Source organism: Psychrobacter sp. DAB_AL62B (assembly GCF_028895345.1).
Lineage (GTDB): Bacteria > Pseudomonadota > Gammaproteobacteria > Pseudomonadales > Moraxellaceae > Psychrobacter.
Map to the genome: position 1 here is coordinate 1 of NZ_SAXC01000003.1, position 57,671 is coordinate 57,671.

The 57,671-nt window shown below is 42.7% G+C and carries 43 protein-coding genes, 2 tRNA genes, 1 other RNA gene and 1 pseudogene (1 of these 47 running past the window's edge); 27 read left to right on the forward strand and 20 right to left on the reverse strand.

The window, feature by feature from the left end; genetic code table 11:
• Positions 1-232: 232 nt before the first annotated feature.
• The 7 genes from EPB74_RS05190 to EPB74_RS05220 form a co-directional block, all read right to left on the reverse strand.
• On the reverse strand, positions 233-1,786 hold the full coding sequence (locus EPB74_RS05190) for a porin family protein (RefSeq protein ID WP_274903170.1): 1,554 nt from the start codon (positions 1,784-1,786) through the stop codon (positions 233-235).
• Positions 1,787-1,911: 125 nt separating this feature from the next.
• Positions 1,912-7,527 carry a transferrin-binding protein-like solute binding protein gene (locus EPB74_RS05195; RefSeq protein ID WP_274903171.1) on the reverse strand — a complete coding sequence of 1,872 codons (5,616 nt, stop codon included), beginning with the start codon at positions 7,525-7,527 and terminating at the stop codon, positions 1,912-1,914.
• An 823-nt stretch (positions 7,528-8,350) separates the two neighbouring features.
• Entirely contained in the window at positions 8,351-10,477 is a 2,127-nt protein-coding gene (locus EPB74_RS05200; RefSeq protein ID WP_274903172.1) for a transferrin-binding protein-like solute binding protein, read from the reverse strand.
• A gap of 287 nt (positions 10,478-10,764) precedes the next feature.
• Positions 10,765-12,177, reverse strand: coding sequence for a hypothetical protein (locus tag EPB74_RS05205; RefSeq protein WP_274903173.1), 1,413 nt, complete (start codon positions 12,175-12,177; stop codon positions 10,765-10,767).
• Between the two features lie 445 nt (positions 12,178-12,622).
• Entirely contained in the window at positions 12,623-14,068 is a 1,446-nt protein-coding gene (locus EPB74_RS05210) for an outer membrane protein transport protein (protein ID WP_274903174.1), read from the reverse strand.
• Positions 14,069-14,474: 406 nt separating this feature from the next.
• Positions 14,475-15,698 carry an OmpP1/FadL family transporter gene (locus EPB74_RS05215; protein WP_274903175.1) on the reverse strand — a complete coding sequence of 408 codons (1,224 nt, stop codon included), beginning with the start codon at positions 15,696-15,698 and terminating at the stop codon, positions 14,475-14,477.
• Positions 15,699-15,920: 222 nt separating this feature from the next.
• The gene (locus EPB74_RS05220; protein ID WP_274903176.1) at positions 15,921-16,202 is read right to left on the reverse strand and encodes a SlyX family protein; all 282 of its coding nucleotides are present in this window, start codon (positions 16,200-16,202) and stop codon (positions 15,921-15,923) included.
• 199 nt (positions 16,203-16,401) lie between these two features.
• Here EPB74_RS05220 and EPB74_RS05225 point away from each other — a divergent pair, with 199 nt between their 5' ends.
• From EPB74_RS05225 to EPB74_RS05250, 6 genes are all read left to right on the forward strand, one after another.
• Positions 16,402-18,345 (forward strand): ATP-binding cassette domain-containing protein, encoded by a 1,944-nt coding sequence (locus tag EPB74_RS05225; RefSeq protein WP_274903178.1) that lies wholly within the window; start codon positions 16,402-16,404, stop codon positions 18,343-18,345.
• A gap of 655 nt (positions 18,346-19,000) precedes the next feature.
• Positions 19,001-19,585: a ubiquinol-cytochrome c reductase iron-sulfur subunit gene (gene petA, locus EPB74_RS05230; RefSeq protein WP_274903180.1), complete on the forward strand. Its 585-nt coding sequence runs from the start codon at positions 19,001-19,003 to the stop codon at positions 19,583-19,585.
• Between the two features lie 22 nt (positions 19,586-19,607).
• On the forward strand, positions 19,608-20,813 hold the full coding sequence (locus EPB74_RS05235; protein WP_171996386.1) for a cytochrome b: 1,206 nt from the start codon (positions 19,608-19,610) through the stop codon (positions 20,811-20,813).
• Complete coding sequence (locus EPB74_RS05240) at positions 20,813-21,526, forward strand: cytochrome c1 (RefSeq protein ID WP_079692124.1); 714 nt, start codon at positions 20,813-20,815, stop codon at positions 21,524-21,526. The genes EPB74_RS05235 and EPB74_RS05240 overlap by 1 nt, the downstream gene beginning before the upstream one ends.
• A gap of 195 nt (positions 21,527-21,721) precedes the next feature.
• Complete coding sequence (locus EPB74_RS05245) at positions 21,722-22,336, forward strand: glutathione S-transferase N-terminal domain-containing protein (RefSeq protein ID WP_079692125.1); 615 nt, start codon at positions 21,722-21,724, stop codon at positions 22,334-22,336.
• A 132-nt stretch (positions 22,337-22,468) separates the two neighbouring features.
• The gene (locus EPB74_RS05250) at positions 22,469-22,903 is read left to right on the forward strand and encodes a ClpXP protease specificity-enhancing factor (protein WP_089554087.1); all 435 of its coding nucleotides are present in this window, start codon (positions 22,469-22,471) and stop codon (positions 22,901-22,903) included.
• Positions 22,904-23,018: 115 nt separating this feature from the next.
• Here EPB74_RS05250 and dcd read toward each other — a convergent pair whose 3' ends face one another.
• From dcd to EPB74_RS05290, 8 genes are all read right to left on the reverse strand, one after another.
• Positions 23,019-23,594, reverse strand: coding sequence for a dCTP deaminase (gene dcd, locus EPB74_RS05255; protein WP_011513914.1), 576 nt, complete (start codon positions 23,592-23,594; stop codon positions 23,019-23,021).
• 157 nt (positions 23,595-23,751) lie between these two features.
• On the reverse strand, positions 23,752-24,888 hold the full coding sequence (locus EPB74_RS05260) for a DUF2804 domain-containing protein (RefSeq protein ID WP_274903182.1): 1,137 nt from the start codon (positions 24,886-24,888) through the stop codon (positions 23,752-23,754).
• 12 nt (positions 24,889-24,900) lie between these two features.
• On the reverse strand, positions 24,901-25,338 hold the full coding sequence (locus EPB74_RS05265) for a hypothetical protein (protein WP_274903184.1): 438 nt from the start codon (positions 25,336-25,338) through the stop codon (positions 24,901-24,903).
• 67 nt (positions 25,339-25,405) lie between these two features.
• Positions 25,406-26,638 (reverse strand): iron-sulfur cluster carrier protein ApbC, encoded by a 1,233-nt coding sequence (gene apbC, locus EPB74_RS05270; RefSeq protein ID WP_274903186.1) that lies wholly within the window; start codon positions 26,636-26,638, stop codon positions 25,406-25,408.
• Positions 26,639-26,861: 223 nt separating this feature from the next.
• Positions 26,862-28,217 carry a magnesium transporter gene (gene mgtE / locus EPB74_RS05275; RefSeq protein WP_274903188.1) on the reverse strand — a complete coding sequence of 452 codons (1,356 nt, stop codon included), beginning with the start codon at positions 28,215-28,217 and terminating at the stop codon, positions 26,862-26,864.
• A gap of 170 nt (positions 28,218-28,387) precedes the next feature.
• Positions 28,388-29,188 carry a 3-hydroxybutyrate dehydrogenase gene (locus EPB74_RS05280; RefSeq protein ID WP_089554083.1) on the reverse strand — a complete coding sequence of 267 codons (801 nt, stop codon included), beginning with the start codon at positions 29,186-29,188 and terminating at the stop codon, positions 28,388-28,390.
• Between the two features lie 126 nt (positions 29,189-29,314).
• Positions 29,315-29,944 carry a CoA transferase subunit B gene (locus EPB74_RS05285; RefSeq protein ID WP_274903189.1) on the reverse strand — a complete coding sequence of 210 codons (630 nt, stop codon included), beginning with the start codon at positions 29,942-29,944 and terminating at the stop codon, positions 29,315-29,317.
• Between the two features lie 81 nt (positions 29,945-30,025).
• Entirely contained in the window at positions 30,026-30,739 is a 714-nt protein-coding gene (locus EPB74_RS05290) for a CoA transferase subunit A (protein WP_079692133.1), read from the reverse strand.
• A gap of 374 nt (positions 30,740-31,113) precedes the next feature.
• Between EPB74_RS05290 and EPB74_RS05295 the strand changes: the two genes are divergently transcribed.
• From EPB74_RS05295 to EPB74_RS05320, 6 genes are all read left to right on the forward strand, one after another.
• Positions 31,114-32,529 (forward strand): GntP family permease, encoded by a 1,416-nt coding sequence (locus tag EPB74_RS05295; protein ID WP_274903191.1) that lies wholly within the window; start codon positions 31,114-31,116, stop codon positions 32,527-32,529.
• 304 nt (positions 32,530-32,833) lie between these two features.
• On the forward strand, positions 32,834-34,936 hold the full coding sequence (gene metG, locus EPB74_RS05300) for a methionine--tRNA ligase (RefSeq protein WP_274903192.1): 2,103 nt from the start codon (positions 32,834-32,836) through the stop codon (positions 34,934-34,936).
• 607 nt (positions 34,937-35,543) lie between these two features.
• On the forward strand, positions 35,544-36,587 hold the full coding sequence (locus tag EPB74_RS05305; RefSeq protein WP_274903194.1) for an ABC transporter substrate-binding protein: 1,044 nt from the start codon (positions 35,544-35,546) through the stop codon (positions 36,585-36,587).
• A gap of 136 nt (positions 36,588-36,723) precedes the next feature.
• Positions 36,724-37,749, forward strand: coding sequence for an ABC transporter substrate-binding protein (locus EPB74_RS05310; RefSeq protein WP_274903196.1), 1,026 nt, complete (start codon positions 36,724-36,726; stop codon positions 37,747-37,749).
• A 448-nt stretch (positions 37,750-38,197) separates the two neighbouring features.
• Positions 38,198-39,097: an ABC transporter permease gene (locus tag EPB74_RS05315; protein ID WP_089554078.1), complete on the forward strand. Its 900-nt coding sequence runs from the start codon at positions 38,198-38,200 to the stop codon at positions 39,095-39,097.
• A gap of 84 nt (positions 39,098-39,181) precedes the next feature.
• Positions 39,182-39,976, forward strand: a complete 795-nt coding sequence (locus EPB74_RS05320; protein WP_089554077.1) for an ABC transporter ATP-binding protein — start codon at positions 39,182-39,184, stop codon at positions 39,974-39,976.
• Between the two features lie 157 nt (positions 39,977-40,133).
• Here the strand turns inward: EPB74_RS05320 and EPB74_RS05325 are convergent, their stop codons facing one another.
• Together EPB74_RS05325 and EPB74_RS05330 are read right to left on the reverse strand one after the other, a co-directional pair.
• Positions 40,134-40,748 carry a response regulator transcription factor gene (locus EPB74_RS05325; RefSeq protein WP_089554076.1) on the reverse strand — a complete coding sequence of 205 codons (615 nt, stop codon included), beginning with the start codon at positions 40,746-40,748 and terminating at the stop codon, positions 40,134-40,136.
• A gap of 3 nt (positions 40,749-40,751) precedes the next feature.
• Positions 40,752-42,893, reverse strand: coding sequence for a sensor histidine kinase (locus EPB74_RS05330; protein WP_274903198.1), 2,142 nt, complete (start codon positions 42,891-42,893; stop codon positions 40,752-40,754).
• 173 nt (positions 42,894-43,066) lie between these two features.
• Between EPB74_RS05330 and EPB74_RS05335 the strand changes: the two genes are divergently transcribed.
• From EPB74_RS05335 to EPB74_RS05385, 11 genes and pseudogenes are all read left to right on the forward strand, one after another.
• Entirely contained in the window at positions 43,067-44,452 is a 1,386-nt protein-coding gene (locus EPB74_RS05335) for a cytochrome c (protein ID WP_274903200.1), read from the forward strand.
• Positions 44,452-45,399 carry a c-type cytochrome gene (locus EPB74_RS05340; RefSeq protein WP_274903202.1) on the forward strand — a complete coding sequence of 316 codons (948 nt, stop codon included), beginning with the start codon at positions 44,452-44,454 and terminating at the stop codon, positions 45,397-45,399. The genes EPB74_RS05335 and EPB74_RS05340 overlap by 1 nt, the downstream gene beginning before the upstream one ends.
• A 224-nt stretch (positions 45,400-45,623) precedes the next feature.
• Entirely contained in the window at positions 45,624-47,966 is a 2,343-nt protein-coding gene (locus EPB74_RS05345) for an FdhF/YdeP family oxidoreductase (RefSeq protein ID WP_274903203.1), read from the forward strand.
• A 60-nt stretch (positions 47,967-48,026) separates the two neighbouring features.
• Positions 48,027-49,085 (forward strand): formate dehydrogenase accessory sulfurtransferase FdhD, encoded by a 1,059-nt coding sequence (locus EPB74_RS05350; RefSeq protein ID WP_274903205.1) that lies wholly within the window; start codon positions 48,027-48,029, stop codon positions 49,083-49,085.
• A 214-nt stretch (positions 49,086-49,299) separates the two neighbouring features.
• A tRNA-Cys gene (locus tag EPB74_RS05355) sits at positions 49,300-49,373 on the forward strand.
• Between the two features lie 138 nt (positions 49,374-49,511).
• Positions 49,512-49,598, forward strand: a tRNA-Leu gene (locus EPB74_RS05360).
• 258 nt (positions 49,599-49,856) lie between these two features.
• Complete coding sequence (locus EPB74_RS05365) at positions 49,857-49,988, forward strand: hypothetical protein (RefSeq protein ID WP_274903206.1); 132 nt, start codon at positions 49,857-49,859, stop codon at positions 49,986-49,988.
• A 233-nt stretch (positions 49,989-50,221) separates the two neighbouring features.
• Positions 50,222-50,461, forward strand: coding sequence for an IS3 family transposase (locus tag EPB74_RS05370; protein WP_274903567.1), 240 nt, complete (start codon positions 50,222-50,224; stop codon positions 50,459-50,461).
• A 9-nt stretch (positions 50,462-50,470) separates the two neighbouring features.
• On the forward strand, positions 50,471-50,653 hold the full coding sequence (locus EPB74_RS05375; protein WP_274903207.1) for a DDE-type integrase/transposase/recombinase: 183 nt from the start codon (positions 50,471-50,473) through the stop codon (positions 50,651-50,653).
• Positions 50,654-50,729: 76 nt separating this feature from the next.
• Positions 50,730-51,023, forward strand: coding sequence for an integrase core domain-containing protein (locus tag EPB74_RS05380; protein ID WP_274903209.1), 294 nt, complete (start codon positions 50,730-50,732; stop codon positions 51,021-51,023).
• A gap of 7 nt (positions 51,024-51,030) precedes the next feature.
• Positions 51,031-51,165, forward strand: a pseudogene (locus EPB74_RS05385) (site-specific integrase); the annotation flags it as partial.
• 81 nt (positions 51,166-51,246) lie between these two features.
• On the opposite strand, the gene ssrA reads toward EPB74_RS05385, so the two are convergent.
• Positions 51,247-51,605, reverse strand: a transfer-messenger RNA (tmRNA) gene (gene ssrA, locus EPB74_RS05390).
• An 85-nt stretch (positions 51,606-51,690) separates the two neighbouring features.
• Positions 51,691-52,362: an alpha/beta hydrolase gene (locus tag EPB74_RS05395; protein WP_274903211.1), complete on the reverse strand. Its 672-nt coding sequence runs from the start codon at positions 52,360-52,362 to the stop codon at positions 51,691-51,693.
• 161 nt (positions 52,363-52,523) lie between these two features.
• Between EPB74_RS05395 and EPB74_RS05400 the strand changes: the two genes are divergently transcribed.
• The 4 genes from EPB74_RS05400 (at position 52,524) to EPB74_RS05415 (ending at position 57,218) form a co-directional block, all read left to right on the forward strand.
• A complete protein-coding gene (locus EPB74_RS05400; RefSeq protein ID WP_274903213.1) occupies positions 52,524-53,891 on the forward strand; it encodes a glycerophosphodiester phosphodiesterase family protein in 1,368 nt (455 codons plus the stop codon).
• 388 nt (positions 53,892-54,279) lie between these two features.
• Positions 54,280-55,062 (forward strand): response regulator, encoded by a 783-nt coding sequence (locus EPB74_RS05405; protein ID WP_274903214.1) that lies wholly within the window; start codon positions 54,280-54,282, stop codon positions 55,060-55,062.
• An 88-nt stretch (positions 55,063-55,150) separates the two neighbouring features.
• Positions 55,151-56,869 (forward strand): two-component system sensor histidine kinase CreC, encoded by a 1,719-nt coding sequence (gene creC / locus EPB74_RS05410; RefSeq protein ID WP_274903215.1) that lies wholly within the window; start codon positions 55,151-55,153, stop codon positions 56,867-56,869.
• A 148-nt stretch (positions 56,870-57,017) separates the two neighbouring features.
• Positions 57,018-57,218, forward strand: coding sequence for a hypothetical protein (locus EPB74_RS05415; protein ID WP_089554054.1), 201 nt, complete (start codon positions 57,018-57,020; stop codon positions 57,216-57,218).
• Between the two features lie 150 nt (positions 57,219-57,368).
• On the opposite strand, the gene aroC is transcribed toward EPB74_RS05415, so the two are convergent.
• Positions 57,369-57,671, reverse strand: the 3' end of a protein-coding gene (gene aroC, locus EPB74_RS05420; RefSeq protein WP_274903216.1) for a chorismate synthase. The gene runs 801 nt beyond the window's last position; 303 of the gene's 1,104 nt are visible here — the last part of the coding sequence; its start codon lies beyond the right edge, outside the window — the gene reads right to left on this strand; it ends in the stop codon at positions 57,369-57,371.

The window sequence follows — 57,671 nt, forward strand, 5'->3', positions numbered from 1 at the left end:
GTAGCTGTTCCCAGAGATTATCGGTTAATGCTTGTCTGGCCATCTTTCCTGAATACCTAACGATTGCTAAAATATAGACCTTATTTTAGCGCCTATATATGCTTTTTCCAATTAGGGACACGCCCTAGTGTGTAACGCATAAAAATACCCCATAAGTTGTGTCCAACTTATGGGGGTCAGTTCACAATAATGGCGAGGTTTTTTATGAGAATAACCTATCAAATCTGTATTACTAAAAGGTTTTGGTTAATAATATCGTTGCTGCTTTTTCATCTCGATCATCATAATAAGCAAAGTTACTTGATGTGGTTTCGTAGTCGAATACCAGTCGCGGTGTGAGTCCCAATAAAGTAAAGTCGCGTTTCCATACTTGTAAACCTAATGAAGTGGTTTTATCTTCTCTTGTTGAGCCAGGTTCCCCGCCCACAGCATTATAATAGCCGTTCCATGCCCCACTTCCTGCTGTATAGGCATCTGCAGGATCGTCATATTTCTTAATGCCATATCCTAATGTTGTTAGTGTAGAGATACCTCGCTTCCATTCTCTACCCCAACCGGCGTTGACAGAGTTTCGATCGTAACTAATAATGCTGGATTTGGGTACATCATTTCGATAGTTACCTAAGCCGCCATAAAAATACTCTTTGGCGTCCTTAATGTAGAACGCATTTAATCCTAGAAACCTTCCGTCTGTTTCACGATTTGCATTACTATCATCCTCGAATGTTTCGTTAGAAAAAATAGTCGTTGCTGATAGTTTTAACTTTGGCTTCACCCAGCGTGAGCCGCTTATAGTTACACCTTTACGTAAACTATAAGGCTCTTCATCATAGTAGCGCTTGGTCACAAATGGCGTCAGAGAAACATCGTTTTTTGCATCATCATAGCCAACGCCTGCAGAGGCAGTTAATAGGTAATCGTTATAATCAGTTTGGTCCCAATAGCCTTTTAAAGACGCATTACCGCCTACGGTAGCATAGAAATTATTGGGCAAATTAAAGCGTTTGTTTGCACTGCCAGAGACCTGAATACCGTTGGCTGACTTTTGCTCAACAGAATTACCCAACTGCGATTGAATAGTCTTCGATGGTGCATCGTTTATATTGTTATCTCTTACATAACTTGCAGAAGCATTAAACTGCCATTTTTCTGAATTTTTTATCTGAGACAATGAATTTTTAACCCTAGCCATCACAGGAGCCGGAAGATCAACTGCCTGTAGCTTTAAAAACTGCTCTTTGGCAGCAGCATACTGTTTATCTGCTTGCATGGCGATTGCCATATTGAGGCGTACGGGATGAAAATCTGGATCTTCTGCTAGCATACCGCGATAGATTTCAATGGCTTGCTTGTTTTTAGCTTCACTGCGATATATCAAAGCATCAGCGAACTTAATTAGCATTGGATCGTTAATCTCTAACGCTTTGTAATGAGGCAGTAGCTGCTTGACAGTTACCATATCTTGCGCAGCTAATGCATCATTCAAAAACTTGCTAAAAGCAGCTGGATTGGCTTTTAAAGCTTCTAAATTGTAAGCAGTTGCCTCGGCAAGTTTCTGGCGGCTTCTAATCGCATCTTGTGCTTCTGAATCTGAGATAACAGTAGAGGGTGCGGTAGGATCTGACACTGAGGTTTGGTTTTGCCGTTTGATAAGTTCAGCAGCTTGATCAAGCTCAGGTCCTATCTCTGGTAATTCTGGGTCGGCTGCTATAGCTGATAGAGAAATCGCCATCATTGATAGCAAGATCGACGCTGTGAGAGGTTTACGCATATATTGATTGTTCATAGGTATCCTTACCAAAGCACATTTGTTTACTTTATAAATTTAATCATCCTAAATGACTTTAATAGTTTAAGCGAGAAAAAAAGCGCCCTAAGACGCTTTTTTTTACTCTACACAGTCACAGCGATTTATTGCTTTTCAGCGCCAAAGGTTCCTTGGAATTTAGTACCTGTTCCAGCGACCGTTCCTTTACCGCCTTGCCCTGATGCATCTTGGTAGATACCGCCTAGGAAGTTTGCATCAGGACCATAGAAGCCACCAGCGGTATCAATCCCATTGGCATTACCAGCAAAGGTATTACCAGTGATGTCTGCATTAATATTGATTTGGTTACCAGCAGGCATATACTTGTAGCCACCCGCCGCAAAAGATAATGTGCCATCGACTGAGCCATTCACAAAATCAACATTGAAAGCAGAAGTACCGTTAATTGGAGCAGTAGAAGCATTGTCAGCCAAATGAATGTTCTCAATATAAGTTGCTACACCATTATATTGTGCCTTACCATCATTCACTTGTTTGAGTTTATCTATACCTGCTTGAGCAGTCAGATACCCTTGTACATAAACATTGGCTGCACGTGAGACGTCGCCTGCAGCTGAATCGAAGTTACCATAAACATGACCGACCTGCATCTGTGAATCAAAATTCTCATAAACAGCCTTATATTTATAAGTTGGATTGAAATTACCCTTTCCTGCATCTACCTTGATTTCACCACTTGCATTCGTCAACAACACTTCAATAGGTTTTAACACAGAATCGGGCTTGACCATGTCTGCACGAACGACACCCGTGTTGAAGCTCTTGAAGTTATCACCTTTACGATTATCTACTGGTACTTCAGAACCATTCTCCGTTTTCAGTTCAGTCCAAGCAGATTTATCGTCGCGAATTTCAACATAGCCGATAGCATTATCAAGCTGACCTTGGCCAAATGGTAACGTTTTCTCTTTACTACTCAGTGCAGTCGATTGGAAGCCAGTCATTTTCGACTCAGTAGGATCTGGTATTACCTCAACTGTAGGATCTACTTTAGATGCACCATAAGTGCCTTTGATATATTCCTTTCCAATCTCTCTTTCATAAACACCACCTAGTAAACTGGCACCTTTGCCATAAAAACCACCGACTGTACTAACAGCAGCGCCTTTCTCGCTTGCAAAAGTGTTGTCGGAGATAGTCGCATTGATATCGACTTGTTTATCAGCGAAATCTAGCTCACCTTTCACTGATTTGGCTACGAAGTCAACGTCGAATTTAGAGGTACCATCGACCGCTATTTTTCCGCCTTCTACATAGGTAGCCACACCTTTATAATTGGCCTTACCTTCATTGACATTGGTTAACTTGTCCATATCTCCAAGGTTGGTGGCATTACCTTGTACATAGGTACTAGAAAGGTTCCTATTGTATAATATGCCGTTCTTAATATTACCTTCCAAATGACCAATCTGCATTTGATCATCGAAGTTTTTGTATACTGAAGAGTAATTAAGATCTCGATTATGAACAATTTGTCCTAAACGACCTTCAAAAGAAGTACTGCCTTTATGTTCTTTAAAGCCGTTCCGGTTTTCACCATAGATTTTATCGGCAGCACCGTTATTAGCGCCTCTTAGGGTAATATCAATTGGTTTTAAAGATGCTCTCGAATCAACTTCATTAGCATAAACTTTTAATTTGTTATAGCTATTAGAGTTGTTATCAAAAATTCCATCATCAGAATCTACAGAAGTGCTTTGGAAACCCGATATTCTCGAATCTGGAGCAGCAAACTGATTACCAGCTACTACTGCTGCCGCTTCAGCCGCCTCTGCCCTCGCTATTGCTTCATCTCTTGCTGTTTCAGCATTTGCTTTAGCATTTAACGCTTCATTTTTAGCATTCTCCGCTTCTGTTTTGGCAGCTTCTGCTACAGCCTTAGCGTTCTCTGCTACTTTCTGAGCTTGTAGTGCTTTTTCTTTAGCTTCTTTTTGTGCTTGAGCATCTCCTACTGCTTTTTCAGCAGCTTTTTGTGCAGCTATTTGAGCACCTTCCGCGGCGGCTTGAGCTTTCAGTGCGGCATCTTTAGCAGCTTCAGCAGTTGTTGCAGCGGTTAAAGCAGCAGCTTCAGCAGCTTCAGCAGCTTCGGCGCGAGCCAATGCAGCAGCCAGACCACCATCACCGGTTCCGGCATTGGCTAAGGCAGCTTCTGCTGCTTCTAAAGCAGCTTGGTCTTTGACAGCATCAGCTTGGGCTTTAGCAGCGGCAGCGGTGGCTTTATCAGCAGCAGCTTGTACGGCTGCTAAGGCAGCATTGGCTTTATCAGCGTCTGCTTGGGCTTTAATAGCGGCTTGCTCTGCGGTCGTTTGTTTGTCACTCTTAGCACCATAAGTACCTTGAGCGCCATTACCTTCGTAGACACCGCCTAGGTATTGGGCATCACCACCAAAGAATCCACCTTCGGTTGTATAGCCTGCATTATTAGCAGCAGTACCTGAGAATTGATTGCCGTTGATGTCAGCGTTAATACCAATCTTACCGGCTTTAGTGAATGCCAAATCACCTTTTAGGTTTTTCGCAACAAAGTCTGCGGTGAATGCTGAGGAGCCAAATTCAATGGCTTGATCTAAACCCAGTTTGCGGTAGGTTGCATCGCCACTATAGTCAACTTTGCCATCGGTTGGAACGTTCGCCGCTTGAGTGGCATTACCAACCACAGCCACTCCATTTACTGGAAGTTGGTTTATGCCAAGGGCTGCTGCACCGTCGATGTGACCGATGCGCATGTCATCGCCAAAGTCTTTATAGGTTGAGGTATAAGTCAGCGGTAAAACGCCAAGGGCGGTTGTAATATCAGTGCTATCATTGTGCGATTTAAAACCGCCTTGTAAGTTGGTATCATCTGCGCCAGAGGTGGTGACGTTGACGATTGGTAATAGACCACCTGATGCAGTGTCTGCTCGGGCTTCAACGCTGTTACTGGTGGCGTTAAAGTCACGGCTAGTAGCGGTAAAGGCGTTAGGTAGGCCAGCAGATGATGGATCGATACTCAATGACTGAGCACCACTCTTCTTCGATTCAGGAGCGTTCTTAATGGTGGCAGCGGCTAAGGCGTCTTTGGCAGCTTGAGCAGCTTGCTGAGCAGCGGTTACTTGGGCGGCAGCTTGAGCAGTAGCGGCGGCCTGTGCTTGCTGAGCAGCAATGGTTTGGGCATTGGCGGATTCAAGGGCGGCTTGTCTGCGATCAACTTCAGCTTGTAGAGCGGCTGCATTGCCACCACCTGAGGCAAGCGCAGCCGCTAAAGCTTGTTCTGCTTTAGCTAACGCTTGTGCGGCAGCAGCTAAGTCGCCTTTGGCTTTGTCAGCTTCGGCTTGGGCTTGTGCCGCTTTTTGTTTCTCAAGGGCCGCTTGTGCTTGAGCAGCTGTTGCTTGTTGATTGGCGGTATCTGCTTTGGCATTGGCTGCGGCGATCGCGGTAGTAGCATCAGCTTTAGCTTTAGTTGCTTCAGTTTTAGCTTTAGCTTCCGCAGCTTTAGCAGTGGCAGCATCAGCATCAGCTTTGGCAGCTTGTGCTTTTGCATCGGCAGCTTGTTGATTGGCTACTGCTACTTTCTTATCCGCTTCAATCTTAGCATCACCAATGGCTTTAGTTGCCGCAATTCTCGCAGCTTCTGCCGCACCTTCCGCAGCGGCTTGAGCTTTCAATGCGGCATCTTTAGCAGCTTCTGCCGTTGTGGCAGCGGTTAAAGCAGCAGCTTCAGCAGCTTCAGCAGCTTCGGCGCGAGCCAATGCAGCAGCCAGACCCCCATCACCGGTTCCGGCATTGGCTAAGGCAGCTTCTGCTGCTTCTAACGCAGCTTGGTCTTTGACAGCATCAGCTTGGGCTTTAGCAGCGGCAGCGGTGGCTTTATCAGCAGCAGCTTGGGCGGCTGCTAAGGCAGCACTGGCTTTATCAGCGTCCGCTTGGGCTTTAATAGCGGCTTGCTCTGCGGTCGTTTGTTTGTCACTCTTAGCACCATAAGTACCTTGAGCGCCATTACCTTCATATACACCGCCTAGGTATTGGGCATCACCACCAAAGAATCCACCTTCGGTTGTATAGCCTGCATTATTAGCAGCAGTACCTGAGAATTGATTGCCGTTGATGTCAGCGTTAATGCCAATCTTACCGGCTTTAGTGAATGCCAAATCACCTTTTAGGTTTTTCGCAACAAAGTCTGCGGTGAATGCTGAGGACCCAAATTCAATGGCTTGATCTAAACCAAGTTTGCGGTAGGTTGCATCGCCACTATAGTTGACTTTGCCATCGGTTGGAACGTTCGCCGCTTGAGTGGCATTACCAACCACAGCCACTCCATTTACTGGGAGTTGGTTTATGCCAAGGGCTGCTGCACCGTCGATGTGACCGATGCGCATGTCCTCGCCAAAGTCTTTATAGGTTGAGGTATAAGTCAGCGGTAAAACGCCAAGGGCGGTTGTAATATCAGTGCTATCATTGTGCGATTTAAAACCGCCTTGTAAGTTGGTATCATCTGCGCCAGAGGTGGTGACGTTGACGATTGGTAATAGACCACCTGATGCAGTGTCTGCTCGGGCTTCAACGCTGTTACTGGTGGCGTTAAAGTCACGGCTAGTAGCGGTAAAGGCGTTAGGTAAGCCAGCAGATGATGGATCGATACTCAATGACTGAGCACCACTCTTCTTCGATTCAGGGGCGTTCTTAATGGTGGCAGCGGCTAAGGCGTCTTTGGCAGCTTGAGCAGCTTGCTGAGCAGCGGTTACTTGGGCGGCAGCTTGAGCAGTAGCGGCGGCCTGAGCTTGCTGAGCAGCAATGGTTTGAGCATTGGCGGCTTCAAGGGCGGCTTGTCTGCGATCAACTTCGGCTTGTAGGGCGGCGGCATTGCCACCCCCTGAGGCCAGTGCAGCCGCTAAGGCTTGCTCTGCTTTCGCTAACGCTTGTGCGGCAGCAGCTAAGTCGCCTTTGGCTTTGTCAGCTTCGGCTTGGGCTTGGGCCGCTTTCTGTTTTTCAATCGCCGCTTGTGCTTGAGCAGCTGTTGCTTGTTCTTCCGCTTTAACTTTAGCTTCTTCTGCTGCTTTTTTTGCAGATACTTCTGCTTTAAGTGCTTCTTCTACTTCTTTCGATTTATCTTCCGCTGCTTGAGCACGAACATCTGCCGTCTTTGATTTCTCTTCAGCATCTTTCATCTTTGTGACTGCATCGGCTGCTGTTTTCTTAGCCAAATCTACTTCTGACGCAGATGCTTTTGCAGCCGCTTCAATTTTCGTTACCGCCTCTACTCTTGCAGCTTCAGCAGCGGCTTTTGCTTCAATAGCTTCTTTTTTTGCAGCGTCAATAGCAATTTTAGCTGCAGTAGCGGCTTTCTCTGATTCTTTACCAAAACCTTCTTCGGCTGCTTTTAAGGCAGCTTGTGCGGCTTTGGTTTTAGACTCAGCAACTTTAAGCGCTTCTTCGGCTACTTTGGTTTTTGCTTCCGCTGCTTTAATAGCTTTTTCAGCTTCGCTAATAACACCAACGCCTCCGTTACCGCTACCTCCCGCATTACCTTCATCTATGGTGGTTTCCGTGTCACCATTCCCCGGTAAAACCGGTGTTGGCTTCGGAGTAATAGTATTATCTCCGCCACTAGACGAACACGAGGCTAGAATAATAGCAGTTAAGAGAACCACACTAGCTTTAAGCGGGGTATTTAATTTTCTTGCTGTCGATACAGCTGTAATTGAATGACGGTTAGGTGACATTCGTCTTCCTCCATGAAGAGTTTAAAATAGGATATAATCATGCAAACATATGTTCATTAACATGTATAGATAAACAAATTGTACAAAAGAAGTCAATAATTATTAATGAAATATTGTCGATTGTAATATTTAGTTACCAATTAATCCTAAGAGACGAATATAAGCTTTAATCATGATATAAGATGTATCAAATTAGACATACCAAGTATGATTTAACAACTAAAACATAGAATTTCCTTTAAGAAAATTAATTGAAGAGCCCTTTATTAAGGTATTAAATTCATGTACTTAGGATTTAAATAAAATAAAATCTATATAAATTTTAAAATATTTAGCTAAATTATGAGAAACAGTTAGAGAAATAGATGGCTAATCAAGTTAAATACAACCTATTTAAGTACTAAGAAATTATTTGTTAATATAGTTAGTTCTAAATAAAAAGAGTACAGCCATTACAGCGTGCTACTGGTATAAATTCTGCTTGCGTGCTGCGTTCCCAGAGGCTGCACAAAATTCATCCCAGTAGCACTGTATTTATTTTATAGTGGATTGACTATATTGAAATAACAGTCCCTTAGAATATTCATTGCCTTAAGATATAACCAAATAAAAAGGCTGTAATTTTGAACTATAGTTCATATAAATAAATAATGAGTAAATTACCAACACTTTAATAAAATAGACTTTTGTTAAATTAAAATATCAGTATAAAGTTTTATTTTATTATTTTTTATTAAAAAATTTTACTTTTAAAGAAATTTAATGTAGAAAAAAGCGCCCTAAGGCGCTTTTTTAATAAAACTATAATTTTAAATAGTTATAACTATTTGACTACTTTTTCAGCGCCGAAAGTACCTTGGAATTTCGTACCTTCACCTGGTAGCTCACCTTTACCGCCTTTAGTTGGAGCGTCTTGGTAGATACCGCCAATGAAGTTAGCGTCTTCACCATAGAACCCACCTGCCGTGTCGATGCCATTCTGATTACCAGCGAATGTATTGCCACTAATATCAGCATTTATCTTAATTTCATTACCAGCAGGCATATACTTATAATCGCCATCTTTAAACGTTAATGTACCATCTACTTTACCGCCGACAAAATCGACATTGAAATTGGAAGTACCATCAACTACTGCACCACCGCGGTCAGTATCGCTTAAATGTAGGTTTTCCATATAGGTAGCAACACCGCTATACGCGACCATACCGTCATTGATATTGTTATCAATGTTGTACTTAGCCAAGTCTTTCATGTACTGCATGTCTTCAAGGTTGGTGCCATTACCTTGTACATAGACAGTAGAAACTCGGGCAAAAGCACCGCCCATGAACCCAGGATCACCATAAACATGACCGATCTGCATCTGTGAGTCAAAGTTTTTATAAACAGATGCATAGTCTAAGGTTAGTGTTAAAGGACCCTTTACTTTAGTCGAGCCATTGTACACCTTAAAGCCATTACCATAATCTGCGTCATCTTCTCCGGTTAGCTGGACTTCGACCGATGCTTTCACAGAGGCAGGCTTGGTCATATCTGCACGGGCTATAAACTTATCGTAGCCGGTAAAGTTATCACCTGTACGATCATCTATTGCAACGTTTTCACCATCTATTATTTCCGTATTCGTAAGCTTTGCGTCCCAAACATAGCTTGATTTATCATCACGTATCTCTGCATAACCGACAGCATCATCTGTCAGCGAACCTTTTTTCTGGCTACTCAGTGTATTGCTTTGGAAGCCTGTAAACTCAGTATCTGGCTTTACATCTGGGTTGGCTGGAAGCTCTGGATCTACTGGATCTACTGGATCTACTGGATCTACTGGATCTACTGGGTCTACTGGGTCTACTGGGTCTACTGGGTCTACTGGGTCTACTGGGTCTACTGGATCTACTGGATCTACTGGATCTACTGGATCTACTGGATCTACTGGATCTACTGGATCTACTGGATCTACTGGATCTACTGGATCTACTGGATCTACTGGGTCTACTGGGTCTACTGGGTCTACTGGGTCTACTGGGTCTACTGGGTCTACGGGTGTTGCACCTTTGCTAGCGCCATAGGTACCTTGAGCACCATTGCCTTCATATACCCCACCTATGTATTTGGCATCATCGCCAAAGAATCCACCTTCGGTTGTGTAGCCTGCATTTTTATCGGCAGTCCCTGAGAATTGGTTACCCTTGATGTCAGCGTTAATACTAATGTTACCGGCTTTAGTAAATGCCAAATCACCTTTTAAATTTTTAGCAACAAAATCTGCGGTGAATACCGATGAACCATATTCAATTGCTTGGTCTAAGCCCAGTTTACGATATGTTGCATCACCTGCATATTGAACAGTACCATCTATGGGCATATTTGCAGCTTTAGTTGCATTGCCAATAGCAATAACACCATCTACAGGAAGCAAGTCTTCATCTAAAGCTGCACCGCCATTGATATGACCAATGCGCATGTCATCGCCAAAGTCTTTATAGACTGAATCGTAGCTTAAAGGCAAAGTAGAACCAAGTGCTTCAACTACGATCTCCGCGCTACCTTGATGTTTTTTAAAGCCATTGGCAAGACTAGTGTCATCTTTGCCTGATATAGTAACTGACACTTTTGGTAATGTACCTGCCGAAGCACTATCAGCTCTCGCATCAATGGTAGAACCATCTTCATTAATATCAAAAGTACGAGTTGTGGTATTAAATACCTTGCCTAATGGTGCTACATCGATATTTAAAGATTGAACACCTGTTTTATCGTCTTTATCTACTTCTGGTGCTTCAGGCTGAGGTATAGGGGTAAAAACATCTTGAATTTTATAGGATGGTTCATCATTAGTAGCACATGCTGCCAATATTAATGATGTCAAAAGTACCACACTAGCTTTTAGCGGGGTATTTAGTTTTTTAACTGTAGATATAGCTGCGATTGAATGACGATTAGGTGACATTCTTCTTCCTCCATGGATGATTGATAGATATTCCGTTATCTAATAATGGTAAGACCGATATTTAAGTAAGATGTATAGATAACTCATGTCATTTACAGATAAAATTTATAACGACTAATAGTGATAGTTATTAATAAACAATCATGCAAACATTTATTTGTGAGGTGTTAAGTATTTATATAATTAACACCTTGGTATCCAATACGATAATAGTCCTTCATAAACCTCACTTAATTAGATAACTAAGTTTCTAAAATATTATTTAGGACAAAGCGATATATGTTGCACTATTGACTTTGATAAGACAGCTTTACACCAGCGATGTATCCATCATTATCTTCAAACTTACTAACGATGCTACCGTTAGGTAATTGTCCTGTCGCATCTCCAAATTTTAAGTATTTACCACCAACTGACACAGCCCATTCAGGTGTGACGTTATATTTCACCCCACCACCAATACTATAATAACCATCAATAGTACCCAATGAACTGACAGGGTCTCCTGCGCCAGAGTCATAGCCAATGACCACTGAGCCCGCGAGTTTTTCATTAAAACGCTTAGCTAAGCCAACATCCACCTTCCATTGGTCTTTATCGTAAGACAATAATGGCAGACCTTCGGGAAAAGACGCTTTAGAGTAAGCATTGTAGAATGGTGGAACAATAGAAAAGTCGCTCCATGGTACCCAGCGTACATCTAATGTACCTAGTAACTGATACTTCTCACTCAAACCAGTCTGGATGTTTAAATTGACTGATTCAGGTGTAGTAACTGTGGCATTGGTATTAGCATATTCACCAATAGACTTGCCATACTCGGAATCTGGATCGATACCTAGTTTTTCTAATGCTTGTCCTTTTAGGCTAGTACCTAGCAGTGGGATTCTTTCACCAATGGCTGTTTTATGCTTAATTTCAGAACGGTATGTTAGTGCCGCATTCAATGCAATCTCAGGCTTACTGTAGGCAAGACCTGCAGCCCAACCATAGGCTGTATCATTATTTACATTTGCATCATAGCCCGTCAATGGACCATAGGCGTTACCTCTAAGATGTACTCCTGCTTCTGCTTTTTGGAGTACTGGACCGCCATATACTTGAAAGCCGTTAGATTTATAGCCTATTAGACCTGTCCATGTTTCAGTATGTACACTCACATTGGTGTTTTTATTGTAGTTAGGATCATTGATTGACGGATTAACTGCTGATGAAGAAGGTAGGATGACTGGTGCTGAAACCGGACCTTGATTGGGATCATTGTTCCCTGAATCAGCAATGATAGGTTGGCTAGGATCTGAAACAAACGCACTTTTGCCTGTATACTCTATTTCTGCGCCCCATGGCTCATCATAGAATAGACCGATACTAATGTTTTCATTCACGTCTGTTTTGACACCATAACGCATAAAACTATAAGAATCTTGAGTGATATTGCCCGTATTAGCACCTTTTACATACTCGGCTTCAGTTTTCGTAATTCCTAGAGACTCACCATTCGGATACTTATTGCCAGCACTATCGTTACCAGAGATATCAGTATCAATATAAGCAAAATCAATCTCTGCATAAGTACCAGGGTTAAAGAAGCCTTTAATATCTTGCCCTGACCGATCAAGACCAGCAGCGTGACTCATGCTAGCTACAGAAAAAGCAGCGATGGCTAACGTAAGCGTTTTTAAATGAAAGGTGGTGCGCATTGTATATCTCCAAACATCCCAGTTGTTTTACCTTTTGAACAATCAAACTATGCTGGTTATCGATAAAACCTACAAAAGTCCAATCATATGTTCGGTATCCTAAAAACATACTAGTATTTTTTCTACATGAAATCAACAACAAAAGTACGTTATTTCGCTATTGTGACTGACCAGTACATAAATTACTTAGATAAGTATCTGAAAGTTATTTTCTAACTTTGCTCAGTATTATTGATAACTAGAGGTTGAAAGTGAATGGTTTCTGTCTTTCAGACTTTTTATGCGCGACTATAAATAATAATTTAGTGCGAGAGAATAAAACTTTAATTCTTTTAACTACTATCCCTTACCAATTAATAGACAACAAAAAAGCGACCCATAATGGATCGCTTTTTTTATTTATCTATAATATTGAAATTAACTTTAGAAAAAACTATTTAAAGTTTTACTTTCCTTGATAAGAAAGTTTCATACCAAGGATATAACCATTATTATCTTGGAAATCACCAACGATTTTACCAGTAGGTAATTGACCTTTGGCATCACCGAACCATAAGTATTTGCCACCGGCTGATACTGCCCATTCAGGTGTGACGTTATACTTCGCGCCAAGACCAACACTATAGTAGCCATCGATAGGACCTAGTGAAGTTGTTATATCACCAGCACCGCTATCCCAACCGACCGCACCACTAACCGCTAAAGCTGGTGTTAGACGTTTAGCAAGACCAAGCTCTACTTGCCATTGGTCATCTTCATACTCAACTAAGTCTAAACCATCAGGATATCTGGTCTGACTAACTTTATTATATAATGGAGGGGTAATTACGAAATCGCTCCACGGCACCCAGCGTACTTTAGCAGTAGCTAGTGTGGTTGGGTTGATACCAGTTTGAAAATCAAAGTTTACTGACTTAGGTGTTGTCAACTCCATTTCACTATTGCTATTGGCTGCTCTTGCTCCTGCTGCTGCTGCCTGTTCTGGAGATAATCCTGCTACGATAGCATCCGCTTCAGTTACGAGACCTGCTACTGGATAGTTCTCGTTAATTTGTAAACTGTGATCAATCTCAGAGCGATAGGTCAATGCTGCTTTTAAGGCAATCTCAGGCTTGCTATAAGAAACACCAGCTATATAACCATAATCTTGATCAGGACTTACATATGCATTATAGCCAGTTGCTGGGCCGTAGGCCAATCCACGTAATTTTATATCAGCTTGTACACGTTGCGCTACTGGACCACCATAAACTTGGAATTCTTTATTAGCACCAAATTTGGCACCGATAATGGCAGTAATACTTTCACTACGCACTTCAACCTTAGTCCCTTCGCCTGCTTTTTGTTGCTCAGCATCAACTATTGCTATTGCTGCTAAAAGATCGTCTCGCTGTTTTTTTAGCTTCAGGTTGTCAGGTGTTATTTTCAAAGTTCTATCTAAAATCCTTAGTAGGCCTCTAGCTTTTGTAATCGTAGTGTCTTGCCCTGATACTCCTACAAAAGAAGCATCAGGATCATTTTTTGACACAAAATTATTATCACCACTATATTCAGCAGCAGCACCAAATGGCTCATCATATAAGATACCAATACTAAAGGTATCATTAACATCCGTTTTTACACCATAACGGAAAAAGTCATAAGACTCAGCAATATCGCCGACTTTGTTACCTTTTTCATATGTATTACTAGTAGGCCCATTATTGGCACTATCATAACCACTGACATCGGCATCAATATAGGTATAAACTGCTTCTGCATATGTACCGTCTTGTAAGAATGCGGTAATATCTTGACCTGAGCGATCAAGACCAGCAGCATTGCTCATGCTGGCTATAGAAAGAGTAGCAATCGCTACAGCAAGAGTTTTTAAATGAAAAGTAGCGCGCATTGGGTATCTCCAAACATCCTCGTTGTTTAACCGCCTGCATAATTAATTATTCAGTATTGTTACTTGAAATATAAGATTATGTAAACGATGTCCTGAAATGAATAGTAATGACTTTTCCACACTAAAACAACAGCTAAAACACTTTATTTCTTGCTAATGACTCTTCAGTACAGCTATTACACCTGCATTAACAAACAATAGTTTATTTATATTAATATCAACATCTTATATAATTAAACTTTAACAAACTTAAGTTCAATATTTAGTAATTTTGGATATTTAATAAAAGTATTAAATAAATGTATTGATGCTTATTTACTTTGTTTAAAGCATAAAAAAGCGACCCATTAAGGATCGCCTTTTTGTATTATTTTAAGCTTTTAAGTTAAATTAATAGTGTTAGCTTCTAGTTAAAATTTTGTTTGGCTTGATAAGATAGTTTAACACCGAGAGCAAAACCATCGTTGTCTTCAAAATTACTTACTACAGTTTTACTAGGTATCTGACCATCGGCATCACCGAACCATAGATATTTACCACCAGCAGAAATAGCCCAGTTGTCAGTCAAATTATACTTTGCGCCAAGACCAGCACTGTAATAGCCATCAATAGGACCTAGAGAAGTGACTGGATTGCCAGCACCACTATCCCAACCAACCGTACCTGTCACCGCTAATACTGGCGTTAAACGTTTAGCAAGACCTAATTCAACTTGCCACTGGTCTTTATCATAGCTGACCAAGTCTAAACCTTCAACTGGAATACCAGGCTGACCTGCTAGTTTTTGGCTAGTCTCATTGTATAATGATGGCGTAATCGCAAAATCACTCCATGGTACCCAGCGTACTTTTGCTGTGGCTAACATAGTTGGATTAATACCCGTTTGGAAATCAAAGTTCACTGACTTAGGGGTAGTAATCTCAATAGTATCGATTCTATTTGGTGAAAGACCAACTCTCTGGGCGAAAGGATAGATTTCTGCAGCCTGTGTATTATGCTCAATTTCTGAACGATACGTTAACGCTGCTTGCAAGGCAATCTCAGGCTTGCTATAAGCGACGCCAGCTAACCAACCATAGTCCTGATCAGCACTGATGTTAGTAGTATAACCATTAGCGATACTATAAGCAGTTCCACGCAATTTAACATTGGCTTTCACACGCTGGGCTACTGGACCGCCATATACTTGGAAGTTCTTATTTTCGCCAAGTTTTGCGCCAACAATGCCAGTGATGCTTTCAGTACGAACTTCAACATTGGTACCTTCACCATTTCTAGTTGAAAGAGGATCTTGATCTACAAAGTCATTCTTGCCACTATAGTCAGCCGCTGCACCAAAAGGCTCGTCATATAAAACACCAACGCTAAACGTGTCATTGATATCGGCTTTTACACCATAACGAAAGAAGTCATAAGACTCGGCAATATCATCAATCTTGTTATCTGACGAATCTTTACCAGTGACATCGCCATCGATGTAAGTATAAACCGCTTCAGCGTATAGACCATCTTGCAAAAATGCAGTGATGTCTTGGCCTGAACGATCAAGACCTGCCGCACTCGCCACACTAGCAATAGAAAGAGTAGCAATTGCTACCGTGAGGGTTTTAAGATTAAAATTTGCGCCCATTGTGTATCTCCAAACATCCACGTTGTTTACCGCTATACCGAACTTTGTTAGGTAGGCGATACATAAGGTGAAGGATACTAATGTTTTTCTTACACTAAAACAACATCATTTCTCTAATGTGACTGAACAGTCACTGGAGAGTATATTTATTTAAAAATACACATATAAATTTAATAAAAGTAGTATCGCTTATTTGCTATTTATCGTTAGCGATTAATATGGTTAGTAATGTGGTGGTCTATCTGCCATGACGTCAAAGGGTGCCACGCCTCCTTCTCCATCTTGGCTTTCAACTTGCTTATAAATAAACTGTAGTTGTCGTTGTAGCGTTTGGATATGTTTATCTTGACGGGTAATGACATCGTCAAGTCGTTCTACCGTTAGCTCAAGATGGGACATGTTCATTTGTAATTCGACCACTTGCGATTGTAAATCAACTTGTGTGGCTAAGCTTTCGGTTTGAAGATTGGATAGGTTTATACTTTGTGGGTTTGCTTCATTCATATTTTTCTCAATACTAGATGCGATGGCTAACGATGGCTAAAGCCTTGGTAAGATAGGATAGGTTGCTTGATAAAATAACCGGCATAAAATCATGCTGATAAATCCATTTACGCGCACTACAGTTGCGTAGCAGCATGTTATACTGCTCGCAATTTCGCAACAACCCCTACCTCACTATTATATAAGCTTAAGATACTCTATGGCACTGATACATTTAAAAGATATTCACCTTGCCTTTGGCGTCGCTCCTGTCCTTGATGGTATTGACTTTGCTATCGATGCAGGCGAGCGCGTATGTTTAATTGGCCGCAATGGCGAAGGCAAATCCACCTTATTTAAGCTGATTAATGGCACATTATTGCCTGATAGCGGCGAAGTGATCATTAATAATAGCGTACGCGTCGCAATGCTTGAGCAGGATGTGCCCGAGACTAGCGGTAAAATTTTAGATATCGTCATGGGTGGTAGCAAACGCACTGCCGAGTTGCTGACCAACTATAATGCGCAAACTGATTTATGTGCCAATGGTGACATGGATGCCTGTGAGCGTATGGCAGACCTGCAGCATGATATCGATGCGGTACATGGTTGGGATTTAGAGCGTGAAGCAACCCGTCTCATCACGACGATGGGTCTAGATCCAGAAGATGACTTGTCCTCACTATCTGGTGGTCGTAAGCGCCGTGTTTTATTAGCGCGCTCTTTAGTGACCACGCCTGATGTGCTACTTCTTGATGAGCCAACCAACCATTTAGATGTTGATAGTATTGAGTGGCTTGAGCGCTTTTTATTAGATTGGCAAGGTCTGACATTATTGTTCGTTACCCATGATAGAGCGTTCGTTAATAAATTATCGACTCGTATCATTGAGCTTGATCGTGGTCAATTAACCAGCTATGACGTTACTCAAGGTGAAGGTGGCTATGCACGTTACCAAGAGCTAAAAGAGCTGCAATTATTAGCGGAAGAAAAGAATAATGCTAACTTTGATAAAAAATTAGCACAAGAAGAAGTTTGGATTCGCCAAGGTATTAAAGCACGTCGCACCCGTAACGAAGGTCGTGTCCGTGACTTAAAAGCATTGCGTGAAGAACGTGGCGAGCGCCGTGAACAAGTTGGTAACGTTAATATCACCATGGGTCAAGGCGAGAAAAGTGGCAAGCTGGTCTGTAAAGTTAAAAATTTACACCTACAGTATGATGACCATGTCCTGGTCGATAACTTTAGCACCACCATCATGCGCGGTGACAAAATCGGTATCGTCGGCCCTAATGGCGCGGGTAAAACCACGCTCATTAAAGCCCTACTCGACATGTCAGACGATGATGTGATCAAAACTGGCAGCGTTGAATTAGGTACTAACCTAAAAATCGCCTTCTTTGATCAGCTGCGTGACCAGCTAGATCTTGAAGCCAGTGTGGCTCATAACGTTTCAGAAGGTTCTGATTTCGTCGAAGTGGGTGGTCGTAAGACACACATTATGAGCTATCTACAAGACTTCTTATTTGCCCCAGAGCGTGCACGTACGCCAGTAAAGGCCCTATCAGGGGGCGAACGTAACCGTGTATTACTGGCCAAGCAATTATTAAAGCCTGCCAATATCCTTGTACTCGATGAGCCTACCAACGATTTGGATATGGCAACTCTTGAGCTACTAGAAGAGTCAGTCGCCAGCTTTGGCGGTACGATTTTGCTCATTAGCCATGACCGCTCATTTATGGACAACGTTGTCACTTCTACTTGGGTATTTGATACCGATGAAGATGGCAAAGGCACAGTCAGCGAGTATGTCGGTGGCTATCAAGAGTATTTGGTACAAAAAAATCGCGAAGAAGCAGCGAAAACAGCTAAATCTTCTGGTAACAATACCACTAATAGCAAATCTGCCAATAAATCAGCGGCAGCAGCGAAACCTAATAACGCCGCTAAAAAGCTCAACTTTAATGACCAGCGTGAGCTTGATGCCTTACCAAAAGAGATTGCTACTTTAGAAGCTGAACAGAGCGAGCTAGAAGAAAAGCTGGCTGATGGGTCTTGGTTTAATCAAGACTTTGATGCGGCAACGGCTGCTAGTGAGCGTTTACTTACCATTGAAGATGAAATGATGAATAAGCTTGAGCGCTGGAATACGCTTGAAGGCTAATGCTATCAGAACAGTATTAATAGTTGCACACTTACCTTTAATAGCAGCTTTATTTTAAAAACCTACTATTAAAGGTAGTTCTATTTATTACCAATCTATATTCGCTTCACTTTAAAAAAGCAAAGTATTGCTGGTATAAATTTTTCGAAGCCTCTGTCTGGCAAAGTGCACAGCAAGCGAGAAATGTTTATACCAGCATAATATTATGACAATCGTACGTATTTTATTTTGAACTTACTATGTCATTTAGAGCGGTAATAAATAGCTTACGACTACTTACAGGGTAGTGAGGTGCTGAAAGTTAGTGAACATTGTCTTGATTTCAAGTATCATTCCCTATTGCTGAATATCCTTAATAATTATAAGGTCATTATTCATAACATCCTTGATGATATCTTGGTGGCATAAAGCTTATATTAAACACTGATAATCAAGGTTTTTTAGAGTGATTATCTTGTTTAATACTCTAGTGCGCCCTATCGAGGTTGCTTTATTTTTAACACAATAATTTATTTTATGACCAAAATAGCTTAGAATAGCAACAATTAGCAAAATTAGGCACAGCTAACGTGGCTTGTTTATTGGTATTGTAGATTTTCTAAGCCACAAACCCAGTGTGGGATAATCCCATTTCATTCACCTGGAGGAAGTATTAATGAGCCATGCCGAAGGCGTTAACGTACAACGTCGTAGAGTTCTTATTGCCTCGACTGCCGTAATTGGTGCAGCTGGGGTAGCTGCTGTGGCAACACCATTTGTCCGGTCTTGGACCCCCAGCGCTAAAGCTGAGGCTGCAGGTGCTGCAGTCACCCAAGATATTGGTTCTATCGAAGCAGGACAAATGGTTGTCATCAAATATCGTGGCAAACCTATCTTTGTGGTCAAGCGTACTGAAGAAATGCTGGCCACACTAGAGTCAGTAAAGTCATTACTATCCGACCCTGATTCCGACGCATCTTTGCAACCTGAATATTGTAAAAACCCAGGACGCTCACTTTCACCAGAGATATTGGTGGTAGAAGGCGTCTGTACACATTTAGGCTGTGCACCAAACTACCGTCCTGATGTTGGCGCAGCCGACTTGGGTGGTAATGATTGGTACGGTGGATTTTTCTGCCCATGCCATGGTTCTAAATATGACTTAGCGGGTCGCGTTTATAGTGGTGTACCTGCACCGCTTAACTTACCTGTCCCAGATTACAACATGGATGGTACCATCTTGACGATTGGGGAGGCTTAATATGAGCATGGGTAAAAAGTTAATGCATTGGGTGGACGCGCGCTTTCCAGCGACTGAAACCTATGAATATCATATGTCGAAGTACTATGCACCAAAAAACTTTAACTTTTGGTACTTCTTTGGCGTGTTATCTATGGTGGTATTGGTCAACCAATTGGTGACTGGTATCTGGCTAACGATGATGTACAACCCAAGTGCCGAAGGGGCATTTGCGTCTGTTGAATACATCATGCGTGATGTCAAAGGTGGCTGGCTCATCCGTTATATGCACTCGACTGGCGCATCAGCGTTCTTCGTCGTGGTGTATCTGCATATGTTTAGAGCCTTGCTATATGGTTCATACCAAAAACCACGTGAGCTTATTTGGCTTATCGGTATGGGTATTTACTTGGCATTGATGGCAGAAGGTTTCTTCGGTTACCTACTCCCTTGGGGCAACATGTCATTCTGGGGTGCACAGGTTATCTTGAACCTACCTGCTGCCTTACCGGTTATTGGTGACGGTCTTGCTGAATGGGTACGTGGTGATTACATTATTTCAGGTATCACTTTAAACCGTTTCTTTGCCTTGCACGTAGTCGCTATTCCACTAGTGCTTGTCGGCTTAGTCTTTATGCATTTAGTGGCACTGCATCATGTTGGTTCAAACAACCCTGATGGTATTGACATTAAGAAGCTAAAAGATAAAAACGGTGTGCCATTAGATGGTATCGAATTCCATCCGTACTATACCGTGCACGATATGGTTGGTATTGTTGTCTTCTTTATCTTGTTCTTTTCAGTGGTATTCTTCTTCCCAGAAGGCGGCGGCTTCTTCCTTGAGCCACCAAACTTTGAGACAGCAAACTCATTGAAAACACCAGCACATATTGCACCAGTATGGTATTACACGCCTTTCTATGCCATCTTACGTGCGGTTCCAGATAAGCTTGGTGGTGTAATTGCCATGGGTGCTGCAATCGCCTTCCTGTTCTTGATACCATGGCTTGATAGATCGCCTGTACGCTCTATACGCTATAAAGGCATTTTATCTAAAATTGCTTTAACCGTGTTTGCGATCAGTTTCTTAGTTTTAGGCTATTTAGGTGCGACACCAACAACGCCAACAGCAACATTGATGGCTCGTATCTTCACTGTGTTGTATTTCTTGTTTTTCTTACTGATGCCAATTTACACCTCTATTGAGAAGTGTAAACAGCCACCAGAACGCGTTACCGGAGGTCACTAATGAACACGCTAAAAAAATTCCTAGCAGGTTTAGGCTTAGGCGCGGCATTAACCTTGACTGCTGGTACGGCACTAGCAGCAGGTGGTGGATGCGGTACGTTTACCAATGCTGATGGTGTTGAAGAACACTTAGCTTGTAGCACAGCCCCTATTGATTTTACCAATAAGGGTTCTCTACAAAACGGCGCGAAGACGTTTATGAACTACTGTGCGGGTTGTCACTCAGCACAGTACGTTCGTCACTCGCGTATTGCTAAAGACTTAGAGATACCGCCTGAGCTGGTCGAAAAGTATCTGATGGTCACCACAGATCAAATCGGTGACCATATCAATGCTGAGATTGACCCTGAAGTGCAAGCATCGTGGTTTGGTGCCGCACCGCCGGATTTATCGCTTGAGACCAGACTGCGCGGTGATGACTGGGTTTATACCTATCTATTATCGTTCTATGAAGATCCAAGCCGTCCTTGGGGCGCTAATAACTTAGTGCTTGCAAACGCTGCAATGCCTCACGTCTTGCATAATATGCAAGAAGAGCTTAGTCAAGAAGAGTTTGAATCTGAAGTCGGTGACTTGGTTAACTTTATGGCGTGGATGGCTGAGCCTGTTCGTCATGACCGTCAAGTCATTGGTTTCTTCGTAATTTTATTCTTGTTAGTTTTACTGATTCCAGTTTACTTGCTCAACAAAGAGTTCTGGAAAGATGTAAAATAAACAAGAATTAAGAAAATAGAAATTTAGTATGATATTAATAAAAGGCACTACCTCGGTAGTGCTTTTTTTATGTGTTGACCGTCAGTAAATCATCCGCTAAACAATAGGCTCATGCGTAATGTTTACGGATGCTGCCTTGATAAATAGGTCGACTTTGTTTACGATGACAGGCTTTACTATTAACATTAGGCTTTCATGATTGATGCGAATGACATTCCAAGTAGTCAGCTAATCTTATATGCTGATGACGGCTACGACAGTCATGTGGTACGCCTATTACTTGAAGAAAAAAAGCTCGCTTATTATTTATCACGTCTACACTCCGAGCGCCCAGAGGACTTGACCGAACTGAATCCTTATCACACTTTGCCCGTTCTTCAGCAGCGTGAGATTGCCCTCTATGAGATTAACGTCATCTTCGAGTATCTTGAGGAGCGTTACCATGCAAACAAACTGCTGCCTGATACACCGCAAGAGCGTGCACAGTTCAGGCAACTGGCGTGGCGCATTCAGCGTGATTGGCTGGTACTGGGTAAGCGTTTACTGATGCACCCTGATAGCTTCAACAAAGCACAAGCAGCCATCGCTAAAAAACAGCTAACTGATTCATTGATTACTTTATCACCGCTATTTGCGCATAAACCTTACTTTATGGCGGATGAATTTGGCTGGTGTGATGTACTGCTAGCGCCTTTATTATGGCGACTTGAAGAGATGGGTATCGAGCTACCTCGTGCTATTAGCCGTCCATTACTTGAGTATCAAACCCGAATCTTTGAGCGTAAAAGCTTTCAAAAAAGTGTGCGTTGATTAGACAATCGCTTGTCGCTGTCTTAGAATAAGAAATCATTAAACCTGCCTCATTTTCTAGAAATCAATAAAAATAGGTAGCAAACCCCTTATTAACTATTATTTAATATCATCAATATAGGAAGCCAAAAGATGAGCGAAACCACGTCTATTACCCCAACACGTCCCTATATGGTGCGCGCGCTATATCAATGGATAGAAGACAATGCGCTCACACCGTATCTGATGGTTGATGCTACCGCTGAGAACGTACAGATTCCAACGGAACATGTGCAAGATGGGCGTATCGTACTCAATATTGCCAGCCGTGCTACGGGTAATATGAGTATGGAAAATGACTATATTCACTTCAGTGCGCGCTTTGGTGGCGTATCACAAGAGATTTGGGTACCACTGACGGCGGTGCTAGGTATTTATGCTAAAGAGAACTCGCAAGGGATGTTTTTTGATCCGAATGAATATGACAACTATCAGCCTGAAGATGACTCGGTAATGAGTCCTAAGATAACCAGCGCAGCTCCTAAGCCGAAACGTGATAATAAAGCTGGTTTAAAAGTTCTAAAATAATTAAACCTGATACATAAAAAAGCTAGCCATATTAAATATGGCTAGCTTTTTTTATTACTCTTCTAAATGAGCTGAATGATTAAAATAACCATTAAGTTCTTGGGTAAGCGCTTATCTAAGTTCTTGGTAATGTCACGCCGCGTTGACCTTGGTATTTACCACCACGATCTTTATAGCTGGTCTCACAGACATCATCGGCATCACTTTGGAAAAACAGCATTTGTGCCACCCCTTCACCCGCATAAATACGCGCTGGCAGATTGGTTGTATTACTAAACTCTAAAGTGACGTGCCCTTCCCACTCAGGCTCAAGTGGTGTGACGTTGACAATAATACCGCAGCGCGCGTAAGTTGACTTACCTAGGCAAATAGTCAATACGTCACGTGGAATACGGAAATATTCCATAGTACGTGCTAATGCAAATGAGTTTGGCGGAATAATACACTCATCACCAATGACATCAATAAAGCTTTTTTCATCAAAGTTTTTAGGATCGACAATGACTGAATGGACATTGGTGAATACTTTAAACTCAGGGGCGCAGCGTACATCATAACCATAGCTTGAGGTGCCGTAGCTGACCAAACGCTCGCCGGCATCATTGAAGCGTACTTGACCTGCTTCAAATGGCTCAATCATGCCATGCTCTTCAGCCATTTTACGAATCCAGCGGTCAGATTTGATAGACATTGTTGTTCCTTAGCAAATATTAAATAGGGACTATGATTTGAATAGTATTTTGATAGCGACGATTATACGGAATTGATGGCGCGATTTATAGAGTCAGCAGCACTTTAAAACCAATACGTCCAATAACCCACTTATCATCACCCTATATTTTTACAAGCTACCATTTGGCAAAGTGATCTTCAGCCAGCCCAGTCACTTTATCTAGATGAATGATTTTATCTCCAATACGTATCTCACCGCTATATTCGCCTAGCCATTGTTCAAAAATACTGGCAACTATGCCAAAGTTATCGGTTTTTTTATAAACACTGATCGGCGTAAAGATTAAGTCGATATCAACATTACTCCAGCCTAGGTTTTGATGATAAATACGCCAAGTCTGCTCAGCTTTGATGCTTGACTCTTCAACAGATTGATCTTGCTGACTTAATGTTAAATTGACATTTTTACGAGCAAACATCACGGGCGGCAAATAAGCTATCTGCCCATCAAGCCAGCAAGCATTTTCACTAGCGCCTGTCTCATTGACGCCCATCGCTAGGTTTAAGGCAAAATGGCGACCATCTGGCAAGTAGCTATTAATACAGCTCCAAAACCAATTGGTTTCATGGCGCATATAGCCTAGTGTCCAGTCTAGATTGGCGATAGTGCTATCGGTAAAATCTACTTGTTTAGTGTGAGGTTCTATATTAAATATTGAAGCAGACTTGATTAAGAAATGCCCAGATATCGCCGTGAGTGGTTCTTTTTGCGTAAACGTCCAGCCACGTCTGCCAGTGGGTGTACATATCGCTAGCGGCTGCGCTTTCCGCTCTAATGTTGCATGAACCTCTATATATTGACTGCCTAGCGCCACTTTGATTTTCGAGGGAGTAAAGTCTAATGTTACGGTGAGGTTAGCATGCGCAAACGCCATCTGCCCTTGGTAACAATCACCTTCTAGCTGCGTATGACGAGTCAAAGGCTGTAGTGCTTCACAAACTTCCAACTGCTCAGTGTCGTCATTATAAAGATAAACAAAAGCACTGGTCGCAAGCTTAATCGTCGCTAATGCTAAACAAACTCGATAAGGTGGCTGAATAATTTGGATAAAGCAGAATTGATTGGCTTTTAGATTTTTGCGCCAATTGGGTAAGGACTTTTGCGAGATAAGATGGCTGTGGTAGTCCAAATAATTGATGCTTTTGACTTGAGAAAATACCCCAAAAGTAGGTTGGCCGTTTTTAATAAGTTGGTCGAGAGCAACGGGTCTTAAATTGGTTGCTAAATGCTGTTCATTTTGATTTTGATTCATGATTGCGGCATCCTAGCCAAATTTCTCTAAAGGGACTATCTGCCCTTGGTAGCTAACGGTGGTATGTACAACTCTTCTTTTCGCTTGTGAAGAAGCAACAAAAAACGCTTCTCTAATAGCTTTAATTTCAATAGCTGTTAATCCATCAGCCAATTCTTCAGTTACATTAGCTACTGCAAAAGCACTCACTCCAAATGAATGCTTAGGAAATTTAAGGAGTAAATCAGTAAGCGCTTGTACTGTTTTAAGAAAATCTGCAACTACCATACGGCGATTACTAAAATTAGCATTGATTTGATGGCGTTTGCTACTACCATCTTTGTAGTAGCAAACGGTAATCAATTGATTGTTTGATAGCTCAATCTCGTATATCGGCGGCCGGAATAATTGTAATACATTATATTTTTTTGGAGTTTCTTTAAGATGCCTTTCATAAGTAGATAAGTTCACAACATTCTCTTTTTATAAATACTAGTGTTTTAAGAGTTAAGACTGGAACATTACAACCGATCATTCATTAAAAAATACGCTTATCGTCGACTGGCTTAGCAAACTTATCAATATTGGCTTCGATATTTTTAGCAATACTCAAATAATATGGCGCAAACTCATCATCAACTAAGACGCTTGGCTCACCTTTATCCACTTGCGCGCGAATACCACTAGCGAGTGGTAGCTGCCCTAACAGTGGCACATGATATTGCTCGGCAATACGCTCGCCACCGCCGACACCAAAAATCGCTTCGGTATGATTACAGTTGCTACAAGTATGTAGCGCCATGTTTTCGACCACGCCAAGTACCGGAATATTGGTTTTATTAAACATCTCGATGCCTTTTTGCGCATCCAATAGCGCAATATGCTGCGGCGTCGTGACAATCACCGCACCGGTCACCGGAATGCGCTGTGCTAATGTTAGCTGAATATCGCCGGTACCTGGCGGCATATCAATCACCAAGTAATCTAACTGTGGCCAGTTGGTTTGATTGTATAGTTGCATCAAAGCACCCGTCGCTTTAGGACCGCGCCACGCGACAGGCGTATTGTCGCCATCAAGTAGGCTACCAATCGATAACATCGCCATGCCATGAGCATTGATAGGAATGAACTGTTCATTCTCTAGCTCAGGCTTTACCTTATCCACGCCTAGCATGGTCGGCATACTAGGGCCGTAAATATCCGCATCGAGCACGCCAACGCGGTTGCCTAGCTTTTGTAATGCTAAGGCAATATTGACCGTGGTGGTTGACTTACCGACGCCGCCTTTACCAGAGGCCACGACGATAATGTGGCGAATATGAGGATGTGGAGGAAGTGATGCTTGGGTAGGAGCCGCCTTAGTAATGGGTGGTTCTATGTTTGGTGATTTTGTATTAGTGACGGGCTTCGATGTTGCTTTGCTATTATTACTCATTGCATCAATAGTCTTAGGCATCTGCTTAGGCAAAGTTTTAGAATCCCCTTTGGCAGGCGCTGGCAGGCGCACATTCATATGAATGACCTTGATACCGTGCGGATGTAGCAATTGTCCAAGTTCTTGCTGAATAATCTCCGGATCACTAGCATGCGGCAAGCGCAAATCCAAAGTCAACTGGTCACCGGCGCGCTCAAGCCCCGTTACCATAGTAGCAATACTGGTACTACCAACCTGATAACCTAACAGTACCTTATCAACGGCACTATCAAGCTCAGCTTGCTGCTGCGGAGTCTCGGATTTTGAAGATCCTATTTTTTTTATAAAGTTAAACATAGCTACCTCTATAGATGGTTAAGTCTGGCAAATTCCAATAACGCTTTTTCAAATAATATTTTAACGAAAAAATATATTCCGAAACGATTTAGCTAGACGGTTTTATGTATACAGTGTAGCTCAATGAGAGGTATAAAAAAACCACACTGTCAGTAGGTCTGAGCTTTGCACGATGTGTCTATACTGTCGTATATTTTCGCCGATTTCTATCTTTTAAACGACCTTAACCTATCGCCAAAAACTTTGAGGCAATAAATAGATAAATAAGCACGCCTGCCGCGTCACAAACTGATGTGATCAAAGGCGCACTGGCAGTGGCAGGGTCAAAGCCCAGTTTGTTCAATATAAAAGGTAGACTCATACCAATCACACAACCAATCATAACCACGGACATCATGCTCATTGCCAGCACTAAAGAAACAACGGCATCGCCACGCACATAACCGATGATGGAGATAGCCACCGCCATCGTAGCCCCGAGCATTAAGGCGACCATTGCTTCACGGCCTAGTAATGAAAACCAATCACGCATGACCACATCGCCAGTTGCCAAAGCACGTACCATCAAGGTCGCCGACTGTGAGCCTGCATTACCACCGCTATCGACTAGCAATGGTAAGAAAAACACCAATACTAGGTTTGCTGCTATTACATCTTCAAATTTTGCAATGCTCAGCCCTGAAAGCAAGTTGCCAAATACTAAAAATACCAGCCAAAATACCCGCTTACGATATAAAACTCGAATACTGACATCTTTTAAACGACCTACCATCGTAGAGACACCGCCTGACTTATGAAAATCATCGGTCGCCTCATCACTCGCCACATCCATCGCATCATCATGCGTGACAATACCGACTAAAGCACCACTTGCATCGGTAATAGGCAAGGAGATTAAGTCATAACGGGCGACGGTCTTAGCAACGTCCTCTTGATGATCGTTCACATCACAAGATATGACGGAGCTGAGCATAATGTCCTGAATTAACTGCTCTGGTGACGCTAAAATCAGTACTCTTAATGACACCACACCGAGCAGCTTACGGTCATCGTCGATCACATAGGTATGATAAATGGTTTCAGCGTCGGGCGCTTCTAATCGTAATGCATCTAATGCTTCAGAGACAGTCATCTGAGCACCTAAAGTCGCATAGTCAGAGCTCATCAAGGCACCGGCAGTGCGCTCTTCATAGGCAGATAAGCGTCGGATATCTTCGCGCTTTGCTTGTGCTAATGCCGGTAACAAGGCATCTCGTTGATCTTGGCTTAGGTGCTTATATAAATCCGTACGCTCATCAGAAGGCATTTCGCCTACTAGCTTCGCTAAGATAGCTCGAGGGAACACATAGGCCAGTTCAACTTGAATATCCGCGTCTAAATAGGCAAATATCGTCGAACGATTGGGCAGCTGCTCTAACAATTGCCAAGCAAGTCTAGGCTCAATAAGTGCTATCACATCAGCGATATCAATAGGACGTAACGTTTGAACTTCTTTAATCGCTTGCTCAAAATGCTGTTGCTCGATAGCACGGCTTAGTTTCGCTGCAAAACCCAACGCAAAATCTTTATTATTTATCATTTTATTCCTTGCGCCCAAATCGATGCAGCAAGCGCTCATAAAAAAGAGCCAATACAATTGGCTCAAGTTAATATAAAGCTAGATGCTACTGGATTGGTCTTTTTTTATCAAGCTTTGGGCTTTTTTAGCAAGCTAATGACTATTAAGCCAAAAAACACCAATCAAAACGATTAATTCATAAACCATCCATGGCTGGCAACGATAGATTGTCCAGTAAAGACATTCGTTGGAAAAGCCGCTAAAAATAAGGCTAATTGAGCAATATCATCGACAGTGGTAAATTCTTTATCGACCGTATTAACCAGCATAATATCCTTGACGACCGACTCTTCACTGATACCTTTTTCGGCCGCTTGTTGCGGAATTTGCTTTTCGACCAAAGGCGTTTTGACGAAACCTGGACATATCACATGTGAGCGTACATTGTGCTCAGCGCCTTCTTTCGCCAATACACGGCACAGCCCAAGCAGACCATGTTTTGCCGTAACATAAGGCGCCTTAAACATTGATGCTTCATGCGAGTGCACAGAACCCATATAGATGACCGTACCGCCTTTATCATCTTTATACATATGCTGTACGGCGGCTTTGGTGGTTAAAAATGCCCCATCCAAATGAATAGCGAGCATTTTTTTCCAATCTTCAAACGCCATTTTATTAATCGGATCGATAATCTGAATACCGGCATTGGAGACGAGAATATCAATACCACCAAAGGTATCGACCAGCTGTTGCACTCCGTGGTTGACGGCACTCTCTGAAGTCACGTCCATAGCAATCGCGAGGGCGCGTCCGCCCGTAGCTTCGATAGCATCAACCGTTTTCTGAGCAGCTTCAAGATTGATATCTGCAATACCCACCGCTGCCCCTGCTTTGGCATAAGTTTCAGCAATATCACGTCCGATACCACTTGCGGCGCCAGTGACCAATGCCACCTTGCCTGTCAAATCCTGTTGTAATTGGGTCGCCATATATTGTCCTTAATAATGGGTAATGATGTGTAGTAATGAATTAAAGCTATAAATAAGCCCCTAAAATATAGTGGCTCTTAAACAACGCATTAAGCAGCCTTTCTAACATCCGATATAACATCAAAACTATTGGGCAATATTTACTGGTGTTTTTTCTTGTAGCTCTTCAAAACTGACACCTTCTGCTAGCTCAACCAATTTCAGTCCATTGTCGGTGACATCTAATACCGCAAGCTCGGTGATAATACGATCGACCACCCCTTTACCCGTCAATGGCAGCTCGCAGTTGGCTAGAATTTTTGGCTCGCCGTGTTTATTGACTTGTTCCATCAGAACAATTACACGCTGTACACCTGCAACCAAGTCCATCGCGCCGCCCATACCTTTGACCATCTTTTTGGGAATCATCCAGTTCGCCAAATCGCCATGCTCTGAGACTTCCATCGCGCCCAATATCGCAAGGTTAACATGTCCGCCACGAATCATCGCGAACGACTCTGAACTACTGAAATAACTGGCACCTGATTCTGCGGTCACGGTTTGCTTGCCAGCGTTAATCAAATCGGCATCTACGTTTTCTGCCGTTGGAAACTCGCCAATACCTAACAAGCCGTTTTCTGACTGTAGCCAAACATCTACGTCTTCAGGTATATAGTTGGCCACTAAAGTGGGTAGACCGATGCCTAAATTTACATAATAGCCATCTTGTAGCTCTTGTGCGGCACGCTGTGCCATCTGCTCTCTTGTCCATGCCATGGTAACTTCCTTATTTTTCACAATACTTTATTATTAATTTAATCGTTTAAAAATATTTCGATAAAGCCCTTAACTAAGTACTTAAGCGCCTTCGACTGCTTTAGTCGTGGTTTTTTCGATACGCTTTTCAGGGTTACTATTTAAGACAATACGCTGCACAAAAATACCCGGTAGATGAATTTCATCGGGATTGAGCGTGCCAGTCTCTACAATCTCTTCAACTTCAACAATAGTAATCTTGCCAGCCATCGCGCAGTCTGGATTGAAGTTACGCGCGGTTTTATTAAAGATTAAGTTCCCTGCTTTATCGGCTTTTTGCGCTTTGATAAGCGACACATCGGCACGTAATGAATGCTCAAGTACATAAGTACGACCGTCAAAATCACGCGTCTCTTTGCCTTCAGCGACTTGTGTGCCAACGCCAGTTGCGGTATAAAATGCAGGAATACCTGCACCGCCTGAACGCAGTTTTTCCGCCAATGTACCTTGTGGAGTCAGCTCAACTTCTAACTCGCCTGCCAAGTATTGACGCTCAAATTCTTTATTCTCGCCAACATACGATGAGATCATTTTTTTGATTTGGCGGGTTTGTAATAACAGTCCTAAGCCAAATTCATCGATACCGGCGTTATTACTGATACAGGTCAAATCTTTAACACCACTATCGCGCAGCGCTTCAATTAATGCTTCAGGAATACCGCACAGACCAAAACCGCCGATAGCGAGAGTTTGTCCATCACTAACGATACCTTTTAACGCCTCTTCGGCGCTGCTATATACTTTTGATTGACTCATGCTTATCTCCTTGCAAGTCTCATTTTTATTATTCATAACTGATTTGTCATCATTGATTTTTGCGTATGTAAACCACTAGATTATTCATCATTTTTGTATTTATATTAATACATTTTCTATCGATATATTATAAAAACAATACCTCTGATAACTTAACATATTATTCTAGCAGCGACTAGAGAATAATATGAAGCTCATATAAAGTAGTGCATAGAAGGTAGTGCAGCTTGAATCATACAGAATAGATCACTACCATACTTATCTAAAATTATGTTTGATAAAATACGTTAAATCACCCGTTATGTTTAATTTTATTGACCTATTTCTCTGTGCCCTGCATAATCTCAGGCTTAACTTAGCCAAGGAGGGCGGTCATGTTTAGTACATTTTCTATCGTTATTACTTTGTTATTATTGATGTTCTTTGCTTATCGCGGCTATTCCGTGCTGATTTTGGCACCGATTATGGCCGCTTTAGCGGTACTACTTTCAGGTGACTTTCTAAGCACTATTCCCGCCTATACCGATGTATTTATGGGCGCATTGAGTGGATTCTTACTCAAATTCTTTCCTATCTTCTTATTGGGCGCACTTTTTGGGCGTTTGATGGCGGACTCTGGCGCAGCAACAGCGATTGCCAATACCGTGGTCGAAAAGCTTGGTGCCAGCAAAGCTATTCTGTCAGTGATTCTAGTTTGTGGCATTTTGACCTATGGCGGCGTGTCGTTATTCGTCGTGGCATTTGCCATTTATCCAATCGCCAAAGACTTGTTTAGAGCCGCAGATATTCCTAAGCGCTTGATTCCAGCAGCGATTGCACTAGGTTCATTCACCTTTACCATGACGGCATTACCAGGCACACCCGCCATTCAGAATGCCATTCCGATTCCTTATTACAATACCAACGTATTTGCCGCGCCTATTTTGGGTATCATCGGCGGTACTATCATGTTTATCTGTGGTTGGTTATGGTTGCAGTCACGAGCCCGAAAAGCCAATGCAGCAGGTGAAGGTTACGGTCAGCATGATGATAGTGATGTGGGCGGTATTGGTGGAACTACAGCGGATACTAATTTGCTCAGTACGCATCATACGTCATTTACCGTTGCCATGATTCCATTGGTCTTGGTTATCGGTCTAAACGCTTTATTGACTTACTTCATCTTCCCATCGATGGACTTTAGTGGCTTACAGACCCAGTTCCCAGACTTGAATATCGCAGGCTCACTCGGGCTGTGGTCGATTATTATCTCATTGGTTGTAGCTTGTGTGGTGCTAATCGTCATGCGTATCGGTCATTGGACAAATCTGCAAAAAACCATCAACCGTGGTACTTACGATTCGATGTTGCCGATTTTTAACACGGCATCAGAAGTAGGTTATGGCGCAGTTATCGCCTCATTGGCAGGCTTTCTCATCATTCGTGATAGTATCTTAAACCTAACCCCTGATAATCCATTGATTTCAGAAGCCGTCGCTATGACTACGCTAGCGGGGATTACTGGTTCATCGTCTGGTGGTTTGAGTATTGCGCTATCGACATTGGGTGAAGATTATTTAAGAATGGCAGTCGCCGCTGGTATTGATCCAGAGCTGATGCACCGAGTCGCTGTGATGGCAGCGGGTGGTTTAGATACCTTGCCACACAGTGGCGCAGTCATTACCTTACTGGCGATTTGTGGTCTGACGCATAAACAATCCTATTTGAACGTGGCAATGGTCACCATGGTTATTCCACTGATTGCCGTAGCAGTAGTCATTACTTTAGGTACGCTGTTTGGGTCATTCTAATTCATTTAAATGAATCCATAATAAGTAGCTATAAACCATTAGGTTTCATGATTATCACTTAATACTAAAAACCCACTGAGCAATTACTTGGTGGGTTTTTTATGGCGGTTCGATCATAGTTAACTAGAGACAGTATGACTATCGACGTCTCATAAAAGAATGACACTCTATAGGACGTGTAGAGTTAATTACCGTATTAATTACTGAGGAATATCACAAATTTAGCCGAATTACGGTATCATAGGCACACTTTTTTAATTTCTATTGATAATCAATCCGTTTATATAAAAATATAGGTGATTTTGTGCGTGAGATTCTAGTAACCAGTGCCCTGCCCTACGCCAATGGCGACATCCATTTGGGGCACCTTGTAGAGTATATCCAAACTGATATTTGGGTGCGAGCGATGAAGGCGCAAGGTCATCAGGTCACTTATGTCTGCGCTGATGACGCTCATGGTACGGCCATCATGCTCAAAGCCGAAGACAATGGCATCACTCCAGAGCAGCAAATTGCCAATGTACAAGCCGCTCATGAGGCTGATTTCGCTAAGTTTTTGATTGATTTTGATAATTATCACTCAACCCATTCTGCAGAAAACAAAGAATGCTCTGAGCTGATTTATCGTCGCCTTAGAGACGCTGGGCATATCTCTACCCGCGACGTCGAGCAACTATTTGATCCTGAAAAACAACTGTTTTTAGCCGATCGTTTTGTCAAAGGCACTTGCCCTGAATGTGATTCGCCAGACCAATATGGTGATAACTGTGAAGTATGTGGTACTACCTATGATGCAACAGACCTGAAAGATCCGCATTCAACGTTATCAAATGCCACGCCTGTGCTTAAAACCTCTAAGCACTATTTCTTTGACTTGCCTGGGTTTGAGCAATTCTTAAAAGATTGGACGCGTAGTGACAATCGCCTACAAGTGTCAGTCGCCAACAAACTACAAGAATGGTTTGACGCTGGACTGACCAGCTGGGATATCTCGCGCGATGCACCCTACTTTGGCTTTCAGATTCCAGATACCCCAAGCGATGAGCCAGACAAATATTTCTATGTCTGGCTTGATGCGCCTGTCGGTTACATGGCAAGCTTTAAAAACCTATGCGAGAAGCGTGCTGGTACCGATGAGGCGCTTGATTTTGACCGTTACTGGATGCAAGAAAACGAGCATAAAACTGAGGTTTATCACTTCATTGGTAAAGATATTGTTTATTTTCATGCGCTATTTTGGCCAGCAATGCTTGCTGGTAGTGAGTTCCGTACGCCAACCGGTGTCTTTGCTCACGGTTTCTTAATGGTTAATGGCGAAAAAATGAGTAAGTCACGTGGTACCTTTATTAAGGCTGACACTTACGCTGAGCATCTACATCCTGAATATCTGCGTTATTATTTTGCCAGCAAGTTGTCTGACAAAGTTGAAGATATCAACCTTGATCTAGAAGACTTTATGCAAAAGGTCAATTCTGACTTAGTCGGTAAAGTGGTCAATATTGCCAGTCGCAGCGCTGGGTTTTTGGTCAAAAAATACGACGGCATGCTAACAGAGGTTTGTGCAGAGCCGCGTTTATTAGAAGATATCACCAAAACGGGCGACGAGATTGCCGCCGCTTATGAAAACCGTGAGTTCTCGCGGGCCATGCGCTTAATCATGCAATGTGCGGACAAAGCGAATGAGTATATCGACGAGAAAAAACCATGGTCACTTGCTAAGCAAGAAGGCTCAGAGCAAGAAGTTCAAGACGTCTGTTCAGTAGCGATTAACATCTTCCGTCAATTAATGGTATATCTTGCGCCCGTATTGCCTGAGCTGACCGCCAATGCCAAAGAATTCTTAAACATTGATGATTTAAGTTTTGCCAGTCGTAATGAGTGGTTACTTGGTCATAAAATCAGTAAATTCAAACCACTGATGCAGCGTATTGAAGAAAAAGACGTTGCAGCGATGGTTGAGGACTCAAAAGCATCATTAGGCATAACGGCGACACCAACCGCTGCTCAAGACGCAAAACCAGTGGCTAAAAACACTCAGCCAGCAGCGAAAGATACTGATGCAAGTGCAGAGCAAGCCGATTACATTGGTATTGACGATTTTGCAAAAGTTGAGATGAAAGTGGCTCATGTCATAGCATGTAACTATGTCGAAGGTGCTGATAAGCTACTGCAATTTACCTTAGATGTAGGTGAAGATCAGCCGCGCAATGTCTTTAGCGGTATTCGTAAATTTTATGAGCCTGAGCAATTGCTTGATAAAAAGGTGATTTGCGTGACCAATCTTGCGCCGCGTAAGATGAAGTTTGGTATCTCAGAAGGCATGGTGTTATCGACAGGCAATCCAAAAACCCAGCTAACAGTCGTTACACTACCTGATAACTGTGTTATCGGCGATGTACTGGCCTAAATAGCATTGTTATTACTGATGCATTGAATAATGGAGAATAACAATGGTATTGCTAAGACTGTTGGCAGATATTCTCCTTTATTTAACCTTTGGCTTACTTGTTTATTGGTTTTTTAGCAACGATATAACCGCCCTTTGGATGGCTATTGGCAGCGGTATTATTAGCGCCTTATTATTCATATATACGGCGGAGATAAATCGCTCACGACGTTACCGTCATTCAGAGCCTTCGCATATATGGGATTGGTTTGACTTTATTGATATAGTCGAGATTCCATTACGCTTGCTTTGGTGGTTATTTAGCAATATATGGCGTATTTTCGATTAATAACCAAACAACAAACTTGACCATAAAGAAGATGTCCTAGGTGGCATCTTTTTTATGGTTAAAATAAATGAGAAATCATTTAATAAAACACTCAACACACGCCTTATTAATACTCGTGACGAATACGCTTCAATTTCTTATTGCCATAAGTTACATTACTGTCATAATATGAACGTAATGATCTATGGATTGATCACTTTGATGTTAGCCCGTTATCTCAGTATACGCATAGCATTGACTCGGGTAACCTGCATTTTCTAACCTACGAGCCAGAATAAAATGACCTTTACTACCCTACGCCTCAGCCTATTTGGCGCTGCTATTAGCGCCGCGCTTGGATTATCAGGCTGCTCTAACTCTACCGACACTGCCACCACAACTGACAGTGCTGTCACTACAGAAAAACCCGCTAAAACGTTGGCTATCACTCAGATTGTTGAGCATCCATCGCTCGATGATATGCGTCGCGGTATCATTGATGAGCTGGCAAATAATGGTTACATCGAAGGTCAAAATCTAAAAGTTAACTTTCAAAGCGCTCAAGGCAATACCGCCACAGCAGGACAGATTGCTAAGCAATTCGTTGGTGATAATCCCGATGCAATTGTGGCTATCTCTACCCCATCAGCACAGTCTATCGTTGCCGCAACTACGACGATACCGATTGTGTATACCGCTGTTTCAGACCCACTTGGTGCCAAACTTATTACGGCAGACGGCGAACCTTTTCAAAGTAATTTGACCGGACTCTCAAGCCAATTACCTTTAGAGCCGCAGTTAGATTTGTTACAGAAAATTAAGCCCGATTTGAAAACTATCGGTTACGTTTACAGTCCTGGTGAAGCCAACTCTGTATCGCTACGTGATGAGCTTAAAAAAGCATTACCAGCAAGAAATCTAGCGTTATTAGATATTCCGGCCAACCGCCCAACCGATATCGGGATGGCAACACGCAGCTTACAAGGGCGCGCCGATATCATTTATACTTCATTTGATAATAATGTCGCCTCAGCTTTTGAAGCGATGACCCAAGCGGCCAATGAGATTCGCCTTCCAATCGTTGCCTCTGATGAATTCAGCGTCCAACGCGGTGCAACTGCAGCGCTTGGCGTCAATGACTATGATTTTGGACGTGTCACTGGCAAGATGGTTTACCGGATTTTAAATGGTGAAGCGGTCAATACCATTAAGCCTGAAGTGATGAACGATTTAACCTTGTATATCAGCCCTAAACATGCCAAAGCGCAAGGTGTGAGCTTACCAGCTGATATGCTCAAAAACGGCATTAATGTTGATGAAAAAGCAAAAACTGCCAGCAAATAATCGCTGTTGGAATTGTAGTAATGAACAGATAATAGATAACTTATAACAAGCACTGTTTATAACCGCTGTAAGCACTACCCTTTATTTATCTTTTATATAATGTACGGACACATTATTATTTTCAGGAGTAAGACCCATGTTGTATCAAAATCGTTTTGCTAAAGCTCTATTATTGGGCGGTGTTTGTACCGCAATTTTGACAGGTTGTAACCAGCCAGCAAAAGATGCTGGCACTGATGACACTGCGACTAGTGGCGATGCCAAAACTGCGATGAAAACGGTTGCGATTACCGCTATCGTTGAACATCCAGCCCTCGATGACGTGCGTAAAGGCGTCATCGATGAGCTAAACGAAGCCGGTTTTAAAGATGGCGAGAACTTAAAAGTCAACTTCCAAAGCGCGCAAGGTAATACCGCGACGGCGGGTCAGATTGCCAAGCAATTCGTCGCAGACAATTCAGACGTTATCATCGCTATTGGTACACCATCAGCCCAGTCAGTAGCTGCTGCGACCAGCAGTATTCCTTTAGTATTCTCAGCAGTCACCGATCCTGTTGAAGCTAAACTGGTGTCAAAACTTGATGGCTCTGGCACTAACGTCACCGGTGGTTCTGATGCACTTCCTTATGAGCCACAAATCGAGTTGATGCGCCAAATCATTCCTAGCTTAAAAAATGTCGGCTACGTTTATAGCCCAGGTGAAGTCAACTCAACGATCATCTTAAAAAACCTAAAAGAGAAACTAGCACCACTTGGTATCAAGGTACATGAAGCTCCTGCCCAGCGCAGTACTGATATCGCTATGGCAGCACGCAGCCTTGAAGGTAGGGTCGATATGATCTATACCTCAACGGATAATAACGTCGTCTCAGCCTACGAGTCACTGTACCAAGTCGCTAAAGAAAGTAAAATCCCGTTAATTGCTTCTGATACCAGCTCAGTTGAGCGCGGTGCTATTGCTGCATTAGGCGTTAACTATTATGATCTTGGCCGTGAAACTGGCAAAATCGTCGTACGCATCTTAAATGGTGAAAAAGCAGGTGCAATCCCAGTATATACGCCGCAGGTTCTTGACTTATATGTCAGTCCGAAACATGCTAAAGAGCAAGGGATAACTTTACCGCAAGCTGTTATCGATAAAGCTAAAGAAGTGGTAGAATAGCGCTTTTTAACAATTACAGAATAAAATAGACGGCTATAGAGCACGCTTAATTAACCATTCTAATTGAAAAGTTAATGCGTGCTGGTCGTTAGTTTTATCGTAATACTATTAATTACAACCTGTTCAACACAAATAACCCAGCTATCGCTCAATCAGCTGGGCTTATTTTTTGGTATTTATATTTTAAGTACTTAAAACTTAAGTGACTGGAGTAACTGGCAACGATTTAAAATGATCGTTTTAGACTCAAGCTTTCAATAAAAATCACTTATAATGCTAGCTAATTGTCATATGTTTTTGCAATACTTTTGGTCTACCCTAACCGCAGATTGTTTAATCTGTTAAATTCACCGCTTAGACGTTACGCTAATAGATAATTCTGGTATTTATATTTATATATACCCGTAGCCTATTCGCTAAACGCTTGGTTATGACTTATTGATCTCCTATGTCCTTAATTGCTTTTTTTGGTGCGCTTGAAAGTGGTCTGATCTATGGTCTCGTGGCACTTGGCGTCCTGATCTCATTTCGCACCCTCGATTTTCCTGACTTAACAGCTGACGGTAGTTTTCCGTTGGGTGGCGCAGTTGCTGGCATCTCTATCGTTGCTGGTGTTAATCCTTGGCTTGCTTGCGCCTTTGGGATGCTTGCAGGTTCTGTCGCCGGTATCGTTACCGCTTGGCTACACGTCAAGCTGGGTATCTTACAGCTGCTTGCCAGTATTTTGGTCATGGTGGCACTATATTCTGTCAACCTACGTATTATGGGCGCACCAAACTTGCCATTATTAGGTGAGAAAACTGTGTTTAGCTCACTGGTTACTGATGGCAATGGTTATTGGATGCGCTGTTTGATTATTGGCGTGGTAGTGATACTGGCTAAGCTGTTGTTAGATTGGTTTTATAATACTGAAACAGGTCTCTCTATGCGCGCGACTGGCTCAAACCTACGCATGGCGCAGGCACAAGGTATCAATACCTCGTGGATGACCATCATCGGCATGGCAATCTCTAACGGGCTGATTGCGTTAGCAGGGGCATTATTTGTCCAAACCCAAGGCGGTGCGGACATTTCTATTGGTATCGGTACGATTGTTATTGGTCTGGCAGCTGTCATCATCGGTGAGACTATCATTCCAGCCAGACGTATTTGGCTGATCACAATTGCCGTTATCCTTGGTGCAATACTGTATAAGCTATTTATCCAAGTCGCTTTATCGAGCGATACCTTACGTAGTATTGGCTTTGGCCCGCAAGATTTGAACTTGATCACTGCTCTGTTAGTAGTATTTGCTTTAGTGTTACCAAAAGCCAAAACCAAGTTTTTAAGCCGTAAATTACGTGCTTAAGATTAATGAATACAAACAGCAATAAGATTAGCAATAAAAATTATTTGGCTCGCCAAGTTTGAATAAGCGTAAGGAATAACAATTATGATGCAAGCCAAAGATTTACGGTTGACCTTTAATCCGGGAACACCCATTGAAAACCCTGCCCTACGCGGCATCAATTTAAACATTGCTGATGGCGAATTTGTGACAGTTATCGGTACTAATGGCGCAGGCAAATCAACTTTTTTAAATGCGGTCAGCGGTACTACGCGCGTGGATAGTGGCTCGATATTACTTAATGGCATTGATGTCACCAAAAAAACCGCTCATCAGCGTGCCAATTGGGTAGCACGGGTATTTCAAGACCCGATGGCAGGAACCTGTGAAGCGCTAACGATTGAAGAAAACATGGCGCTCGCCTATAAACGCGGTGGTAAACGTGGTCTAAGCTTTGCCCTAAACCCGAATAATCGTGAGCTGTTCCGTGAAAAACTTTCTGTCCTAAAATTAGGATTAGAGAATCGCCTAACTGACCGTATGGGACTGTTATCCGGTGGTCAACGTCAAGCAGTCAGCTTACTGATGGCATCGCTGCAACCGTCTAAGATTTTATTATTAGACGAGCATACGGCTGCCCTTGACCCTAAAACGGCGGCTTTTGTATTAGAGCTAACCGATAAAATCGTGACGGATAATAAGCTGACAACGATGATGGTCACTCATTCTATGCAACAAGCCTTGGCGCATGGCACAAGAACGGTGATGCTACACCAAGGTGAAGTAGTACTCGATGTCGCAGGGGATAAGCGTCAAGGTATGACCGTTCATGATTTACTCGATATGTTTGAGCAAACTCGCGGTGAAAAAGTTGACGATGATAGTTTGATTCTAAGTTAATTAACTTATGCTAAATGCTGCGAAAAAACCCTAAAAATTCAGCTTCATAAAAGACAAAAACGCCTGCTTAATAGCAGGCGTTTTTATGGAAAAGGATAAAATTTAAGAATAATAAGCTATGTCTCAAAACTTCATCTCAAAGACTTCATCTTAAAGCTTAAGAATCTAGCATAACCAACTTTTGAATCAACTCACTGACATGCTGTGATTCCATCTTTTTCATCACTTGCGAGCGATGGACTTCAACCGTTCGTACAGACACATCTAAATGATCAGCGATGATTTTATTAAGATTACCTTGCATCAGCTCATTGGCGACCTGTCTTTCTTTATCGGTCAGCTGCGTGTAAAGTGTACGAATATAGTAGAGCTTGGCACGTTTGATGGTCAAGGTCTGAGCACTATTAATAGCTTCTTGCAGACGGCGGCTACCGATAGGTTTTTCTAAATAATCCGCAGCGCCTTTTTTGAGCATAGCGACTGCATCGGCAATCTCGCCATTACCGGTTAAGGCAATCAATGCGATTGGGCTATCGTGTTTATTGAGATACACTTGTAATTCCTGACCGCTCATATCGGGTAGCATCAAATCACTCACCACTACTGCTGGATCGTAGATATCCACTTGCTGCAAAAACGTTAAGGCACTATCCCAAACTTGGGTAGGGAAACCTAAACTACTAATCAAAAACTCACACGAATGGCGCACACTTTCCTCATCATCAATAATATGAATGACTAGTTGCGCGCTTGGCACCTCAAAAGAAGTCATACGCTACCTTATGACCAAAGATAATGGTAAATAAAAGGACACTTGCGCGCCCAACTCATGGGTTAATAGATAGCTACTTTCTGTTTGAATCAGATGAGCTTTATTATAAACGGACTGCTTTAGGCGGTGTTGATAATGACTATCTATCGCCTGTATAGTAGCAAGCTCACGCCGTGCGTTAACATTGGTAATCTCCATTGTGCCATCGAGCGACTTGCATAGACGCTGGCATATCATCAAGCCCAACCCTAAGCCATCTGCTTTTGTCGAACGAGGGCTATACTGCTGATTTGCATAACGGTGCGGTTTATCCTTTAGCTCATTCTTCATAAGTTGGGCATCATTAAAGCCACCAGCATCATCGGTGACATGTAGTGCTAGCCAGCGCGCACCCCTATATTCTTTCACCTCACAACGCAACATAATATGTGTTGCCTGCTGCTGCTGGGCATTAAGCACACTGTTAATCAGCAGTTGATCTAATAATAAGCTTGGCAGGCGTAATTGCTGGTAGTCACTTGCGAACCAAAAAGTAATTCCTACTGCTTTTTCGCCCAGCAGCAACATACACTGCTCATAAGTCGCTGCAATATCAACGCTAACTTCATTCGGCTGAGAGCGACCCGCCCAGTGTCGAATGTTGCTGATTACGTCAGCGGCACGCTCCGTCTCATTTACAATCTGTTGTAGGGCATTTTCTACCGTTTCTTTCTCTGTTGTCTGTTTATCCATTCTATTATCTTGGCTACGAATCAATAAACCTTGGGCATAGTTCTGAATGGTGGCAAGCGGCTGATTAATTTCATGGGCAATCGCCCCACTCATCTCACCAATGACCGCAAAACGTTCAGACTGCCGTAATTGCTGGTCATAATCACGAATGAGACGGTTTTGAGCGAGTATTTGTTGCCGACGACGCCATGCCAGCCAACTCATCCAGCCATAGTTAATTGTTGATATTACTATAATAAAAACGATGATACTCATCCACCATCGATGTGATTTTATCCAGTCTACAATATGTACCGCTAACTGTTTTTGGGCAGGATGTTGCTGCATCTCATACAATATACGCTCAGCATCACTGTTTGATTCAGGTGCTAGCCAGCGCAACTCTGCGTTATTATGCATAGTAGTAACATCAATATTATTAATGTCAGTATTAGCGCTGCCATTGCTGCTTTGCGCTCCTGCAGCGAATAAATACTGATTAATCTGCTCGGTTAACGCTATTGGCGCTTGACTGGTTGCGGCTAGTGTCCAATTGGGATAAATCTTGGTTGAAGACTGACAATTAGAATCTGTTGCGACTGGGTTGAGAGGTCGATACTGTGATTGATCAATCTTCCCTTGCCCTGCCATCTCTTCCATTAAGCATAGCGGCGCTATCGCCGCATCTACTGCACCACTTGCCAGCGTACTCAAAGTCAGCTCAATGGGATAACCGACAAACTGGGTTTCGTAGTCGCTTGGTAACACGCCATTCTGTTGTAATAAATGGGCTACCAGTAAATAACCGGCAAAGGCATCGGGATCAACCGCCACTACTTTACGCTGTTTTAAATCTCGCAATTGTTCAATATCACTATCAGCTTTTACCCACAAGACACTGGCAATTTGCTCCATCGCACTAGGCTGATTTATTACCTTATCAGCGATAGCTTCCTTAGCTAGCGCAAGCTCGTTTTGCAGTTGCCTATATAGCTTGTATTGCTCATCAGTTTTAAAGTCAGCTTGTTTAACATCAGACATTTTAAATTCATTTGAATTTACCGTTTGCGTATTCGCTTGCAAGGTCGCAAGCCAGCGCCAGCCCATCGTATCCATTTTAATAAATTGTACTTGCGGCCCTAGCACAAAGGCAAACTGTTGCGCCTCTATTTGTTCCTGCCAATTCTCAAGCGCTAGTGGCACTAGCACGACAATGTCATCTGATAACTGAGTATTAAGAGTATCAAGCCACGGCTGCCATCGCTGCTGAGCGACAGACTCTCCTTGCGGCGCAAGCACACCCAGATAATAGGTTTGTGCGTTTGCTTGATTATGAAAGAGCAAAGCCAGTATTGCAATCATCATCACGACGGCAGATATCACTTGCAGTATGAAGGACCATAAAACTTGCTGCTTAGCACACTGCATTTGCATTACTTATAAAACCTTAAAATAAATGTGGTTTTCCACAATATGCCTATGTTACGGCTTATCTTATACTATATAGCAAGATTGTATCTTTTAATTAGCTAAGCTTAATCAAGTAGCCTTATACCTGAAGTGCTAATAATAAGATCAGTAACTATTTCATTACGGAGGGCGTGCTTGTGAAAAAGTGGCCATTAATCATACTTATTGCCGCAGTTATCGGACTGGCAGTCGCCTTTATTATCGGACAACTACTGCCGAATATGCGAACGACCAACAGTGACCTTGAGGTTAATATTACTGACCCTGCCTTAATTAAGCAGGGCGCCTATGTTGCACGTACGGCTGACTGTGTCGCTTGTCATACTACCCTTGGTGGTGAAGATTATGCGGGTGGCTTGCCTATGCTGACCCCGCTTGGTGCGATTTATTCAACCAATATCACGCCAGACAAAGAAACAGGTATTGGTAATTATACCTTTAATGACTTCAAAAATGCCGTCAAGCACGGCGTCCGTAGTGACAATAGCGCCCTATATCCTGCCATGCCCTACCCGTCTTACCAAATCATGCCTGACGACGATATAGCAGCGATGTATGCCTTCTTTATGTCAGATGTCAAAGCGGTGAATGAGCCCAATATGAAAAGTGAGCTACCACCGATTGCAAACTGGCGCTGGCCGCTGGCTTATTGGCAAGTATTGTTTGACCGTAAACGCGACTTTGTCCCTGAGACTGATGACGCTGTTTTAGCACGTGGGCAATACCTAATTGAAGGCCCTGGTCATTGCGGCTCTTGTCATACTGGCCGTGGTATTGGCTTCCAAGAAATCGCCTTAACCAATGCGGATTCTGAAGAATATTTAAGCGGTGCAGTTATCGATGGCTGGCGCGCAAAAAGCATCCGTGGTGAGCATCGTGGTTTAGGTACTTGGACGGTCTCTGAGCTCAATGATTTCTTTAAAACCGGTCGTACTGATACCACTGCTGCCTTTGGCGCGATGGCAGAAGTGGTCGAGCACAGCACCCAATATATGACTGACGCTGACTTGAATGCCATGTCATCGTATCTAAAAACACTGACGCCTGCACCTAATAAAGAAGCGACGCTGCCAGTGAAAAAAGATATTACGACGCAAAAATTATTAGATGGTAACTATGACTCACGTGGCGCACTACTCTATGTAGAATATTGTACCGTCTGTCACCGTGCCGATGGTAAAGGGGTTCCGCGTATCTTCCCAGCACTCGATGGCAATAGTGCGGTTTATGCTAAAGAAGCTGACTCTGTGCTACAAATCACCCTAGGTGGTGGTCGTATGCCTGAGACGCCGCATGACCGTATGGCTTTTACCATGCCTGAGTTTACCAATCTAGCCGATGCTGATATCGCCGAAGTGGTCAATTATGTGCGTAATAGCTGGACCAATCAAGCCCCTGAAATTACCGTCAATGATGTGGTAAAAATGCGAGCATTCCTCGCCAAAAAACCAAAAACAGGCACTGATATTGCCCCAGACCTGAGTCTTGATGGTCTCGATGCTGCTGCAAAAGGAGCAAAATAATGAATAAATTACCACACAACTTGTCCACTATTGCTGGCGTTGCCCCTCGCAGATTTTCTATAGCGGTGCTTACTGCCGCTGTGCTTGCTGTCAGTATCAGTGGCTGCTCACAGCCAGAACCTACCGAGCGTAATCCAGTCGAATATAAGCTGGTCACCACTGACGATGCCAACGCAGATATCGGCTCTTATGTGCTGCCACAAGATACCTCTATTGCCGATGAACCCAACGCCGAACAAATTATCTATGGTAAACGCTTACTGAACGAAACCAAACGTCTATTACCTGATAATGTCGGCGCTGAGATGAACTGTAACAGCTGTCATATCGCCCAAGGTAAAATCCCACTTGGCGACCCATATATCAACAGTCATAACTTTTATCCACGGGTAATGCCACGTTCTGGTACAGAAGTTGATTTGACCAAACGGATTAACGGTTGCTTCCAGCGCTCTATGAATGGTAAGCCTTTAAAACCAGAATCAGAAGAAATGCTATCCATGTTAGCGTATATGGAATGGTTGTCACAAAAGACGCCTAAAGCCCAAAAGGTTAATATTGATAACGCTGGTAAAGTTGATGAATCCTTGATACCCGACCCTGTCCATGGCGAAAAGATTTACGCCGCTCAGTGTGCCACTTGTCATGGTGATAATGGCGAAGGTATCAAAGACAGCCGCGGCGATATCGTCTTCCCGCCACTATGGGGTGATGAATCCTTTAATATTGGTGCCGGTATGGCACGTACTTATAAAGCAGCTGCTTTTGTTAAGTACAACATGCCAATGGGTATCCAAACCAAAGGGTTATGGGGTCACGGTAACGTCTTAAGTGATCAGGATGCTATCGATGTGGCTGAGTTCTTTACCCATCAACCGCGCCCTGACTTTGCTAAAAAAGATGGTGATTGGCCAACAGTGCCTAGACCAAAAGATGCTCGCTATTAGATTTTATTTATAATGTAGCCAATTATTCTAACAATGCTGTCCACACAAAACCTCAAATGCATGATTTGCTTTGAGGTTTTTTGTTATTCATAGGTAATGATAGTAAAAGTTTTATGCAAGCCATTATATAGTAGTCCTTAATAGCTCTTAATATAGACCCTTTTAAGATAGCTGCTTTTAATACATTCGCTGTTATTTATCGCCATTCGCCTATGAGGTTTGTTATGCGCAAAATTCCTGTTTATGCTCACCCTGCTGCCGGTTGGCCTGCGCTGATTTCGTCTACTCGTAAGCTGATGGACTACAAGGCTTTTTTGCGTGGTAGCATCAGTGTGTTACATAGCAATCAGCCGAAAGGTGGCTTTGATTGTCCGGGCTGTGCATGGCCCGATCATAAAAGCCATAAAGCCATTGATGTTTGTGAAAACGGCATCAAAGTCATTGCCAGTGAAACCATGTCTACGCGTGCAGATGCGGCCTTCTTTGCCAAGCATACCGTAACAGCACTACAAGGCTGGTCAGGCTATGAGCTTGAGCATAGTGGACGCTTATCAGAACCCTTATACTATGATGCGGCACAAGACCGTTACCTAGCGATTTCTTGGCAAGATGCTTATGTGCGTATTGCTCAGCAATTGCAACAGCTTGATTCACCAGACGAAGCACTGTTTTATACCTCAGGACGGGTGACCAATGAGCCGGCATTTATGTTTCAACTATTTGTGCGCTGTTTTGGTACTAATAATTTACCCGATTGCTCTAATATGTGTCACGAGCCAACCTCAGTGATGCTCGGTAAGCAGTTAGGGATTGGTAAAGCCACGGTAGTGCTGGAGGATTTTGAACAGGCTAAGCTGATTATGCTGTTCGGGCAAAACCCTGCCACTAACCATCCTCGTATGCTTGAGATGCTCGCCCACGCTCATAAACAAGGCTGCCGCATTATTTCTATCAATCCAATGCGCGAACAAGGTCTAAGCAAGTTTAGGAATCCGCAAAAACCAACCCATATGGCAGCAGGACAAAGCGATGAGATGGTCGATGAAGTCATTCAAATTCAAATCGGCGGTGATGTCGCGCTATTAACAGGTTTGGCTAAATGGCTCACCAAAAACGATAGAATCAATAGCGATTTTATCGAAAACCAGACTTCAGGGTATGATGCTTTAGACACTTGGCTACGTCAGCAGTCTTGGACGGATGTCGAACGCGGCTGCGGCATTAGTAAAGCAGAAATTATTAATCTTGCAAAACTGGTGGCTGATAGTCCAGCGACGATTTGTACGTGGGGTATGGGCATCACCCAGCACGTTCAGGGCGAGGATAATGTCGCCATGATTACTAATTTGTTGCTGCTGATGGGTATGATTGGCATTGATGGTGCAGGTGCGTCGCCAGTTCGTGGACACTCTAATGTGCAGGGCGATCGCACTATGGGTATCCATGAGCGTCCCAAGCAAAGCCTACTTGATAATCTTGAGCGCGTTTTTAAGCATCCTATGCCGCAAGAGCATGGTCTTGATGTCATTGCAGGGGCAAAGGCACTGATGCAAGGGACGATTAAAGCCTTTATCAGTATGGGCGGCAATTATGCGGTTGCAGCACCGGATAAGAGTGCGATTCAAAACGCACTAACCAATACCCAACTCAATGTTTTTGTGGCAACCAAACTGAATGAAACCATGTTATACCCGGGTAAAAACAATCTAATCCTGCCCTGCCTAGGTAGAACCGAACGCTTAATGACCGTGAAGGGTGAGCAATTTGCGACGATTGAGGATTCGATGTGCCAGGTTGTGCCTACTCAAGGTCGCCTTGAGCCGATCAGTGAGACGCTAAAATCCGAAGCGCAAATCGTCGCAGATATGGCGACTCACGTCCTCGGGTCTGAATCATCCATTCCTTGGCAAGCGATGAGTACTGATTTCGATATCGTCCGGGATTATATTGCTGAAGCCATTGACGGTTTTGAGAATTTTAATCAGCGTATTCGTGCCGCTGAGCGCGGCTTCCATTTGTATCATCCTGCGCGTCATCACGTGTGGAATACTGACAGTGGTAAAGCGCAGTTTGAAGTACCGCAATATCCGATTACTTATGTTGCCGCACAAATGGCGCAGACAACGTCAACCTATCAGCATCATATCAAAGACAGTAAAAATTCTAATAATAATCAAAACCCTGAGCAAAAAGTGTGGCAACTGACCAGTGTCCGTAGCCATGACCAATTTAACACCATGATATTTGGCTTCCAAGATCGCTACCGGCAAACAGATCGTCGTGATGTTTTGTTTATGCATCCGGATGAGATGAGCCGTTTGGGTTGGCAACAAGGCGATCAAGTGCTGGTTTCGCGTCAAGACAGTAAAGATCAGCAACGTACATTAGGACCTTTGATACTCACTGAGATGGATATCGCAGCTAATGCTGTTGCGACCTATTATCCTGAATGTAACGACCTTATCGATTTAGATAGCCATGCGCCAGACTCGAGAACGCCTGCCTATAAATCTGTTACCGTCGTATTAGAGCGTATTCATCAAGGCAGTATAGCAAGCTCTGCTTAAGATATATTTATAGACCAGAATCATTATTTTATTGATAACAAAGGATAATAAGCACTCATAATGGCCAAAAAAAACAACTTAGCTTCAGAAGATACCTCTGTAGACAACTCTGTAAATAATGCGCCTGAGGCTTTAGTGGATGCGCAGACAGTGCCACTATCACGTCTACATTTAGCGCAAAAACATAGTTATTCACCAGATACTGATTCAAATAGCCTTTCTAAAACTGAGCAGATTCATATTGATGATAAGTCAGCGATGTTGGCAGTTGAGGCAGCGGTTGCGATTGTTATTAATGGTATTCATTATGCGATACTGATGGCAAGCCCCTATCAGCTTGAATACCTTGCCATCGGTTTTTTATATAGTGAAGGTTTGATTCAGCATAGCCATGAGCTATTAGATTGGAATGTGAGCCAATTGACAGACGCTGAAAGTTATCAAGATTCTTTCATTCAAAACTCTTTTACCGAGGTATCTTTTACTCACAATATAACCGATGAGCCAATGAGCTTAAATCGGCTCTCAGAGCAACTACAAGACTATGATGTCTATATAGTGGAATTGGTATTAAACCAGCGCTGTCATCAGCGTATTCAAGCACAAAGGCGTCAGCTCGCAGGGCGCACAGGGTGTGGTATGTGCGGTATAACAGGACTGACGCAAGCACTGCCTGACTTAAGTAGCTATATAAAAAATGAGCGACATAAGAAACAACCTCTCACAGTAACAATGCCTAGTCTCGATAGTTTGCTTGCAATACGCGCACAAGTAAATGCTGCACAACATACTCATCAATTGACAGGCGCTGTCCATGCTGCTGCAACCATGTATGAGCAGCAGTTGTATTTATTTGAAGATGTGGGACGCCATAATGCACTCGATAAACTAATCGGCTGGCAATTGCGTCATAAAGCAGATGTTGTTTGTGTGGTAATGACTTCACGACTGTCTATCGAACTGATACAAAAATCCATTCGTAGCCATATATCTTGGCTAATTGGCATGTCCGCACCGACAAGTACAGCGGTACGTGTCGCTGAGCGTTATCGATTGGGGCTGGCTGGTTTTTTACGTGATGACCGCGTCACTTATTATACAGGTCATACAGATTTTTAAGACATCACACCCTTTGTCATTCTCACCTTCGATTAAACTGCTTATTTTAATTTTACATTACTAAAAAGTTCAGCAATGACTCCATCTGAGTCATAAATGGTCTGAATAGCCGTTAATATATGGTTAAATTATGACGACTTAGTAAATAAGCAGCTTTTAATTAAAAAAGGACTTGTAATTTAAATTATTTTTGTTAATATAGGCATCCTTGATTGGCTGGGTGGCAGAGTGGTCATGCAGCGGACTGCAACTCCGTTAACGCCGGTTCGATTCCGACCTCAGCCTCCAATTATTTAGTTAAAAAATTTATTAGTATTACGTTAATTTTAGCTTGCTTTATCAACGTAAATGCTTATAATAGCGACCACTATCTAACAAGTAAAATGCTTATTTATTAGCGCTTACTTAGCAGATAATACAAGTTTTGCCCGGGTGGTGAAATTGGTAGACACAAGGGATTTAAAATCCCTCGCTAGCAATAGCGTGCCGGTTCAAGTCCGGCTCCGGGTACCATTATATTAAAAGGCCTCCAAGCAATTGGAGGCCTTTTTCTTATTCTATACGTTCTCTTATTAAACTGTAGTGACATAATAAAATTGGACAGCTAGCAAGAGGCTATACTAACCCAAAGAAGGAAACTAGTATGACCAACAAACGCAACCAATACACCTGAGAATTCAAGTTAGAAGCCATTAGCTTAATCACTGATCACAACCGCACCATACCTGACGTAGCAAGCTCACTTGGCATTGGCAAATCCACCTTATAGAAATGGCTAAGTCAGTACCGGCAGGAAGTGAACGGCCAAGCGCCTTAACCGATGAGCAGCGAGAGTTCCAAGAGCTACGTAAACAGGTTAAGCGGCTTACCATGGAACGCGACATCTTAAATGAGGAGGGATAAAACGAAGCACTGCTTCGTCCCGACGCAAGGCGAGAGCTATGCTCGAGTGAGGCTTCTGCTCTGCTGGCATTGGATAGTCTGAACGGCTATCGCTGATCAGCCGGCTTTCAGAGCAAAACAAACGTGTCAGTAAAAGCCTTCTGTGCAAGCTGTTTGGCGTGACGAAAAGTAGGTATTACTATGGGATTTAGCCAAAATCAATCAGTCTTGAAACTATTAAACACAAGGCATTAATCTGTCAAATATTCAACGATTCAAAGCAATCAGCAGGCGCTCGTAGCATCGTTGCCATACTAACGAATGAACATAACATCAAACTGACTCGCTATATGGCGGGTAAGCTCATGGCGCAGATGGGCCTTAAAAGCTGCCAGTTAAAGACGCATAAATACAAGCATGCTGATGACGCGCATAAAACGCATGACAATATCTTAAATAGAAACTTTAGCCCAATGACGCCCAATCAAGTCTAGACGGGTGGTGTGACTTATATTCGTATCAAAGGTGGCTGGTGTTATTTAGCTGTCGTTTTAGACTTATATGCTCGGCATGTAGTGGGCTTTGCCGTATCAGAATCCCCTGACAGTGTGCTGACCGCTAAAGCCCTGCAGATGGCGTACCATACCCGCCTGAAACCAAATGATGTGCTGTTTCATTCCGACTAGGGAACCCATTACACCAGCAAGAAGTTTGCTGAATCAGTCGCTGACTGTGATGGTCTGACGCAAAGTATGAATCGTCGTGGTAATCCACTACGGGCACAGCCCTCCGTCTTGCACTCGGGCAAAGCAGTGCTTTGCTAATCCTCGCTCATGGAACAACGCACCAACCGAAAGGTTCTTTAGGAGCTTTAAAACAGAATGGATGCCAAAGGGCGGTTATGAGAATATCGCTGAGGCTAAAAGCGCCATTATTGATTATATCTGGGGCTATTATCAAACCGTGAGACCACATAGTTTTAATGATTATTTGCCACCAGCAGAGAAAGAGAAGCGCTACTTCAACAAAAACCTCTTATCAGGTGTCCTAAATTAGTTGACCACTACAGTCTGACGTAAACCCAGTGTTTGTTGCTAACCAATTGGGTCATAGCTTACAGATGCTAATTAAAAGATATGGGCGTTGGTTACATGGTGATCAGAACAAGATTGAAGTATCTAAATTGAACACAGATTGACGTGCTGAAAAAACGAATCACGTCAAAACGATGTCAAGAAAAAAGCCAGCCACCTAAGTGACTGACTTCTTTAATAAAATTTGGTGGAGATGGCGGGAGTTGAACCCGCGTCCGCCAGCATTACGCTCATGAATCTACATGTTTAGTTTCTGTCTTTAATTTTAGTCTGCACCGATCCGACAGTCAGGATGGATTAGCCGATTCTCTACTTTTGAACCCAAGCGATTGAGACAATCACTTGTGGCGATCCTACATGCGGACGCTTCAACTTAGTTGACCAACTGTAGGTGATCAGCAACCAAGTAAGCAGGGTTTAAGCTGCTAGAGCGTAATTTTCGTCGTTTGCGACTATAACAATATATGTTTGATTAACGAGAGGACATATACTCTCGACATGCATCATTGAGTTTCATCACCAGCGTCGAAGCCAGAACATCCCCAATAAGGTCGATGATTATATAGCACTTATACGCCTGCTTGCAACCTATTAGCAGTTCGTATTACATTACGTTACAGCTTAATCATCTAAGCCAATACTTCATTCAGCCACTTACCGATATTTTGAATCTGCGGCATACAAACCTGATGTGCCATTGGATAAGTATGGTAAACGACGTTATAGCCTTTCTCTGATAGTAGCTGCTGCGCCTGCTCACCCAAAACAACCGGAACGACAGGGTCGTGTGTGCCATGCTCAATCAATATCGGCATGTCTTTATTCGCTTCACTATAGCTGATATTGTCATTGGTCGCCAAATAAGTAGATAGTGTCATCAAGCCAGCCAAACGCTCTGGATAGTTGAGCGCAACATGATAAGCCACTGCCCCGCCCTGTGAAAATCCAGCAATAACAATATGTTCAGGTGACACGCCTCGCTCTATTTCACGACTAATCAAGTCATGGATTTGCTGAGAGGACTCTTCAATCTGCGCAATATCAACTTTCCGTTCTAGGCTCATCTCTAAGATGTCGTACCAAGCTGGCATTACCATGCCACCATTGATTGTCACTGGGCGCTGTGGAGCGTGGGGAAATAGGAAGCGTACAGCCATATCATCAGACAATCCTAATTGCGGCACGACTGGCTCGAAGTCATGACCACTGGCACCCAAGCCGTGTAGCCAAATGACCGCCCGGTCTATCGTTTTTTTGGCAGGATTATGCTCAACGATGACGCACTCTAGATATTCACTCATAATTCATCCTTAATAACATTCAAAAAATTTAAATAGGGCTAAAGTTACAAAATAAGCTCGGTTGTCATCATTCCTTAAACATAACCCGATACTTTGAGTGCTAGGTAAATGACAATAACAGTCATACTTATTATTTTGCACTTTTTGGAGAAACAGTTTACATGACAATTTCAAATAATTCAGTGGCTAAGCGCACTCAGTTGAAGAAAGTATTACTTAAACGAGTTATTCAAATAGGTTTTACTTTGCCTTTAGCCATTACCAGTAGCTTATTATTAATAGGTTGTGATGAAGATAGCGACTCATCAACCACAGTACCGCCTACTCTACCACCGACTACCGACAAACCGGCCCAATCCGTCGCATACACTTACGGGGTTCGACCCTTTTACTTGGTCAATGATATGGATGAGGGCCCGCTCAAAGACGAGTTGCTAGCGTGCAAAGCGCAAATACCTAGCAAGACAGATTTCTCTATTTCCCATCGCGGCGCACCACTACAGTTTCCTGAGCATACCTATGACAGCTATGTTGCCTCAGCACAAATGGGCGCAGGTATATCGGAGTGTGATGTTGCTTTTACCAAAGATGGTGAGCTGGTATGTCGCCACGCGCAAAACGATTTACATACTACCACCAACATTCTCACGACCGCATTGGCTGACCAATGTACCGTACCACCAATAGTGGATGGCAATGGCATACTTACCAATGCGGCGGACATTGAATGCCGAACCTCGGATATTAGCGCGAGTGAATTCAAAAGACTCAAAGGAAAAATGGACGCTGCGAACCCTCAAGCGACCAGTATTAGTGGGTATATGAATGCAACGGCGCCGTGGCGAACTGATTTGTATTCACAAAACGGTGAACTACTCACTTTAAAAGAGCACATTGCGCTTGCCAGCAGCTTGGGCATGAAGCACACGCCTGAACTGAAATCTCCTGTCGTTACTATGCCTTTTAATGGTTATAGTTTAGATACTTACCGTCAACAGCTGATTGATACCTACAAGGCTGCTGGCGTGTCCGCCAGTGAGGTGTACCCGCAGTCATTTAATATCGAAGATATTGACTATTGGCTTAACAACGAACCGCTCTTTGCTGCCAATGCAGTCTATTTAATTGATGATAGCAATGAAACCGCTGTGGGCAAGATTTTTGATAAAAACGACCCGACCACGTGGAAGCATTCATTAGCCGATATCAAAGCTCGCGGCGTCAATACTATCGCACCGGCATCGTGGCTATTGGTCACTACCGATGGCAATGGCAAGATGATACCTTCCGCATACGCGACACAAGCCAAAGCCAATGGGCTTGATATTATCACATGGTCACTTGAGCGCTCAGGACCGCTAGCAGGTGGCGGCGACTGGTATTATAGTGGTCTGGGCGATGCTATTAATAATGATGGTGATATGATGAATTATATCGATGTACTGGCACAAAACGTCGGTGTCAAAGGCATCTTCTCGGATTGGCCAGCGACCGTGAGCTATTATGCTAATTGTAAAGGCTTAAAATAGTATGCATTGCATTAAAAAACCTCGTTAGACACTACCCATTTAAAAGACCAACTTAGCAGCGATTGAGTTGGTGTTTTTTATTGATGTTTTTTATTGATGTTTTTAATTAATGATTTAAATTGCTTGAGCTTGTGATTGCTTGAGCTTTTATTAATAGTATCGGTATTATTTGACGGCCTACTATTTAATTATCGCACTTCAGCTTTTCCATCAATTTTTCACAATGTTTAATGAGCGCTAGAAAAATACAGCACTACTTTTATGCTACGATAATTTAATAGATTGATACTTACTGTATGACGCCTTATTAACATTTTTCAATCTTTGTACATATAACCATGACTGACGCTACTTTAGCTTAATTTTTTTATAAAACGATATAACGCTTATGACCCATATTTTATTGGTAGAAGATGATCCCGCTATTGCGATGTCGCTCAAAGTGACTTGCAAGCGTGAAGGCTGGCACATGACATGGCTAGATAATGCCAGCAGCGTACTGCCGATGCTACGTAGTGAAAAAGCGCAAGATTTATCAGCGATTATCTTAGACGTAGGGTTGCCAGACGGTGATGGTTTAAGTTTGTGCCAGCAGATACGTCATGCGCCTGACATAGGAACACTCAAGGATGTGCCTGTGGTATTTTTGACTGCGCGTAGTGATGAGGTCGATCGTATCTTAGGTTTAGAGATGGGTGGTGATGACTATTGTGCCAAGCCTTTTAGTCCTAGAGAGTTAGTCGCCCGCCTAAAAGCGATTTGGCGACGTGAACAATTACTTTATGAGCAGTCTAATACTCATACTACAGCAACAGATAATATCGTTAACGATAACCTGTCTAATAATATGTCAGGGCAAGCGCTAACATTTGAATGTCAATCTGGCGTCTGGCATTACCAACCGCTCAATTACTCCTTAATGTGGCAAGAGCAAAAGCTGGAGCTGAGCAACACAGAACGCAAAATTTTATTGACCTTATTAAAAGCCCCCAATCAAGTATTTAGCCGTGAACAGCTGCTCAATGCTGTCAGCGATTATCCTGACCATCGCTTAGCACGGACGATTGACAGCCATGTCAAATCCATTCGTAAGCAGCTTGCAAGCGTCGATTCTAGCATTGAAGTCATTCACACCCATCGTGGTCTTGGATATGCGTTATGTCCAGCTTAGGCTTTGATATTCCTTCGATACTAAGTAGTATATTTATACTTATACACTTAAAGCGACCTTGCCGAGCACTAATAGCAGTTTTAAACCTATGACTCATAAAACCAATAATAGTGCTAATACCAGCCAAAGCAACTGGTATGCAAAACTACATCCTATTGGCATCACGCAGCAAACGACTGAGCCGAAACGACTACTAAATTTAAGTATATTTTTTAGGATTTGGTTAGCAGTTGCGCTAGTAATAATGATTTGCGGTGTGGTGGTTTTTACTCAGCTGTTTGGTTATATCAAACCGACAGCACAGCAAGTCATTGAAGATACATTATTAGATACCAGTAAATTGCTCGCCGCAAGTTTGCAGTTGCCGTTATCTTCAAGACAATTATATGATGAAAACTATCAAGAAAAACTTGATGCGGCATTTATCGGCACGCCAGCGATTAGTAAAGCAACAAAGCCAGAATATAGAAATAAAAGCTATAGCAGCTTCCGGATATACGTGACAGATAATACAGGTATGGTCATATACGACTCCCTAACCGAGCCTGACAATGATGAAGGGCAAGACTATAGTCACTGGAACGACGTATATTTGACCTTAAAAGGTCAGTATGGCGCGAGAAGTACCACAGATAATAATAGTAAGCGCGATAGCTCAATAATGTATGTGGCACAACCAATAAAGGATGAAGCTGGCAATTTGATTGGCATAGTCAGCGTTGGCAAGCCTGTCGCTAGCGTATTGCCTTATTTGGATAATACGCGCAATCGCATGCTTATTACAGCCCTGCTCATGAGCATTGTCGCCCTAATTCTAGCAGGACTGGTCGCATGGTGGCTGAAGCAAAGTATCACCTTAGTGACGCAATATACCAGTGCGCTGGCCGAGGATACCAAAAAGCCTTATTTTTACTTGGCTCATGAACTCAATAGCCTGACAGATACGATTGAGACCATGAAACATCGATTGGAAAATCGAGCTTATGTCACCGACTATGTCCATACTCTCACTCATGAGCTCAAAAGCCCTTTAACAGCAATTCGCGCCAGCAGCGAACTATTGGAAGACGACGGGCTTGATAGCAGTGCACTTGATAATGCAGATCGACAGATGCTCATCCAAACCATTGGTGAACAAAGCATCAAAATGCAGCAATTAATTGATCGGCTACTATTACTTGCCAAGATTGAGCAACCAAGCTTTAAGCTGAATCGACAGCTAACGCCGCTATTGCCATTATTACAAACCCTTGTAAAAGACAATAGCGCTAAGTTGCAACAGCAGCATCTAACACCTATCAAAATCTATATTGATGATATAAACTTTACTGAAACAATAACCTTACCATCAAATATATTGGCAAATACCAGTATTTTTGCTGACCAGTTTTGGTTGGTACAAGTGCTACAAAACGTGTTAGATAATGCCATTCATTTTGCCGAAAGCACGGTTATTATCTATATGCATAGCGCAGCGCAAACCGTGACTATCGAAATTTTCAACGATGGTAAATTGTTGCCTGACTATGCCGTTAATAAAGCGTTCGACCGTTACTTTAGCTTATCGCATCAAAGCCAAAAGGACTCCACGCCAAACATTAAACAAGAACAGCCTAGTATGTCTAATAGCACACTCAAAAAAGGCACTGGGCTTGGTTTAACCTTAGTGAAGCAAGTGATTGAACATCATGAAGGTCATGTCGCCATTAATAATGTTGACGCTCATAGTGATGACAGTAGTGACAGTACCAAACATCGAGGTTTTGGTGTAATGGTTAGTATTACTTTATCTTTAGCTAAAGAATAAAAGCTTTTGTTAAATCAAATTCTCATCTGCTTCTACACACCTTAAGAGAAGTTCATTAAATCTCCATCATTTCTACACATGTTTTCTATCTTTTTATTTTACGATAGCGTTATTCAAAGTCGTCAGCAAAATCAAGGATAGAAAAACCATGCCCAATCTTCTTACTCAAAACCAAATTATAGAAAACTGCTTAGGATATAGCCGTCACGATTGTACGCAAAACTTATCGAATCAAGGCATCGACAGTCTTGAGTTTGGACATTGGCTCGCTATTCCCAGTCAGCAACTGCTATTGGTATTTCGCCACCAACAATGTGTGGCTGTTGATTACTATCAAATAGCTGCTTAAAAATTTATTCACTTTACTGATTATACTTTATCGATTGCGTTATTAGCTTTCTAATTATTCATAAAAAATCAGCCATAAAAAAACCCTTTGTCATTTCTAATTACATATCATTAGAAAAGATAAAGGGTTTATAGTTTTACGATAAACAATCTAAGTAATTGATTCTACCGGTGGCTTTACATCAGCGTTTTGACCACGATGGCGCAGATAATGATCGAGTAACACAATCGCTAACATCGCTTCGGCAATGGGCGTCGCTCGTACACCAACGCAAGGGTCATGACGACCTTTGGTCAGCATATCAACCGACTCGCCTTGCATATTGATACTCTTGCCAGCAGTGGTAATGCTAGACGTTGGCTTAAGCGCGATACTGACACGAATATCTTGCCCTGACGAGATACCGCCCAATATACCGCCGGCATGATTGGCAGTGAAACCGTCTGGGGTCAG

Coding starts and splice junctions, on each gene's coding strand:
- EPB74_RS05190 (WP_274903170.1), bottom strand. CDS start 1,786: ATGAACAATCAATATATGCGTAAACCTCTCACAGCGTCGATCTTGCTA.
- EPB74_RS05195 (WP_274903171.1), bottom strand. CDS start 7,527: ATGTCACCTAACCGTCATTCAATTACAGCTGTATCGACAGCAAGAAAA.
- EPB74_RS05200 (WP_274903172.1), bottom strand. CDS start 10,477: ATGTCACCTAATCGTCATTCAATCGCAGCTATATCTACAGTTAAAAAA.
- EPB74_RS05205 (WP_274903173.1), bottom strand. CDS start 12,177: ATGCGCACCACCTTTCATTTAAAAACGCTTACGTTAGCCATCGCTGCT.
- EPB74_RS05210 (WP_274903174.1), bottom strand. CDS start 14,068: ATGCGCGCTACTTTTCATTTAAAAACTCTTGCTGTAGCGATTGCTACT.
- EPB74_RS05215 (WP_274903175.1), bottom strand. CDS start 15,698: ATGGGCGCAAATTTTAATCTTAAAACCCTCACGGTAGCAATTGCTACT.
- EPB74_RS05220 (WP_274903176.1), bottom strand. CDS start 16,202: ATGAATGAAGCAAACCCACAAAGTATAAACCTATCCAATCTTCAAACC.
- EPB74_RS05225 (WP_274903178.1), top strand. CDS start 16,402: ATGGCACTGATACATTTAAAAGATATTCACCTTGCCTTTGGCGTCGCT.
- petA (WP_274903180.1), top strand. CDS start 19,001: ATGAGCCATGCCGAAGGCGTTAACGTACAACGTCGTAGAGTTCTTATT.
- EPB74_RS05235 (WP_171996386.1), top strand. CDS start 19,608: ATGCATTGGGTGGACGCGCGCTTTCCAGCGACTGAAACCTATGAATAT.
- EPB74_RS05240 (WP_079692124.1), top strand. CDS start 20,813: ATGAACACGCTAAAAAAATTCCTAGCAGGTTTAGGCTTAGGCGCGGCA.
- EPB74_RS05245 (WP_079692125.1), top strand. CDS start 21,722: ATGATTGATGCGAATGACATTCCAAGTAGTCAGCTAATCTTATATGCT.
- EPB74_RS05250 (WP_089554087.1), top strand. CDS start 22,469: ATGAGCGAAACCACGTCTATTACCCCAACACGTCCCTATATGGTGCGC.
- dcd (WP_011513914.1), bottom strand. CDS start 23,594: ATGTCTATCAAATCTGACCGCTGGATTCGTAAAATGGCTGAAGAGCAT.
- EPB74_RS05260 (WP_274903182.1), bottom strand. CDS start 24,888: ATGAATCAAAATCAAAATGAACAGCATTTAGCAACCAATTTAAGACCC.
- apbC (WP_274903186.1), bottom strand. CDS start 26,638: ATGTTTAACTTTATAAAAAAAATAGGATCTTCAAAATCCGAGACTCCG.
- mgtE (WP_274903188.1), bottom strand. CDS start 28,217: ATGATAAATAATAAAGATTTTGCGTTGGGTTTTGCAGCGAAACTAAGC.
- EPB74_RS05280 (WP_089554083.1), bottom strand. CDS start 29,188: ATGGCGACCCAATTACAACAGGATTTGACAGGCAAGGTGGCATTGGTC.
- EPB74_RS05285 (WP_274903189.1), bottom strand. CDS start 29,944: ATGGCATGGACAAGAGAGCAGATGGCACAGCGTGCCGCACAAGAGCTA.
- EPB74_RS05290 (WP_079692133.1), bottom strand. CDS start 30,739: ATGAGTCAATCAAAAGTATATAGCAGCGCCGAAGAGGCGTTAAAAGGT.
- EPB74_RS05295 (WP_274903191.1), top strand. CDS start 31,114: ATGTTTAGTACATTTTCTATCGTTATTACTTTGTTATTATTGATGTTC.
- EPB74_RS05305 (WP_274903194.1), top strand. CDS start 35,544: ATGACCTTTACTACCCTACGCCTCAGCCTATTTGGCGCTGCTATTAGC.
- EPB74_RS05310 (WP_274903196.1), top strand. CDS start 36,724: ATGTTGTATCAAAATCGTTTTGCTAAAGCTCTATTATTGGGCGGTGTT.
- EPB74_RS05315 (WP_089554078.1), top strand. CDS start 38,198: ATGTCCTTAATTGCTTTTTTTGGTGCGCTTGAAAGTGGTCTGATCTAT.
- EPB74_RS05320 (WP_089554077.1), top strand. CDS start 39,182: ATGATGCAAGCCAAAGATTTACGGTTGACCTTTAATCCGGGAACACCC.
- EPB74_RS05325 (WP_089554076.1), bottom strand. CDS start 40,748: ATGACTTCTTTTGAGGTGCCAAGCGCGCAACTAGTCATTCATATTATT.
- EPB74_RS05330 (WP_274903198.1), bottom strand. CDS start 42,893: ATGCAAATGCAGTGTGCTAAGCAGCAAGTTTTATGGTCCTTCATACTG.
- EPB74_RS05340 (WP_274903202.1), top strand. CDS start 44,452: ATGAATAAATTACCACACAACTTGTCCACTATTGCTGGCGTTGCCCCT.
- EPB74_RS05345 (WP_274903203.1), top strand. CDS start 45,624: ATGCGCAAAATTCCTGTTTATGCTCACCCTGCTGCCGGTTGGCCTGCG.
- EPB74_RS05350 (WP_274903205.1), top strand. CDS start 48,027: ATGGCCAAAAAAAACAACTTAGCTTCAGAAGATACCTCTGTAGACAAC.
- EPB74_RS05365 (WP_274903206.1), top strand. CDS start 49,857: ATGGCTAAGTCAGTACCGGCAGGAAGTGAACGGCCAAGCGCCTTAACC.
- EPB74_RS05395 (WP_274903211.1), bottom strand. CDS start 52,362: ATGAGTGAATATCTAGAGTGCGTCATCGTTGAGCATAATCCTGCCAAA.
- EPB74_RS05400 (WP_274903213.1), top strand. CDS start 52,524: ATGACAATTTCAAATAATTCAGTGGCTAAGCGCACTCAGTTGAAGAAA.
- EPB74_RS05405 (WP_274903214.1), top strand. CDS start 54,280: ATGACCCATATTTTATTGGTAGAAGATGATCCCGCTATTGCGATGTCG.
- creC (WP_274903215.1), top strand. CDS start 55,151: ATGACTCATAAAACCAATAATAGTGCTAATACCAGCCAAAGCAACTGG.
- EPB74_RS05415 (WP_089554054.1), top strand. CDS start 57,018: ATGCCCAATCTTCTTACTCAAAACCAAATTATAGAAAACTGCTTAGGA.